This is a genomic window from Ruminiclostridium cellobioparum subsp. termitidis CT1112 (genome assembly GCF_000350485.1).
Classification (GTDB): domain Bacteria; phylum Bacillota; class Clostridia; order Acetivibrionales; family DSM-1351; genus Ruminiclostridium; species Ruminiclostridium termitidis.
The window spans coordinates 57672-115342 of sequence record NZ_AORV01000027.1 but is presented as its reverse complement, the minus strand read 5'-3'; the positions used below and the strand labels follow the sequence as shown (position 1 = coordinate 115342).

Below are 57671 nucleotides of genomic sequence, written 5' to 3'. Positions count from 1 at the left end.
AACTTATTGAGTAACATTTTATACGACATGATTTATCACAGCGCTCCGCTTATCCTGGCTGTGCTGGGCGGACTGTTCGCACACAAGGCAAATGTGCTGAACATCGGGCTGGAGGGAATGATGCTCATGGGAGCCTTCAGCAGCACACTATTTGTCATGTTGACGGGAAATTTGTGGATCGGGGTTTTATTAAGCGTCCTCTGCACCTTGATACTTGGACTGATATTCTCATTTTTCGGGATAACCATGAAGAGCAACTTCATCATTACCGGTTTTGGAATAAATATATTCGTTCTGGCTTTAAGCTCCTTCATGCTTAAATATTTGCAGATGGCCAACATCAATGTAAGCTCTATCGTCAATGTAACAAATCTCAAGATCAATATTCCCTTTATAAAGGATATACCCATTGTGGGCAGCCTTTTAAGCGGGCATACGTTAATTACCTATATCAGCTTCATACTCATACTTGTTGTATCAATTGTAATGTATAAAACAAAGTTTGGAGTATATGTGAGGGTTGTAGGAGAAAACGAAGAAGCGGCAAAATCAGTTGGTATCAACAGTACTGCCATTAAATATGCGGCAGTACTCATAGGTGCGGCTCTCTGCGCCCTGGCCGGTGCAAACCTGGCAGTGGAAAGAATGGCTCTGTTTACAAATAATATGACGGCCGGCAGAGGATTTATTGCCATAGCAGCCATATACTGCGGCGGCGCCAAACCTGTAAAGTCCAGTATTTATGCTGTCATATTCGGATTGGCAAAATCCCTGGCTATCAATCTGGCTCTGTTTGCCGGACCTGTCTCAGGACTGTTTGAAATAGTACCTTACCTTATGATTGTAATCGTACTGTTTGCAGTTTCGGCAGTTGAGTCCCGCCGTACAAAGATAAGGGGGTTTAAACTTGAATAGTACAGCACTGGTCATTATTGACATGGTAAAGGATTTTACAGACCCGGAAGGGCTGGTATTTTACCCTCAGAACCGTGAGATCCTGCCAAGGATAAAACGTGTGCTTGAGGAATGCAGGAAGCACGGTATTCTTGTGATTTTCCTGCAGCATAGTTATAGAAGCGGCAAGTATGACAAAAATCTTGCAAATATGCGTCCCAACTGCATTGAAGGTACGGGCGGAGATGCTATCGATCCAATGTTTGAGGTGGACCCTGTCAGGGATTATGTGATTAAAAAAAGACGTTACAGCGGCTTTGTAGGAACTGATCTGGACATGGTTTTAAGGGAGAACGGCATAAAGAATCTGATCATAACAGGCACTAAGACAAACTGCTGCATACGTGCTACCGTCACCGATGCCTATAATCTGGACTATATTCCCATAGTGGTGTCCGACTGTGTAGCCACCAACGATGAAACTGTAAATCAGGTTCATTTATCCGATATTAAAAAATATCTCGGTAAAGTTGTGACTTCACAGGAGCTTTTCGACAATCTGGATAAAGGAGGGATAATCTGATGAAATACGATGTTCTGGTAAATGGATATGTCAGTCTGGACAGGATAATCAGGACCTCCACACCGCTGAGATACGGATATACATCTCTTGTTGAAAACAGCGACAATGCCCGTATCCAATACGGAGGTTGTTCGACCAATATTGCATATCTGATGGCAAAATTGAATATGAAAGCACTTCCTCTTATCAGAGTAGGAGGAGACGACTATATTGAGACGGGTTTTTATGATCATCTGAAAAATGCGGGAGTGTGCATGGATGCGGTTGAGATCGTTCCTGACGAGACAACTTCAAATTGTTATCTCATTGCCGATTCTGAGAATAACCATGTTACCATATTTTATCCCGGAGCAATGGACAAAAAGTATGCCAAAGGGATGGACCCCAGGTTCTTTAAAGAGGCCCGCACAGGCATTATGACTGTGGGTTCCTATGAAGATAACCTGGAATTCTACAGGCAGTGCAAGGCCTGGAGCGTACCTTTGGTTTTTGGAATGAAATGTGATTATGACGCCTTCCCGGAGGAGTTCTTCAAGGAAGTACTGCTGTACAGCAAAATTATATTCTGCAATGAATGCGAGCGGGGAGAAATACAGAGGATCTTCGGGCTTGAGGATATCACAGAGCTTTTTGAAAAGGGAAATGCCGAAATAATTGTTACCACCCTAGGAAAGAAGGGGAGCGTATACTATCACAAGACAAAAGACGGTATCTTATCCGGTCATATAACCGCAGCTGAATTTGGCAAAGTGGTGGATACCACCGGCTCGGGAGATGCGTTCATGTCGGGTTTCCTGTACGGCTATCTGAAAGGCAGAAGCGTAAAGGATTGCTGCAGCCTTGGGAGTGTTCTTTCTTCGTTTATAATAGAAAAAGTCGGCTGCACCACCAATGCACCTGACGAAGAAGCATTTCTTAAGCGTTTCAACGAATTTATCAAGGGAGAAGAGTGAGGATACAATGCAAACTTTATATTCAAAAACAGAGGAAAAAGATATAGCAAAATACGTGCTCTTTTCAGGAGATCCCTGGAGGGTGGAGACAGTTGCAAAGCAGCTGGAAGATGTACGGCATATAGCTTTTGCCAGGGAATTCAACACCTATACCGGCTTATATAAGGGTGTCAGGATAACGGTCACTTCAACAGGTATCGGAGCTCCATCAGCTGCCATTGCCATGGAGGAGATGTACCAGTGCGGTATGGAGGTTGCCGTCCGTATGGGTACCACCATGGGGCTCAAGGATGACCTGCTGGGAAAACTTATTATTCCAACAGGAGCAATGAGAGAGGAAGCTACAAGTAAAACATACGTGCCCACGTCTTTCCCGGCGGTGGCAGATATTGAACTCATAAACTGCATGAATAAAAGCACATTGGAAAACGGAAGAGAATACGTTAACGGAATCACCTGTACCATGGATGGTTTTTACAGCCAGATGAGGGATTCACGCCTGTCTGCCAAAATGAATAAAGACATGAGCGAGACTTTTACCGCTCTTAAAAAATACAATATTTCGGCAGTGGATATGGAATCCAGCTGCATGCTGGTATTGGCGAACCTCATGGGCATAAAGGGCTGTATCGTAACAATGACGACAGTTCTTGAAAACCTGAAGGACTTCCTTAAGGGGGATGCACGCACCAGATCTGAAGAAGACCTGTGCAAAATAGCTCTTGACGGGCTTGTAATATATGACAGAGAGGTGGCTGGAAAATGAAGGGTTTAAACTTTAATGATAAAAGTCTTGTAATAGGAATGGTGCATTGTCTTGCACTGCCTGGAACGCCGGGTTTCTGCGGGGATATGAAGAAAGTGACCGACCAGGCCGTGAAGGATGCCATTACGCTTGAAAAGTCAGGAATGGATGCCATAATAATAGAAAATATGGGCGACGGAGCCTTCGGCATAAATCTTGATATTGAACAGTCCTGCGCACTGGCGGCTATCAGCGCCATTGTAGCACAAAATGTGAGCATACCCATCGGCATAGATGCGGCTATGAATGATTATGCGACGGCGCTTTCCATTGCAAAGGCCATTGACGCAGATTTTGTGAGAATACCGGTATTTGTGGACACGGTGGAGTTCTTTGGAGGGATCATCACACCCTGCGCCCGTGAAGCAATGAAATTCAGAAAAAATCTCGGAGCTGAAAATGTGAAGATACTTGCCGACATTCAGGTAAAACACACTCATATGCTGCTCCCCCACGTAACCATAGAGGATTCTGCAAAAGCGGCAGAGGCCTGCGGAGCCGATGCTGTTATTGTGACGGGTACGCATATAGGTGTTGAAACTCCCATAGACATTATAAAAAGAGTCAAACAGGTTACCAAGCTGCCGGTCATTGCCGGAAGCGGTGTTAAAGCCTCCAATATAAAGGAACAGCTGAAAATTGCCAACGGTGCCATAGTGGGCTCCAGCCTGAAGGAAGGCGGCATTATAGAAAATCCTGTTTCTCCGGAGCTTTGCACAGAGCTTGTCAAAGCTTTTAATGGGTAGAAGGCTTTCCTGAAAGCACTTTGATCAACATACAAAAAATATACGAAAATGTTACAGCCTATTAGTTAAAATATTACAGAATAAAGGACTGATATTTATGATGAGACCCATGAAACTTGCCGGAAGCCAGTTGATGTTCGGACAGGGATCGCTTGAGCACCTTAAGACACTGCAGGGGAAAAAAGCATTTATTGTAACCGGCGGCTCAAGCATGAAAAAAAGCGGAATTTTACAGAAAACCATAGATTATTTGAAAGAAGCGGGAATAGACAGCTCTGTCTTTGAGGGGGTTGAACCCGATCCTCTGTTCAGCACCGTATATAGAGGCGCTGAAGCTATGAAGCAGGAACAGCCCGATATAATAATCGGACTGGGAGGGGGTTCGGCAATGGATGCGGCGAAAGCCATGTGGGTTTATTATGAGCATCCTGAATTGACCGCATTAAAGGACATTGTACCCCCCAATCCCATACCCAGGCTGAGAAACAAGGCCGTTCTGGTCTGCATACCCTCAACCAGCGGGACTGCCAGTGAGGTCAGCCGTTCTGTGGTCATCACTGATGATGAGACCCATGTGAAATACGGCATAGGCAACATGGAAATGATGCCTGACATTGCCATCTGCGACCCTGAGGTAACTGTCACCATGCCTGCAAAAATTACTGCCGAAACCGGCATGGATGCATTGACACATGCCCTGGAGGCACTGGTATCCAGGAGAGCTAATTATTTGAGCAATATATTGGCCGGAAATGCCGCAAAGGACATAATTGTAAATCTTCCCAGGGCCTGTGCCGACGGAAATACAATTGAGTACCGTGAAACAATGTTAAATGCGTCCATGGTTGCCGGACTGGCCTTTACCAATGTCTCTTTAGGTATAGTCCATTCCATGGCCCATACACTGGGAAGCTATTTCGGAGTCTCCCACGGGTTGGCCGATGCAATAATACTTCCCTTTGTTATGAAATTCAATCTGGAGGATGAAACTGCAAAAGCTGCTTATTCAAAGCTGGCAAAGGAACTGGGAGCCGATGATCTGATAAGTGTTGTTGAAAATCTGAATAAAACCATAGGTATTCCGTCGTTTATTTCAGAACTGATACCCGATGAAAACGCATATATGGAAAAGCTTGGGGCCATGTCTGAAATGGCGCTGAATGACGGATGCACCAAAACAAATCCGGTTATTCCCACCAGAGAACAGATAGAAGCATTATTCATAAAAATATATAAAGCTCAGTCAAAATAATTACAGCTTTTGGAGGTTACTGTGAAACTGATATGTTATTTATCCAATGGATATCCCACAATTGAATCAAGCATTGCAATGGCTGAAAACTATATTCAGGCAGGCTGCGATATTATAGAGGTGGATTTTCCATCCTCGGACCCCTATCTTGAGGGTGAATATATAGCCAACCGTATGAAGGAAGCTCTTGAAGCATGTAACGATTACAGTAAATATATGGATGGGATCATAAAAATTAAAAGCAATCATCCTGACACAAAGTTCATACTTCTTTCATATGAGAATACTATTTTGGAAATAGGAGTTGAGAGGTTTATAAAATTCTGTGTGGATAATGATTTAATGGACCTTATCTATGTCGGAAGCCACAACGAAGAAGTAAAGAGCAGGCTTATCGAAAACGGCATCAAGATATCCTGCTACGTACAATTCCACATGGATGAAAAGGAAATTCAATCGGCGCTTTTGTCCAACGGTTTTGTTTATATGCAGGCCAAACCTACTACAAATAATATCAATCCTGAATTTCCCACACTTAAGCACTGCATCGAGCATTTGAAGAAGCTGGGGATAAAAAGGGAGATATACTGCGGAGTGGGAATATATGCTCCTGAAGATATACAAATGGCAAAAGATGCCCGAGCCGACGGGGTTTTTGTAGGAAGTACGGTACTTAAGCTCCATAATGATGTTCCTAAAATGAAAGAAACAATAGCATTATTAAAAAAGACCTGCAATGACTAATAACCAAGTTAAACTATAGAAAATAGAATAGTCCCGGGCTGTGGACTATTCTATTTTTTTACACATATAATATATTGACAAAACAAAAATTATACACTAAAATAAAATTAAATTAATGATGAAATTTGTCGAATGTGAACAAAACGTCATTTTTTTTTGATAAAGTTAGTTCGTACATAAAACTAACAAATAGAGGAGATGACATATGCCGACAAGTATTGGTTTAGATATCGGGGGAACAAATATTTCAGCAGCAATATGTGATGAACACGGTAATATCATTTACTCTTGCAAAAGAAAAAGTGATTACCTGGGAGACCAATATATAAAAAATATTGATGATATGATTGGAACCTTGATAAAACAGAGTAAGACTGATATTCGCGGGATTGGAGTGGGAGTTCCGGGCACCGTTGATTATGATACCGGCAAAGTTGTGGTATGCCCGGCCTTTGACTGGAAAGATGTATTTCTGAAGGATCATATAGAGAGAAAGTTTGGAATAAGAGCGTTTGTTGATAATGATGTCAATGCCTGGACCATAGCCGAAAAATATCTGGGAGCTGCCAAACAGTCCAATGATTTTGCAATGGTTACCATTGGTACCGGCATTGGATGCGGATTATATCTCGATGGGAAAATATACAGAGGTCATAGCTATGAAGCCGGAGAAATAGGATACTTGCCTTTAAGCATTGAGGCGTATCAGGAATCCTACCGTAAAAATGAATTCGGCTATTTTGAAAATAAAGCTTCGGCATCGGCCGCCGGACGTATTTACCAGGCCATTACCGATAAACCTCTGGACTGCAAGGATATATTTATACAGGCGAAACAGGGAAATAATGCTGCCCAAAAGGTTGTAACAGATGTATATAAATACCTGGGGCTGGGAATAAGCTCGCTCTTTTGCATTCTTAATCCCGAGATTGTTGTGATAGGCGGAGGAATGGCGGAAGAAGGACAGGAGTTCCTTGACGAAGTGACGAGGAATGTAGCCCGGTTGATACCGTTGAAAGTGAAGCTTGGCCTTTCAAAAACCGGTGCATATGGAGGAGCTGTTGGGAGTGCTTTGAGTGTTTTTTATGCCACCAATAGTAAGGAAACCGAACGAACCAACCTGATTTTATCAAATATCAGACTATAATTGTTATAAGACTTTGTTCAAATAACAATTAATATAAAGTGCTAAACATTTTGAGCGACTCCCCGGGAAGCTGATAGACATGAAGAAAATTGCACATAATTCAATATGTTAAGGAAGGGAGGATGGGTAAGTTTTGCTTTTGTATTTACTGTCTTCTTCGGAAATTAGCTGAGGGGAATAAGTATGGCTAAAAAACATTTTGTTTGTAATTAAAAGGAGGATTTTATGGGTAGAAAAGTTATATCTCTTATTTTGGCGGGTTGCATGACGTTTTCTGTTCTTTTAGCCGGGTGCGGTAATAAAAATGAGGCACCCGATTCGACCCCGCAAACAAGTACTGAAACATCCACAACTGCAGCAGCCAAACCTGTAAGTATTGAATATTGGCAATACTTCTATGAGACAAAAGTAAATCTGATGGATGAACTGATAAAGGAATTTCAAGGTGCAAATAGTAATATAACAGTAGTTCAAAAGCATTTTCCTTATGACTCCTATCAGCAAAAGGTAGCTGCAGCAGTTTCAGCAGGTTCCGGTCCTGATATAATAAACCTCTATTATGGGTGGGTGCCAAAGTACGTTAAGTCCGGAACCTTGCAGCAGCTCCCGGAAGCATCCTTTTCGGCTGAAAAGATAGAGAGCACTTTTGCTCCAATGGTTAAAGTAAATAAAATTGACGGAAAGTATTATACTGTACCTACAGCAGTCCGTACCCTGGGTCTTTTCTGGAATAAGGATATTTTTAAGGCCAATGGCCTGGATCCTGAAAAGCCGCCCAAAACTCTTGAAGAATTGGTTGAAATGGCTAAGAAATGTACAAAGATAGAAAATGGAAAGCTTGAGATTGAAGGACTTACATTCCAGCCCTCCGGCCAATTGCACTCATGGTTCCGCCCTGTTCTTCTCAAACAGTTTGGACAGGAGCCCATAAGCGCCGACCAGAAGACAGTTCAGTGGAATGCATCGGAGAACGGATACAAAGCATTTGAGTTTCTTGTCAATCTGGCAAAGGTCGATAAAGTAGGTGAAAAAGACTTCTTTACTGATGATTCCACAGCTTTTATAAGCGGTAAGGCAGCCTTGCACATTGACGGTTCATATCGTTTGGGCTCATTGAAATCACAGGCCAAAGATCTGAATTATGGTGTAACCGTTCTGCCGTCCTACAATGGTGTCGATACATCCTTTGGTTCCTTCTGGACCAACGGTATTACTACAAATGCAACCGGAGACAAATTGGATGCATCGGTTAAATTCCTGGAGTATCTCACTTCAACCGACGTTATGAAGACCTGGACACAGAAAATTGGTGAAATCGGTGCCCGTACAGAGATTGCCAACGATCCGGAACTGCTTAAGGATGACAAACTTGCACCATTTATCCAACAATTGCCTATAGCGGATTCATACTTCTACGTTGATGAAGATGCGGACAGAAAAGCTTTGATGGATGCTATAGACAAAGTTCTGTTGAACAATGTAGATCCCAAGCAAGCTCTTGATGAAGCAACGGCACAGGTTCAGAAGCTGTTGGATGAATATTGGGGCAAGTAGGTTTTGCCCGGTGGTTGGATTATGACGAGGTAATATAGGTAATAAATTGACCTCCATAAAAAAGTTGAAGATGTACTTTTCAATACCCGGTATGTTTTAACGGACATACCGGGCACTTATGGAGGCAGTCTGTAAAAAGCATTATGTCTTATTAAAGATATGTCTTAATAAAGACTTGACTCTCAAAAGGAGGTCTCAGATGAAACTATCAATTAAAGGAAGACAATCCATGTGGGCATATATATTCATATCGGCACCTATGCTGTTTTTCCTGTGTATCAGAATTTACCCGGCCTTGTATGCATTCAATGTCAGTTTGCACAAGTGGGATCTGCTCTCAAAAAACAAACCCTTTGTATTCCTTGATAATTTTATGGATCTGTTCCATGACCAGGTATTCAAGGCTTCCTTGATAAATACCGGAAAATATATATTATTTGCAGTACCTATAGGCTTGGCGCTCAGCCTTGGTATAGCCATGCTGCTCAACAGTATCACCAAAGGCGCATCGGTCTATAGAATGGTGGTTTTTATACCATATGTAACATCAATAGTCGCCGTATCGTGGGTATGGAGATGGATGTTTATGAAACAGGGCGGTTTGATCAATAATGTAATAGGACTTTTCGGAATTTCAAGACAACCCTTCCTTGACAGTACATCTCAAGCCATATATGTAGTTATTTCAAATATAATATGGCAGGCATTGGGATTTTATACAATAATATTTTTGGCCGGCTTGAAACAGGTACCCAAAACCTACTATGAAGCTGCAATGATTGATGGTGCTTCACCCTGGCAAAAGTTTAAAAATATAACAATACCTTTATTGAATCCTACAATCGTATATCTTTCCGTAATGGCTACAATACAGACTCTGCAGGTGTTTACACAGGTGTTCAACATCACTTCCGGCGGGCAGGGAATTGCCGGTGGGCCATTAAATTCGACTGTCAGTGTTGTTCTATATATTTATCAATTGGCATTTGTTAATTACAAAATGGGTTATGCAAGTGCGGCAACAGTTGTTTTGTTCATTATAATACTCACAATATCACTGTTCCAGATGAAAGTGCTGGATAAAAAATATGATAATTGATATTGCATACAAAAAGAAGCCAAAGGAGGAGGAAAATGAGTAAATATAATAAGGTGTTTGCATATGTGGCCCTTACTATCATTGGTATCATAATGGTATTCCCGTTTTTGTGGATGATATCAACATCCCTGAAAACAGGAGTAGATATCTATAGTCCATCCATAATTCCCAAAAGTGTGACCCTCAATAACTATGCCAGAGTCATAGAAGACTCAAATTTCCTGGTGTGGTTCAAAAACAGTTTTGTGGTTGCGGGCATTACAACCGTATCGGTACTTTGCTTTGATACGTTAGTGGGCTATACATTTGCAAAACTTCCCTTCAGGGGTAAAAACTTTCTGTTTATCATAGTTCTATCCACGCTGATGATACCCACGGAAATGCTGATTATACCCTGGTATATGATGAGCAACACCCTGGGATGGATAAATACCTACTGGTCACTGCTCTTTCCAGGACTCACTTCAGCCTTCGGTATATTTATGATGAGACAGTTCTTTATGGGTGTACCTGACGACATACTTGAAGCCGGGAGAATAGATGGACTTTCCGAATTCGGAATATTTTTAAGAACAGCAATGCCCATGGTGAAGCCTGCCATGTCGGCTCTGGGCATATTTACCTTCCTGGGGAACTGGAACGCATTTTTGTGGCCGGTAATTGCGGTTGACAAGCCGGATATATACACACTGCCCGTCGGACTGGCATTGTTTTCGGGAGAATCCTATAATCAGTGGGATCTCGTTATGGCGGCAGCAAGTCTGGCAACCATACCGGTGCTGATTGTTTTCTTCTTCTTCCAGAAACAGATTATAGAAGGAATTCATATGACAGGATTGAAAGCATAGGGGGTGGAGGATTTGGATTTCGGATTGATTGACTCGCATGTTCATTTTGACGTTAAGGGGTATGAAATTGTAGGAATTCAAAAAAGATATATTGAAATGTATGGTGAAGAGAAGTGGAACAAGCTTCAGAATAAAAACCGTTATCAGAGTAAAAGATGGGCGCAGGCATGGGGCTTTCCTCAGCGTCAGCCTACGGATGCCGATGTGAAGCAGACCTCCGACAGATGGCTTTCTGAAATGGAAAGGTACAATATAGACAAACTTGTATTCGTAACCGGAGGAGGAAACGACATCTTAAGCAGGATTGTGCAGGAACATCCGGAACATTTTATAGGATATGCGCATCACAGTCCTTTTGAGGCCGATGCTTCCCAAAAGCTTGAGTACGCCGTATCAAGCCAGGGGTTAAAGGGGTATAAAATTATTGCACCCGATCTGCCCGGAAGGATTGACGATTCGGTGCTTAAACCTGTATGGGCCGCAGCCGAAAAACACCAGATCCCGGTGCTGATTCATTTCGGTATCCTGGGGGCTGCCGGAGGCCTGGCAACACATGAAAACATCAATCCCATGATATTGCATGATGTTGCAAGGGCATATCCTGACATACCTTTTATTATCCCACACTTCGGCTGCGGATACCCCCAGGAGCTCCTGCAGCTTGCATGGGTCTGCCCCAATATCCATGTGGACACATCCGGCAGCAATCAATGGACAAGATGGATGCCATATACACTCACAATAAAGGATTTATTCAAAAAATACTATGAAACCATAGGCCCAGAAAGAATAATATTCGGAACTGATTCAGAGTGGTTCCCCCGCGGGTTTGTCAGGCAGTATTATGATGAACAGCGCAAGGACTGTATTGAGCTGGGGATGAAACAGGATGAAGTAAAAATGATATTTAGAAATAATATCGCCAGATTGCTCAAGCAGGAGGAAACATAATGAATGAAGGAATACGCAGTATTTTGGATAGAGAAATAAAAATGACTATGGGGTGTACCGACCCCGGTGCAATAGCATATGCTGCATCAAAAGCTGCTTCAATCCTTGACGGAAGCTTAAGGAGAATCAATATTGTTCTCAGTAAAAATATATATAAAAATGCTGCGTATGTGGGGATTCCTGTAATAAAGAAATATGGTATTGAATATGCCGCGCTTTTGGGGGCCATGATTAAAAGGCCCGAGCTGAAGTTGTCGGTTTTAGGGGAAATCAGCGCTGAGATGCAGAACAACGTGGACAACTATATAAATGAGATACCTGTAACGGTAGCCTGTTCGGATACCGATGAAACGCTTTATATCAGCGTCACGTGCATCAGTGATGCTTCCGGTGTTACGGTTGTAATCAGGGAAGATTATGACCAGATATGCCATATAGAAAAAGATGATCAGATAATATATCATAATGAGCCCCAAAAAGTGTGTAAAGAAAACAGTTTTGATAGATGGGATTTCAGAAGCCTGTATTCGGCGGCTCTGGAGGAGGATATGCAAGAGGGCTCCATTCTGAAGTATGAGGAAATTAACAAAAGGGCTGCAATGTCTAATTTGCCTGAGGATGCCGGGAAATATCTGCAAAGGATTCTCAGCCTGGCTGATGTTCCGGCAAATGATATGGCAAACATGGCCCGGATTTATGTATTGAATGCCGGAAGGATGAGGATGTCGGGGGAAAGAGCTCCCATAGTCAGTCTGGCCGGCAGCGGGAACCTTGGGATAACAAGCATGCTTGCGGTATCTGCCGTCTGTGATGCAATCAGGAAACCCCCGGCAGAAAGAGAGCGGGCCATATATTTATCTGTTTTAATTGCGGCATACATTAAAAGCCAGATGAACCGCCTCACAGTAATGTGCGGAACAGCGGTCGCCGGAGCCGCCGGAGCTGCGGCCGCGACGGCTTATTTGATGGGAGGCGGCTGTAAGGAAGCGGAAGACGCAGTGAACACTGTAATCGGAAGTATAGCCGGTATGCTCTGTGATGGTGCAAAGGAAAGCTGTGCATTTAAAGTAAGCTTTGCTGCAGAGTGTGCGGTAATGAGCGGGATTATGGCGGTTGATAAAGCCGGGATACGGCCGGGCAGCGGCATAATTACCCATGACATAGATGAAAATATACGGAATCTCGGCTATATAAATAATTATGGAATGAAGGAAGCTGATAATATCATGTTAAATATCCTTCACTCACAAAAAAAGTAGAAGATATACAATATTTGTTATAAAATGATTGGTGTTATAGTAAAAACATAAGGAGTATTTGAGAATGATAAAGGGTACGCCAGAATACATTAAATTAATGAACAAAAAAACAGTTCTTTCATTAATTGTAAAGGAAAAGTCTATATCTAGAGCAATGATTTCTACCCTTACCAATTTGAGCAAGTCTACTGTTTCCTCCATCGTTGAAGAATTACTGGGCGAAAATATTATAAGGGAAAAGGGAGAAGGAATTTCTACGAAACTAGGCGGCAGAAAGCCTATAGAACTGGTGTTTAACCCATCTGCAGGGTATATAATAGGTATTGATATAGGTGCGTCCAAAAGCATCTGTGTAATATCCGATCTGTCTGGAAAAATACTATTAAAAGAAGTAATACAGAGAATAAACTCCAAAGAGGACAAATATTTAAACAGCATTGTGCAGATTATTAAGGAAATGGTTACCAGACTGGGGATTAACGATAGGTTAATCGGTGTAGGGGTAGGTATTCCCGGAACTGCCGATATTGAAAACGGGATTGCAAGGTTTGTACCAAAGCTTAATTGGGTGGATTTCCCCATAAGGGATGTTCTTTCAAAAGAATTAAATCTGGACGTATTTATCGATAATGACGTAAATATGGCAGTCTTCGGGGAAAAATGGCTTGGAGTTGGAAAAGAATACAGCAATTTCGTGTTTATATCCATTGGAGATGGTATTGGGAGCGGAATTATTATAGATAATAAAATATACAGAGGCAACAATTATACCGGAGGAGAAATAGGATATCTTGTACTTTCAAAAGATGCTTTAAAAACCGAAATCTATACACCGGATGCCTATGGCTATTTTGAAAGTGTAGCTTCAGGAAGTGCTATCGAGAGAAAAATGAACATCAGCTGCAAAGAGGTCTTTGAAAAGGCTCTTCACAATGATAAGGCTTCTATTGAAGCAGTTAATGAGATGACTGAATATCTGAGTATGGGAATTTCAAATATAGTGAGTATACTAAGTCCCCAGGCAGTTATTCTGGGCGGCGGAGTATCAAAGGCAGGACTTGGTTTGCTGCTGACAATAAGAAAAGAAGTGGCAAGGCTTACTCCGGTTGGAGCGGAAATAGTTTTGTCAGAACTGGAAGATGATGCCGGCGTTATGGGGTGTGTAGCCACCGTGCTGGCAGAAAAATATGGAATCAGTTTTTATTGAGGGGGAATCCTATATGTATACAAAAGAATATGTTGAGCAAATGGATGGCAGGAACTTTCCCGGCAAAACTTTTCAGGAGTGTGTCCTGGCGCCTATCTTTGACACTCAGAAGAATTATTATGCCGGGCCTTTTATTGAAATAAGCAAGGCTCACGCTGTTATGCTGTATGAACAAAAAATAATTACATTGCAGGAAGCAAAGGATATTCTGGCGGGACTCAGGCAGATTGAAGCAATTGATATGAATGACAGGACATATGATCCTTCCTATGAGGATATGTTCTTTATGATAGAGCATGAGCTGGAAAGCCTGGTGGGCAGGGATACGGCAGGAAGACTGCACATTGCAAGGAGCCGGAATGATATAGACATATGCGAATTCCGCATGGTACTGAGGCAAAAGGTACTTGAAGTAATGGAAGCATTGAACATATTCCGGCAGGTATTACTTTCCCTGGCCGGAGAGAACATAAATACAGTCATGCCTGCATATACGCATACACAACCGGCCCAGCCAAGTACCCTGGCCCACTATATTTTAGCATTTCAGGACTCCTTGGAACGGGATTTCACCAGGTTTGTCCAGGTGGTGAAAACCATAAACCACAGTCCTCTGGGTGCCGCAGCCATCACAACCACAGGATTCCCTATAAACCGGCAGAGAACCGGTGAATTATTGGGATTTGACGGTCTTGTTGAAAATTCATACGATAGTATTGCAGGCTGCGATTATCTCACTGAATGCGCAGCGGTTCTTGCAATTATGAATACCAGCTTGTCGAGGTTTATGAAAGATACATTGGATTTTTGTACAAAGGAATTTAATGTTTTTTATTTGTCTGATCCATATGTACAAACCAGCAGCATAATGCCCCAGAAAAGGAATCCTTCTTCCCTGGAGCAGACCAGACCAGCTATCAGCAAAGCTATAGCCGAAGCAAAAAGCATATTTGATATTCTGCACAACACACCTTTTGGAGATATCGTCGATACCGAAGAACAATTGCAGCCGCATCTGTATGATTCAATAAAATATACAATCAGAGCGTTAAAAATGCTGAGTTCTGTTTTTGCTACCTTAAAGGTCAATAAAGACATACTTTTGCAGAGGGCTCATGAAGGATTTATTACTGCCACCGAATTAGCCGACGTGCTGGTAAGGGATAAGGGCCTGTCCTTCCGTCACAGCCATAAGATAACCAGTACAATAGTAAAACATATGGTAAAGAATGGACAGAAAGCGCAGGATATAACGCCTCAGATAATTTCAGACATATCCAGGGAGATACTGGGGAGATCCATAGATCTTGAACCTGCCGAGATTGAAAAGGCATTGGATCCGGTTAATTTTATCAATGTCAGATCGGTTACAGGGGGACCGGCACCTGCAGAGACCGAAAGGATGCTAACAAACAGGGGGGAAGCTCTTGAAAGGGATCAGAGTTTGCTGAAGCAATACATTGAGAAACTGAAAGATGCCGAACGTCTTCTGAATGAAGCGATGGAAAATATTATTTGCTGTGAGCCCCTGGCTTAAAGGGTGATTGTGGGGGAGGCAAAATAAAAATTAGCTTGCCTGTTTTTGTGATTTGTGTTAAAATATAAAATCGTATGTGAGAAAACTTTTTCACATAAATAAAATATGAACATCCTTGCTCTGTACTCCTGTTACAGAGCCGTAAAGTCCGAGGGGAGGTGACCGGTAATGTTAAAGAAGTATGAAACTATCTTTATTATCAATTCAGAGGTTGGAGAGGAATCCACAAAAGCCCTGGTTGAAAAATTTAAGACTATGCTCGAAACTTCAGCCCAGCTCGAAAGCATTGATGAGTGGGGTAAGAGAAAGTTGGCGTATGAGATTGATGACAAGAACGAGGGTTATTACGTGCTTGCTAATTTTTCATCAGAGCCAAGTTTTCCTGCTGAATTAGAGAGAATGTATAAAATCACTGAAGGAATCCTTAAATATATCGTAATAGCTAAGGATTAATTGTTGATTGTAAGGTGAGGCTTGCTTTATTAAAAGTATCTTTCACGTTTCGTTAACAAGTGTTTTTATTACTATTGACTGCGTGATCCGTGCTTTAGCACGCCGCGAGTAAAGGGAAGGTTAGTATGAACAAAGTTGTATTGATGGGTAGACTTACTAAAGATCCTGATCTGAGATACACCAGTGGAAACAATACTGCTGTCGCAAGTTTTTCCATTGCTGTAAACAGACGTGTTACTGCAAAGGAAGGTCAGCCCCAGGCTGATTTCATAAATATTGTAGCATGGAACAAAACTGCTGAATTTTGTGGGAAGTATTTCACAAAGGGAATGCAGGTAGCCATCGTTGGAAGGCTTCAGACCAGAACCTGGGATGACAACGAAGGTAAACGTCATTATGTTACTGAAGTAGTAGCTGACGAAACCTACTTTGCCGACAGCAAGAGGAGCGGAGAAGGCGGAGCGGGCGCTCCGGCACCAAGAACCTATTCCGAAAATCCTGCGTCATCGGGGGATGGCTTCTATCCAATGGATGAGGATGATGAACTTCCGTTCTAAATGGAAGACAGGATCCATAAACAGTGAATCAATTGAACGAATTATAAATGATAATCAGTACCGTACGGCGGTACATGAAAGGAGGATTTTCAAATGCCAGGACCAAAGAGAGATAACAGAAGAAACGATAGAGATTCTTATGATAAGGGCGAAGGTAAGGGCGGCATGAGAATGAGAAGAGCAAAGAAAAAAGTTTGCTCATTCTGTGTTGATAAGGCTACTGATATAGATTACAAAGATGTTGCCAAGATCAGAAAGTATGTTTCTGAAAGAGGTAAGATTCTTCCCAGAAGAATATCAGGAAACTGTGCCAAGCACCAGCGTCAGCTGACAGTTGCCGTGAAGAGAGCAAGACATATTGCTTTGCTTCCGTACACTGCGGAGTAAGAATTATAAAGGCCGGAACAACGGCTTAACAGAGAAAATATAATTATCAATAGAAAACCCGCCGGATCATTTTGATTCAGCGGGTTTTTGGTTTTCATCAGGATATCAGATCCCTGGAAGAGTATTTCTGGCGGAACTGACCCGGAGTATCACCGATCCGCTTTTTGAAAACCTTGTAAAAGTGGCGTTCGTTCATAAAACCCGATGCCGTTGCAACATGCTTGATACCGGCATTTTTACTGCTTAAAAGCAATTCGATGCTCTTACTTAAACGGACACAGTCCAGGAAATAAAGAAAAGTTGTATTCAGCTCATTCTGGAATAAGGAACATATATAATTGGGATTCAGATCAAAGGCTGTGCCGATTTGTTCAAGGGATATGTCAATGGTAAAATGCGAATATATATACTCTGTTATTTTCCGGAATTTGTCGGAACAGTTCCGAGCACTGTTCAAAATCTTGTATATTGAAAGCTCATACAGGCTGGAGTTTGGAGAGGCATTTCCTGCACCGGACAGTTCACTTTCCACCTTAAGTATGATGGTTTTAAACTCGTCTTTATTGATTGGTTTCAATAAATAGTCATTTACCTTGTAACGGAGGGCCTGCCTCACAAAATCAAACCTTTCATATCCCGTTAAAATGACAAAGTGCTTACAGTACTGTTTTTCCTGAGCCTCTTTTATTAAATCAAGACCATTCATGCACGGCATATCTATATCGGTAATAAGCAGATCTGTCCCTTTGCTGCCCAATATTTTCAGAGCATCAACCGCATTAAAAGCCGTAGTAATATGGCAGTTCTCAATGTTAAATTGATTAATAATAGCCGTCAGGCCTTTTACAATCATCACGTCATCATCTACAATCAAAAAATCCAAATCAATCCCCCCTGATATTTGAGATTATAATAGTACATACAGTTCCTCTCAACTCGCCGTTTTCTATAAACAAGCCTGAATGCTCTCCGAAGAAAGCCTTAATCCTTTCATTTACATTTGCAATTCCTATGCTGCTTTTTAGTGTATTCAGCCCGTTGTCGGTTTCGATGCCCATCAGTACGTTATTGATTTTCAACCGGCGTTCGGGAGGGATTCCCGGACCATTGTCGGTTACAGATATTAAAATATTCCCGTCGGCTTCACGAACCCTGACCTTTACCACCAGAGTGGAATTAACACCGGAAATACCGTGATGGATACAGTTTTCCACAAGGGGCTGTAAAATAAAGCCGGGACAGCTCAGGTCATCTATACTGCAGTCAACCTCTATGGAATATTCCAGGCGCTTTCCCATACTGGCCTTGTATATTTCAAGGTAGTTCCTGACATTTTCTATTTCATTTTTAAGCTGGGTGACATCTTTGTTGGAAGAGATATTGTATCTCAAAAAACGTCCCAGATTGTAAAGAATATCGGCCACGTCCGGGGTGCCGTTTGCCTCTGCCATCATACGCACCGTTTCAAGGGAATTATAAATGAAATGCGGTTTTATCTGTGCCTGCAGGGCGTGGAAATCTGCCTCCTTCTTTTTGAGAGTGACAATATTCAGGCTGTTTACAAGCTCGCTGATACGCAGGATCATGTTGTTATAGGATTTGATTAGGAAACCCACTTCATCGGCGTAGCCTTCCGTAGAGTATACATGCAGGTAGTTGTAATCAATTTTCTGGAGATGGCCTGTGAATTTTATGATCCTTCTGATGACCGAGGATATTATCATATAATAAATAAAGGTCAGGAAGACCAGTGAAAGCATAAGAGGGAGCAGGATACCAAACAGATTTCCGGTTTTTAACACCTGGGATTTAGGCGTTATGGAAACGATTTTACCGTTTAATTCATTTATATCCAGTGTATTTATAAATAAATCCTTATGCCTGTTGTTCAGGTAATCGGTAATAATTGGAGTGGATTCCACCAGTTGTCCCGTATATAATTGAACGCTGTGAGCCCGTATTATCAGCCATTTGTTTTCACAGCCGAATAGCACTGTCTTATCGTCATTGACCGAGAAGATGTCCAGCATATTGCAAGCTTCAATTGTAATGCTCAGGGCACCTATGCTTTTGCTGAAACTGGAGTTGAACAGCGCTTTTTCAAATGTAAACAAGGGTGTTTTAGAATCGCCTTCCAGCTTCCAGCTGCCTTTGTATGTGGGCAGGGTGGTATTGGAAGCCATATTTCCCGTATCAAGGTAAATAATGTCCGAACTTAGCGGAACCAGAGGCTCGCGGTAGGAAAATACCGTTATTTCCTTTATGTCACGAATGCTGGTGTGTATATATGAAAACAAGGGACGGATGCCGTTCAGATAACCATATATCTCATCTCCCTTTGAGGAGTACCTCCCGGTGAGATAACCGGACAGGGGCTGGCTGTTTTGAAACAGCTGATATACGACTGAGACCTGGGAAGTCTGTTCTTTAAGGTTTGCATAAGATTGTTCAAGGAGCCTCTGTTCATCGGCGCAGTACCTGTCTCCGATATTTTTGGTTTCCTGCTTGACATAGATAACACTGAATATTAACGTGGGGATCAAAACAACAATTACATAACCTGACACCATTTTCTTCCACAAGGTCAGGTTCATATATGAATGCCATACCGTATGGAATATTTTTTTCATGGCAGGAAGGGCCATATCAATCAATCCTTTATAAGAAAATAATTTAGTCGATTATAACAAAATTAAGCGGATAACTCAATATGGCTACCTTAACTTTGGACATAAACTTGAAGTATGAACAGTATTTTTCTCAGGGCAAAAGCTGTATTCTTTAGTTGTGAAACAATAAAGAGACAAGGAGAATACATAAATGAGCGGTACAGTTAGTCGTAATCATAAAAGCAGCGGTGTTTGGCGGACTTTCCGCAAACAAAAAATACCACAGACTTTTGCAATATTGGGTATAATATATCTGCTTATTTTTAGTTATGTGCCAATGTCAGGCCTGATAATGGCTTTTAAAAATTATAATATTTCATTGGGCGTTATGGGAATCTTCACAAGTGATTGGGTGGGGCTGAAGCACTTCAAAGCATTTGTAAACGATATCAACTTCTGGACCATAATCAGAAATACGGTTGCACTCAGCTTCCTAAAGCTGATATTTGCATTTCCCATGCCCATAATATTTGCTGTGATGCTGAATGAAATCAAGCAAAATAAAATTAAGAGGTGCATTCAGACTATCAGTTATCTGCCGCACTTTATTTCCTGGGTCATTGTCTCGGGTCTCGCAATTAATTTTTTAGCGACCGACAACGGGCTGATCAATCAAATGCTTATTGCTCTGGGCCTGATTAAAGACGGCATACCCTTTCTCACCAGTGCCGGTCACTTCTGGCCCCTGGCGGTGGTGCTGGATGTCTGGAAGGATATGGGCTGGTGGACTATCATATTTTTAGCTGCCATAACCGGAATAGATCCGTCTCTATATGAAGCTGCGGATATTGACGGTGCCAGCAGGTTTTCAAAGATTTTGAAGATTACAATTCCGGGTATCAGGGGAACCATAGCGGTAGTCCTTATCCTTGCTTTAGGAAATTTATTCGGAGGAGGTCTAAGCGGCTCCAACTTTGAGCAGTCCTACCTGCTTGGAAACGCAATGAACCTGGAAAAGTCACAGATAATTCAGACGTACATATTCAAGGTGGGCCTGTCCAACGGGAGATATGCATATGCGACGGCTATAGGACTTATACAGTCGGTAATATCGTTGATTTTGATTTTTGGAAGTAATCTTGTCTCAAAAAAAGTTTCGGACACGAGCTTGTTTTAATCTGTAGAAATGAGGGTGGAGCAATGAAAAGAGCAAGTAAGGGTGATGTTATTTTTGACAGCATCAAATGGATATTTTTAGCCGTAGTTGTATTCGTTACATTATATCCTTTCTATTACGTACTGATTCAATCCTTAAGCCAGGGGATGTCTGCGCTGACCGATAATGTAATTTTTTATCCAAAGAAATTGACCCTGGAAAATTATATACCGTTTTTTACAGATGAAAAGTGGAAAACAGCTATTTTCATTTCTGTGTTCAGGACTGTTACCGGCACTGCCATAGGTCTCATGTTCACATGCCTGGTATCCTATAGCTTGTCCTTCAAGGATCTTGCATTCAGAAAGTTTTATTTTACAATTCTTATAATCAGCATGTATTTTTCAGGGGGCATAATCCCATATTATATGCTTTTGAAGAATCTTAACCTGTTTAATACGTTTTTGGTATACATAATTCCTGGAGCCTTGAATATTTTCTTTGTCATGGTAGGTATATCCTTTTTCAGGGAAATCCCGCAGGAGCTGTTTGATTCGGCGCATGTGGACGGAGCCAATGATTTTATAATATTCTGGAAGCTGGTCCTTCCGGTTTCCAAGCCGTTTCTTGCAACAATAGCACTGTTCCTTGGTGTAGAGCACTGGAATGCCTGGTTTGATTCGGCATTTTTTGTCCAGAAACCCGAGTTGAAAACCCTGTCCTTTCTGATGATGCAAATAGTCAACAAAAATCAGATAAGCGGAAGCGTTTCAGCAGGTGCGGCAGCCTACAAGTCCTCAATGATCACCTCCTTCTCTCTGCAGTCGGCGGCAATGATCATAGCGGTACTGCCCATTATTTGCGTATATCCTTTTTTGCAGAAGTATTTTGTCAAGGGAATGATGATTGGTTCGGTCAAAGGGTAAAAATATCCTGACTGCAGAGCCGTCTAATTTATAAGAATATTTAATCAGGAGGTAACACAATGTTAAGTGAAAAAGTTAAACGAAAAGTCAGTTCCATTTTAGCAGCAGTATTGGTCATTACATCGCTTGCAGCATGTGGCAGCACCCAGGATGCAAAATCGGAAGGCAATGCGGGCAGCACTGCTAATACTGCTGCTGCGGGTTCCGCAGAGAAAGAGCCTGTAACACTTGATGTATTTATTGATTTCCCCTGGTATTGGACAGAAAAATTCGAGGGTATCATACCGGAAGAGATTACAAAGGAAACGGGAGTAACTCTTAAACCCACCCGTGCGGTGGATGACACACAGCTGGGTATAATGGTGGCATCAAATGACCTTCCCGATCTGGTATACACCGATAAGCTCTTTGACCGCTTATCCAGCTCTCAGTACAGCTACGCATGGGATGATTTGATTTCTCAATATTCACAGGACTTCAAGCCCAGCGATATGGCAATAAAAACAGCAAAATCCTACGCCACTGACGACCATTTCTATACAATACTGAATGCCGCGGCGTCACAGGAGGAATGGAATGCTGCCAAGGCGGGCTGTCCGACACTTGCATCACTGTTATACAGGGAGGATATTCTTAAAGAGCTGGGAAATCCCTCTATGAAGACTCTGGATGACTATACGAAAGTATTGGGTATGGTAAAGCAAAAATATCCTGATATGATTCCGCTGGTTTTAGATCAGACCTTTATGCTCTCAATCTTCAAAACATGGCTCATTCCAAACTGGTGTCCAGGAAATTCCCAGCTCATGGAGACAGATGACCATAAGCTGATACACTATACATCTTCACCGGAATATATCAACTTCTTAAAATACGCAAATAAATTATATCAGAACGGCTATATGACCGCAGACAATTTTGCCTACAAGGATGGTTCCCAGGCAACTCAGCTGGTGGTAAACAATAAGGCTTTCTCCTACAGCTGGTATACAGGTTCTACCAGTGACCAGATGACTGATATGACCAGAAAGAACGGCTTTGCCGATGCAACCTGGGTACAGGCACAGCCAATGGTTGATAATGCCAAGTATGTCACACTGGGAACAGGCTGGGCCGGAGTGTTCATAACTCAGAAAAATAAAAATCCTGAAAGATCCATCCAGCTGATGAACTGGATGTTCAGCGAAAAAGGCCAGAGATTGACTCAATGGGGCAGAGAGGGTACCGATTACACCATGGGTGATGACGGAATACCAAAGTTCTCTGAAGATTGGATCACTGCAAGGGGAGATGAAAATGTATTCTATACAAAGTATAATCCTGCCTACTATTTTGGGATATCAAGTGTAACAGAGGCGGTGGGGAGAGCTTCAGGCGTATCTCAAAATTCTCTGGATGTCATGGATTCCATAAGAAAGAATTTAAAACTCGTTATCTCTCCGGCTTTAGCGGCACCTAAGGAAGATACCGATGAGAAGGTAGTTCTTGACCAGATAAATGAATATATTAAAAATCAGGAGGTAAAAGTGGTTCTGTCGGCTTCAGATGCAGATTTCCAGAAAAATTACGACGAAATGACGGCCACATTAAATAAGCTTGGAGTAAAGCAGTTGGAAGAAACTTTGACAAAGGCTGCAGAAGAATTAAAGTAATGAGCTGTGCCATTTAATTTACACTTTCCATGATTCAGATTTGATACCGGGCCGGGAGAAAAGCTGACGCATATGCGCGATGACAGCTCTTCCGGCCGGCATCAATTAATTGACTGCCGGCGTAAGCAAATATGACATGGAGTTGAGTTCAATAATCAGGGAGAACCATATGAATAAAAAGACGGATAATAGTACTTGTTTGGCTCTTGATCTGGGAGGCACAAAACTCCTGATAGGTGAAGTTGATTCAAACGGTGGGCTGCTGCGTTCGAAGAAATATAAAACAGGATATCTTACACAAACAGAAGGAACCAGGGTGATTTTCGAGGCTCTGGATGACTACATAGCCACTGTCGGCTGGGTAAATGAAAAGCCGGAATATATGGGGATGGGAATGATCGGACAGGTTGATTATATTAATTCAAACTGGATTATGATAGACCCCTCAAGAAAAGAGAACATACCAATAGGGAGTTTGATTAGTGAAAAATACCATTTTAATATAAGAATTGAAAATGATGTAAAAGCTGCAACCCTGGCCGAAAAAGCTTTCGGCGCGGGAAAGGAAGATAAGGATTTTATTTATTTAAATGTTGGAACCGGCATTGCGGCAGGGTTCGTTGCTGACGGCAGGCTGCTGCGGGGGTGGGAAAATGATTCTGGAGAAATAGGACATATAGTTGTTGACATAGACAGTGACGTTGAATGCGAATGCGGAAGGAGGGGCTGCCTTGAGGCCATAGCCTCGGGGCGCGGTATGTATAAAAGAGTTATACAGCTTCGGGAAAAGTATCCTGATTCACAATTATTTAAATCCGGTGATGACGATATTACGGCAAAAACTATTTTTGCAGCTGCCGGAGCAGGGGATGCATTAGCTTCCAGGATTGCAGATGAAGCTTTCGGAGCGGTAACCTGCGGGATTATGAATCTCATAAGGGTTTCCAATCCTGAAAGAATCATTTTGGGCGGAGGAGTCATATCTGACGGTTGGATGCTTGAACAGATACTTAAACGAATAGGAAAAAAAGAATTAGGTTCAGTAAAAAAAGGAATTGTCCTCTCCGGGTTGAATTCTAATACTGTAGGTATAATCGGAGCTGCAGCAGTGGGATTCGGATTTTATTAAACCATCCTTCGAAAAAGTGAAAAGGTTTGCATAATTAATCGGATTTTTTAAGCGGTTGAGCCGGAACATCATACACATATGTACAGGGAGGATTTCTATGAGACGGGAATTTGAAAAACAATTGGTTGATTCGGGCTATGTACACGGAATATTACCGCCGGATGAGAGCAAAACAACAGAAACAAGACTGCTAAAAAAAGAAATATTGAAAAGCAGAAATTTATGGGATGATATTACCGGAAACAGGTGGAAGGAAAGAGGTGCCGGCACAGTTGAGATAACAAATGACGTACTCGGCATTACGGCACCTGCCAGAACAGATTGCTGGCCCGAAGGTGCACCGGAGGATGGTGACTATACCTTTTTCGGTCAAAAAGAATTTATATTGGAGTTTGACAGGGAAAACTGGGAAGCGTATAACCGTGTTTCCTTCAGAATAAAACCGGAATGCTTCGGACATCACAGCCCGATGATAACAGTGAATTTAGTCAATGACGGAGTTCAAAAGGTTCCGGATAAATACTTTAGAGAAGGCCAGCATGTAATTAATCTCAGGAACAATGTGTGGAACCAGTGCGTATGGGAGTTCCCTGAACTTCCGAGGGACGCGGTGACTGAATTGAAATTCAGTGTTCAGAGCTTTGGAAAGGAAGTCACTACCGCAGACAATATGAAATATGATATCAGTCATATCAGGCTGGAACAGGCAGCAGACCCGGATGTGTCCACAGGCTGGGTGTGCAGAAAAAATACCATTACATACTCGACCACAGGTTATTGGCTCAGCGGGAAAAAAACCGCCGTTGCAAATGTGGATGCCGATGAATTTCAGCTAATGGGAGAGGAAACTTCCGGAGTTGTTTTTTCGGGAAAAGTTAAACGTATAACCAATGCTAAAGGAGATTTTTCCATACTTGACTTTTCCGAATTCAAGCAGCCGGGAAGATTCAGACTCAGAGCAGGAGGGGCCATCACCGAAAGTTTTGAGATAGGTTCCCGTATTATGGAGGAAGCAGTCTGGAAGGTAATACATTTCCTGTATTCCGAAAGGTGCGGATATCCTGTAGTTGGCAGGCACGGAGCCTGCCATGGGGACATCATTGCAGAACACAAGGGAGTAAAAATAGCATATAACGGCGGCTGGCATGACGCGGGGGATGTATCCCAGCAAACTGCCCAGACGGCGGAGGTTGTACATGCTCTCCTGGAGATGGCCGAAACTGTAAAGAATAATACAGGCAGTGAAAGGGATCGGCTGCTGTACCTGCGTTTGCTGGAGGAGGCTCAGTGGGGGTTGGATTTCGTGCTCAGAATGCGGTTCGGTGACGGCTACAGGGTTACCAGTGCCGGAGTGTGCCGTTGGACCAACGGTATGATGGGGGACATGGACGATGTTGCCGCCCGTGTACACAATCATGCGTTTGAGAACTTCCTCATGTCGGGTATTGAAGCATACGGTGCTATTACTTTGGAGGAGATGGACCCTGAGCTGGCCTGGAAATGTCTGGACAGCGCCAGGAACGACTTCAGGTTTGCTCTTGAACGCTTTGAAGCAGTGGGGATGGAACAGGCATCTATGTATGAACACACCTATAACTCGAGCCTTTCCCAATACTATGCCACTGCCAGCTGGGCGGCTTCGGCCATATACAAGGCTACAAATGACGGTTATTATGCAAAGGAAGCCGAAAAGTTTGCAGATTTAATGCTGATGTGCCAGGAAACAGGTACTGACGGTATTCCGTTGAAAGGCTTTTTCTACCGTGATGAGTCAAAAAAGACAATAGTGCATTTTAATCATCAATCCAGGGAACAGATATTTATGCAGGCTCTGGAGCTGCTCTGTGTGACTCAGAAGGGCAACGTGAAGCTTCCAAGGTGGGAAAATGCCATGAGACTTTACGGAGGGTATATAAAGGCTATAATGGAGTATACAGAGCCTTACGGAATGATTCCGGCAGGGATACACTCAAGTGATGAGGCGGATGACAGGGAAACCTTCAAATTGCTCCATCTTTTGACGTCTTATGAAGAAGAAAGACCAAACTATGTGGAACAGCTGAAAAATGCAGCTGCCCTGAATGAAAAATATTGTGTGAGGTGTTTTCCGGTATGGTTTTCATTCAGGGGAAATACTGCCGTCCACCTGGCGGCAGGAAAGGCTGCGGCATTGCTGGGAAAATACTTCAATGATGCCCAACTGCAGGACATTGCACGGGAACAGCTTTACTGGGTATCAGGAAAGAACCCCTTTGGACAATCCCTCATTTACGGGGAAGGAAGCAACTATGCCCAGCAGTACTGTGCCCTTGCCGGCGAAATGACGGGGGAAATACCTGTGGGAATACAGACAAAAGACAATCAGGACATACCTTATTGGCCTATGGCAAACAATGCGACCTATAAGGAAGTCTGGACCACATCTGCCGGCAGATGGCTCTGGCTGGCTGCCGACCTGTACGGTGATATTGAATAAATTCTTCATAACTGCATATGGAATATTAAAAAGGGCCTCAACTTTTTGAGGCCCTTTTTACAGCATTTTTTAAAAACTATGCAGTTATGCAAATAAATCAGGCAATTTATCCGGATAGGTATCATAAACGTCAGGTTCACGGTGGTCATGATACATTTGGAATAGTTCGATAACTTCTCCTGCCGGTCCTTTGCAGAAGCATATACGAAGATTTGACCAGTCATAGCCCGGACCGAGGATTTGCCCGCCGATGGCAGCAATTTTTTGTGCTGCCGCGTCCACATCCTCGGTATAGAAACAAAAATGTGTATATCCGTTTTTATTGTCCGAATATTCCCCGCCTGTGAACAGTTCCAATTCACGCATGTCGGGCAGCTGGATGGAACAGCCCCATTCCCAGTCCACCTTTAGCCTGGCACCCAGAGCCTCATAAAACTTAATGCTTGCAGACATATCAGGTACGGTGACAGCCACATGAGTCAGGCATTTGATGTATTGGTGATTCACTACCGGTTCCCTGAAAATGTCACCCTTTTGTATATACCACATTTCGATTTCTTCCCCGGTAGGGGTGCTGACAAAGGCCATACGGAGATCCTTATAGGTATAGGGCTCCGGATTCTGAGGCCTTGAAATTGCAGCACCAAAGGCAAGCGCTCTTTCAAAGGCAGCGTCCACATCATAGGTATTAAGACAGATGTGGGTAATTCCCGAAGTATTTTGCACAAATGCGCCATTGCCCGTTATTTCAAGAATGATATTATCCGGTGTTGTAATGATGGCACCCCGCCTATCTCTGCGTTTCAGATGCAGGCCGAGACCTTCGCAATAAAACCGAACCGCTGCATCCACATCCTCGACTTTTATGTTTATATGACTCAAACCCTGTATGTAGCTCATCGAAACCCTCCCTTTATATCCCTGGAAATGGTGTGAAAATTAAGCAATGTAAACCATTTCATAATATAATCTTAACATTTCGTGTTTTATATGTCAATTTACTGCTTTACCCATATAGGGACACAATTTTGTTTTGTACTGTAAAACATGGTCAAGTGTGGGATTACTGGCCTGTTTGCAAAAGAAATTGACAAGTTGATATAATTGTGATAAATATAAAAATGTGAAATCGTTTGCATTACACTAGAAATACAGAATGGAGAAACTATTATGAAAGATTACCGTGTTACATATGTGAAAAAGAAAGAAGCCCGGCTTGTTGAACATGAATGGGAGGATGTGGAATTGGCCGGCAATGAAATTTTTGGACAAAATATATTGTCGATGATTTCCACAGGGTCGGAAAGGGGAGGCTTCCTGACCGATTTCTCTGCCGACAGCTATCCCATGGAAACAGGCTCGTCTTCAATTGCCAGAGTAATCAAAACCGGTAAGGATGTAAAAGGTATTTGTGAGGGCGATTTATTTTTCAACGATGGCCACCATACACTTTTAGTAAAGAAATCGGAAGAGGATATTATTCCCGTACCCCGGGGACTAGCTCCTGAGAAGGCTTTATATGCCAGATATGCTGCGGTTTCAATGACTTCCATATTCAAAGCGGGCATTAAACCGGTGGAAAAGGTGATTGTCACAGGTTTGGGGCTGGTGGGCATCATGTGTGCACAGGTGTTGTCCAGCTTTGGCTTTGATGTATATGCTGTCGATCCTTCACCCGAACGCCGTGAAATAGCTCTCAAGGTGGGTATAACAAATGCGGGCGGGTCTCTTGCCGAATTCAGCGGGTTGAATTGGGCGGCGGGAGCCCTAATGGAATGTTCGGGCAATGAGAATGCAATAATCAACAGTCTGGACTATATCCGCAAGGGCGGAGAGATATATCAGATCGGAGTACCCTGGAATAAGAATTCCGATTGGGATGCACATTCTCTGCTGAGGAGTTTATTCTATGGATTTATAAGCATACATGGCGGCTGGGAATGGTCAATACCCAGAAAACCCGGGGATTTTGCACCTCACAGCTCAAATGGGCATATCAGGTCGGCCATGGAATTGATTGCCCAGGGTAAAATAAAAGTGGTTGAGGATATGTATGAATTGCGGGATCCAAGGGATTGCAATGAAGTATATAATGAGATTTCAATACCCAGGATGAGACCGACTTGTATGATACTTGACTGGCGGGAATTTGGCAAAACGGCTTCAAAATAGAATTAAGACATAAAAGATATCCGGAGGAGTAAATTTCGTTTTTTGAAAGTGTCCGGGATATCTTTTATGCTTAAATGTCAGCATCGGGTAAAACTGCGTATCAGCCTTACTGTTGAGCTGAATTGCAGCATTACATTATGCAAAGGTTTTCGTAAAAATATACTCTGCCGGCATTTCAAAGAACATAAAACAAGACAGTGATTATAAGCAAAATGCACAAAAAAGTAATAAATAATGAGTATAAATAGTAAATAGTGCATAAAAAATAAGAAAAACATATTGACAATGTGATGTGGCTTTGATATATTTATGAAAGCGATTTCACTTTATCATTTCTTTGGTTCAAAACATTTTGTAGCAAATCTAAAGGGAAAGAAGAGGTATTTCATATGAAAAAGGTATTAGCTTTAGTAATGGCTGTTGTATTGATCTTTGGAGCTGCTGGCTGCGGAAGTACAAAAACAGCTGATTCATCCGTATCTTCAACTACAACTTCAACTGCTGCGGGCAGCGCCTCAGAAAGTTCAAAGCCTGCCGAACCTGTTAAACTTACATTCTGGACACTTGCGCTTCAACCGACATTTACTGATTTTATCAATGGACTTCTGGATAAGTACAAAGCAGAAAATACAAATGTAACTATTGTATGGCAGGATCTGCCTTATGATGCAATTCAGCAGAAGGTGCTGACATCAACTGCTGCCGACAATTCACCCGATGTTGTTAACATATGGTCGCAGCTTGCCTTAACCCTTGCAGGAAAGGGTGCTCTTCTGGACCTGGAAAAGGTGGCTACTCCTGAACAAAAGGATATTTATGCTGAATCAATGTATGAGTCGGCAAGGCTTGGAGAAGGTGTGTACGCATTCCCCTGGTATTCCACACCCAACATAACCTCTTATAACACTGAATTATTTAAAAAGGCGGGTTTTGAAAAGCCACCGCAAACCTATGATGAAGAATTGGATATGGCTAAGGCATTTAAGGAAAAAACAGGGGCATTCATAGATACTCCATCGAGTATGTACCACATGTTCTGTTATTATAATATTCCGCTTGTTTCGGCAGATAAGAAAAAAGCGGCATTTAATACTCCTGAAGCAGTTGCTCTTGTTACCAAACTACAGAAGGCCGGTTTGGAAGGAGCAATACCCACCAGCAAATGGGATGATTGGGATAACATGCGCCAATTATTTGCAAACAACAAGGTTGCTATGATTGTTGCAGGTCCTCAAACAGTTACACGTATCAAAACAGAGTCACCTACCGCCTACCAGAAAATGGCTGTATCGACTCCGGTACTCGGACCGTCTGGGAAAAGCGGTGCTGCAATCATGAACCTGGTGGTTCCTGCCAAGAGCAAGAATCCCACCGAAGCTGTTAAATTTGCAAACTTCATTTCAAATGATGAAAATCAGCTTGCATTCTGTAAAATAGTTTCCATATTCCCGACAACAAAGAAAGCAGCAGCTGACCCGTTTTTCAAGTCAGATATGAATTCTCTGGAAGGTCAGGCCAACTATTATGCTTCATTGTCAAGCCTGGCGTCCAGCGACCTTACCATGGGACTGCCGAATGACGATGAGGTCAAGAAGGAAATAGACAACATCACAGATGCGATATTTGCGAGAAAAACTGATCCGCAGACAGCTATAGCAAATGCCGAAAAGAAAGTAAATGAGCTGCTGAGCAAAAACCAATAATACATATTGGTAAATGGGAAACGGTTATTGAGCCGTTTCCCATTTATGGAGGTGAGGTAATGGAAACCATTAACAAGAAAAAACTTAAAGATACGTTGGTAGCTTACGCCTTTATGGCTCCCGCACTTTTAATTTTAGTTGTCTTCGTCTTTTATCCAATCGTATACAGCCTGCCGCTTGGATTTTATAATTATTCGGTTGTTGGTGAGACTAAATTTATCGGGTTTGATAACTTCAAAAGATTATTCGCCGATGGCGATTTTTGGATAGCATTTAAAAATTCATGTCTCTTCATTATAGTAGTTCCTATTTTACAATTGTTGTCCATTTTAATTGCCTTGATGATGAACAGGAAGTTAAAAGGCACAACGCTATTCAGAGTTTTATATTACATACCGGTTGTTACCTCCATGGTAGCGGTATCCATCATATGGAAATTCATTTTTGATCCCGATGGATTAATAAACGCCATACTGTTAAGGTGGCATCTCATTTCTTCACCTATCCAGTTCCTGTTTGATACCAAATTGGCATTGCCGACTTTGATGGCTGTGACAATCTGGCAAGGCTTGGGATATTACATGATGTTATATTTGGCAGGGCTTCAATCCATTCCTGAAGAATTATCGGAAGCTGCCACCATCGATGGTGCAAATGGCTGGCATACCTTCTGGAAGATAAAACTGCCTTTATTGCAGCCATATATCTGGTTTTGTTCCCTGATTTCAGTTATTGCGGCTATTGGCGTATTTGATGTTGTATTTACAATGACCGACGGAGGTCCTGACAAATCCACATATGTTATAAATTATTACTCATATAGACAGGCGTTTTCCATATTGGACTTTGGCTATTCTGCAGCCATTGGTTTGGTCCTTGGTGTTGTAACGACCATATTCAGCATATTCCTGTTTATTTATGGCAAGAAAGGTGGCGGCAGTATATATGAATAGCAAAAAGACAGTAAAGGATATAATCGGGACAGTGTTATTATATACAGCATTAATAATAATTGCCATTGTTTGTTCAGGGCCGTTCATATGGCTATTGGCCTCATCCTTCAAAGGCGCTGAGGATATATATACACTTTCGATAATACCCAAGGAATTTTCACTCCAGAACTACAGGGAAGTATTTTCTCTGCTCTCAGTGGGAACCATGCTCTGGAATTCGGTAATAATAACAGTTGGGGGTATTTTAATTGATATCGTCTTTTCATCGCTTTGTGCATATCCTCTGGCAAAGATAGATTTCTACGGTAAAAAGCTTGTCTCAACGTCCCTTATTGCAACTATGATCATTCCGGCTGCCGCCGGCCTGGTAGTCAACTATTTGACTATTTCCAGACTTCAGCTTATGGACAACTTTTTAGGTGTTATACTGCCGAACTCGGTTGCTGTTTTCAGCATAATACTTCTGAGGCAGTCATACATGGCTATACCCGGAGAAATAATCGAATCGGCAAGAATTGATGGAGCAAAAGAGTTAAAGATCTGGAGAATTATCATGCTTCCCCAGATAATGCCTTCAATTGCCACAATTGTGATTATGGATTTTATCGGCAAATGGAATACCTTCCTGTGGCCGCTGATAGTATTGGATGTTGATAAATACCCGGTTGCAACAGGTCTTAAATATTTAAGCGGTCAATTTAATTATAAATTCGGCAATGTTGCGGCAGGTACTGTATTTGCGGTTATTCCGATAATTATTGTATTTATTGCATTCCAAAAATATTATATCAATACAATGGCAGGAGCCATCAAAGGGTAGAACAGTATTACGATAAAAAATATATCCTGAAATAAATGCTTATTAAATAATTTTATGGGACATTCTTCATTTTAAACAAAGGCTGGAGGATGTTCCTTTTTTCCTTTTAAAACGTATAAAAAAAATACGAGCGCTTCCGGAAAGCTGCCCGTATTTTTTGGGGTGGTAAGGTTTTCATTTAAATCAAATAAAAATAGAATTATTCATTCCAATTAAATTAGAGCTTCTTTAATTTTGATTCCAATAAACTTAAATTGGAATAATACCGGTCAACAGCCATTAATGAAACACCTGCCATGACTCTGGCCTGTTCCAGCATTTTAGGATCATTTCCGAAGGTTTTGACAAAATTGCCGTTTTCATTTTCAATATCCTGATACAGCTGTTCCAGGGTTTCGTTAAATTCCGTACGATTCATAACACACCACCTCTCTTTTTGTTAACTGTATTAATCCAGGTTTCTATAACCAAGACGGGTACCGCAGCTTTCCCTTACAATAAGCTCAGGTGTAATGTTCATTTTAACCGGTTCGCCAATACCCTTTATGGCACTGAGCAGTACTTGAATCACCATTCTGCCGAACATTTCGCTATGCTGATCTATACTGGTCAACCGCGGTGTCAGATAGTTTGCCATAAAAAATTGGTCACAGCTTATGAGCGCAACATCTTCAGGCACTGACAAACCCTGATCCGTAAGAGCTCGGTGGAAACCGATGGCCACGCTGTCATTTATGGCAATGACGGCTGTAAAGCGCTTTTTGCGGCCTAAAAGCATTTCGGCGGCGGTGTATCCGTCGGGTGTGTAGTAATTGGTCAGGGCAACAAGTGATTCGTCATAAGGCAGATTAAGAGCTTCGAGAGCCGTCTTATATGCATTCAAACGTGTTTCCGTTATTACAACCCCCGGTTCTCCTCCGGCGAAGGCAATATGCCTGTGTCCTAAGGTATAGAGATAATTAAGTGCAGTTACAACGCCGCTTCCGGTTTCACGCTCTATGAAAAGGCAGCCGGTATCCGGCAAGGGCTTGCCCATGACAACAACAGGTATAATCTGGCTTAATCTCCGGAGACCTTCCTTGTATTCCTCGCTGACGGTACATAAGTCCACCTGCCCGCCTATGATCAATACCCCGTCCACCTGTTTGGCAATCATCATTTGAAAGTATTCCTCTTCAGTTTTGTGCTGCTTTTCCTGGAGGGACTGGGAACTGAAAAATGTGTTGCAAAGAATGACGGAATAGCCTGCATTTAATGCCGCACGTTCCACTTGATTGAACATTGCCGAAAAGTATGGATTTGATATATCGGGTACAATTATACCGAGCATCATGCTTTGGCGGCTGATTAAACCGCGTGCAAGAGCATTGGGTGAGTAGTTGTATTTTTCTATGGCCATTTCAACTCTCTTCCGTGTTTTGGGGGAAACAGGCCCTGTTCCATTTAAAACACGTGAGACAGTAGTGATGGAAACACCGCTCTCCTGTGCGATCTTTTGAATATTTACACGTTCATTCATGGGATACCCCTTCAAAAAATTCGTTTCATAAAGTATAGCATAATACAGAGGTTTAATCAACAGAAAACCATTTCTTTTTGCTTTTGACAGGAGCGAAATCATTAAAAACTATAGGTTGGGCTGGCGATTTAATGCAGTAAATTGTAATAGATGGAAATAAAAAGTAAAAAAACAGTACTTTGTGCACAATTACAGAGGTGATTTATAAGGGTTTTATATTGACAGGACGATATTCAGATGATAACATTAAAAATAGAAAACCTTTTCATAAATTAATAATTCTCATATTTCAATCGAATTTTTGCACTTATTTACAGCATCCCGTGCAGATTTTTTCTTTAAAAACCTTGCAAGTCTTGAAATGAACTATGAAATCGCTTTTATACCAGGCTGCACGGGCCGGCAATGATATTATCAAAAAGATTGCTTTTGAAATTATGAGGGCTTCATTATGGTTTTCGTTTTGGAGAAAAGATTCCTGCGGTATGAGGGCATATCTCTTAAAAAACTACGGAAGTTGGTGACTTAAACAATGAAAACATATCTCGGCTTGGATTTTGGGGGAACCAAGCTTTTAATAGGAGAACATGACAGGGACGGAAGACTTTTGCGGAGTAAACGCTACGAAACAGGGGCCAGAAGTCAGGAACAGGCAGTCAGTATTTTATTTGAAAGTCTGGTGGATTATAAAAAAACGGTTGGGTTTGAAGGAAAACTTTCAGGTGCCGGGGTGGGTATTGTTGGGGTGGTGGATCATAATAAGGGATTATGGCTCTCCATCAACCATGTTGTTACTGATCCTCCGGTTCCGCTGGCAGCCATGCTAGAGGACAAATTGGGTGTTCCGGCCGCAATAGATAATGATGTACGGTGTACGACAATGGCCGAGCTGATCTTCGGACATGGTAAAAAATCAAAAAATTTTATTTATTTAAATGTAGGAACAGGTCTGGCAGCCGGGTTTGTAATTGATGGCAGGATACTCCGGGGAGCCAACAATAATTCCGGAGAAATCGGACATATGGTTACAGATATAGGAAGTAAACATATTTGCATTTGCGGCAGACAGGGCTGTGCTGAAAATGTGGTTTCAGGAGTTGGCTTTGCACAGAATGCACAAAGACTGGCACCCTTTTATAAAACTTCCCTGTGCGTGCCGCCGGAGGGAAGCGGTATTGATGTGGAGGAAATATTCAGACTGGCCGATGCAGGTGATCCTCTCTGCCTGGAGCTTACCAGGCAGGCGGTTGACACCCTGGCCTGTGTGATTATGAATGTTGTCCGTGTGACAGATCCTGACATGTTGATTCTAGGCGGCGGTATTGTCAGCGACGGTTGGCTCATGGGAAAGATAAATAAAATTTTAAACCCCGCAGCTGTCAGAGGTCTCAAAAATGGTATAGTATTATCGGATTTTGAGCCTAAGAGAGCCGGACTGGCCGGTGCCACAGCACTGGCTATGACCGCATCGGGGTTATGAATAAAAAATGAGAAAAGAGGGAGCATGATGAAACATTCCTATCAAATTACTATGTTTGTAAGCCCTATGGGACATGATGTGAATTACATCTCATCTTTGCTTGTCCGCTGGCTGGAGAGCACGGGCATATATCAGGTTACCGTAGTGGGCCAGTGTCCGGAAGCTTCCGACACCATTGAAAATTATATGAAGGATATTGAAGGCCTGGCTAAAGCCGATCTTTTCTTTTTCCTATGTGCGGATTACTATTGGAAAGACCCTGAAGTCCGGAATAATTTGGAAAAGGCGGTTGCCGGAGGTACGCCGATACTGTTCTTTCACGGCCTGCACCCGTGCTTCAGAGACTGGCCGGAAATGGAGAAGATGATAGGCTTGCTTTGGCGTGATGAAGCAACTCATGGTGATTTCAACTACTGCGATGTGAAAATGACGGATATATCCCACCCCATCACCCAGGGGGTTACAGGCTTCAGAACCAAGGATGAACTGTTCTGCGGGCTCTCAAATGTCTGGAATGTGGATATGGAAGTGCTGGCCACCGCCTATTCCGACCCTGAACTGGAGTCGAGATGGAGCGCCAGGGGCACCGGGAAAAATGAGCCGGTGCTGACAGTAGGGAATTATGGAAAGGGAAGAACAGTGGATTTCATTTTGGGCCATAAATGGATGTACTATACAGGGCACGGTCTGTTGGAGAACTCAACCATTGCTTTTGAGCCGCCACAATTTAAAACGCTGCTTTTGAGAAGCTGTGAATGGGCAATTACAGGTGATGTAAAAAGAAAAGAGGGTATATGAGGAGGATGTACTATGATACGTATCGGAATGATAGACCGGTGGCTCGACAATTGGCATACAAACCATTATCCCGATTATTTGCGGCTGACGGCACAGGTATTTGGTTTTGATATGGATGTGACCGACGTGTGGGCAGAGGTTGATGCTCCAAATGGAGGGTTGTCCACAGAAAGCTGGTGCCGTCTTAAAAATGTCCGGCCTGCCGGAAGTGAGGAGGAGCTGCTTGAGAGGGTTGACGCCGTCATGGTTATGTGCGCCGACGACTGCCTTCCGCATGAGCGACTGGCTCAGAAGGCACTGGCGTGCGGAAAGCCGGTCTATTGCGACAAGACCTTTGCGCCCACCCTGGAAGCGGCGGTGAGAATGTTCAACCGTGCCGAGCAGTACAATACTCCAATGTTTACATGCTCCGCCCAGCGCTATTGCATTGAACTGCGCAATTTTGTGCGCTTATACGGGGGAAAGGCGGAGTATTGTTCCACGACCGGTCCGGGCGACATGGTGAATTATTCCATACACCAGTTTGAGATGCTGGAACAGGTTATGGGAACAGGGGCGGTGAGATGCCAGGCCGAAAGGATCGAAAATATTTCGAAAATTGTTTACGAATATAACGACGGCCGTCGCGCAAGTTTCTCGCAGGGACCGAATATTCCTTTTACAATGATGACTTCAAAAGGTAATATCTGTGAAGAAATTGCAGTTACCGATTATTACACGGGCTTTATGCATATACTCTGCAAATTTTATACAGATAAAAAGGTGCCGGTTTCCAGAGAGGATACCCTGGAAATAATGGCCATGCAGCAGGCGGGAAGACAGGCTCTTTTCATTCCGGGGCAGTGGATCCCGGTTTCAATGGACCGCAGTTAAAGACGGGATGATAGCCGGTCATATATTAGAATAAAGGAGGAGTATGGTATGGCAAACAGGGTAATAGAGCAGGGAGTGCATCATATTGGCATGCGTTCCTGCAATTATGAAAAGACGGTAAGGTTCTATAAGGAAGGTCTAGGTTTCAAAACCGTCCTTGAATGGGAATGGGGGGACAGCGGAAAGGCCTGCATTCTGGATATGGGAAACGGCACTTGTATAGAGATCGGAAATGACGGTGAACCTGAGCTTCCGCCCGTGGGAAAATTCACTCATTTGGCCCTTCGGACCGAAGATATAGAAAAAGCATATGAGCGTGCTCTTGCTGCCGGCGGCAGATCAAAGGTCCCTCCCACTTATTCGGATGTGATTCAGGCAAGGCCTGAACCGTGGAAACTGTGGTTTGCTTATGTAATAGGCTTTGACAATGAAGAAATCGAGTTCATTCAAACAGTTTCTGACTCATTCTCGGCAAGAGCAGATGACGAAGTTTAAGATTATATCAACAATTATTTAGAAAAGGAAGAATATCATATGGTAACGCTTTTAGACTGTATCAGGAGAATCCCTGCTCTCTTGGAGGGGATACTTAAAAACAGGGAGGAGAACACACATTCCTTCTTTGAATATTTATCCGATAAAATAAATGAGATAAATGAAATAATATTTATTGGTTCCGGTACCTCCAACACCTCGGCTATTACTTCAAAAATTTTTGTAGAGAAGGTTACAGGTATTGGCACCAAGGTCTGCTATCCCGCAGATTTTTGTTACAATACCGGTTACTACAACCCAAAAGCCCTTTACATATTTACCTCACAGACAGGTACCTCCATTGTGACAAGAAAAGCGCAAAAGCTGGTTCAGGATATGGGCTTTTTAAGTCTGAGCATAACGGAATCGGGGGAAACTCCGCTTGCCAGGGAGGCTTCATCGCATATTAATATGGGCTGCGGGCATGAGGAGTATCTGATGCGTACAATCGGCTACAGTTCTTCGGTTTTCACACATATGATCCTGGCGCTGGAAATAGGTCTGCGCAGAGGTGCAATATCAGCTTCGCAGTACAGTGAATATCTGGCCCAGGCGGCTTTGGTGCCTGAAAGCCATCGGGCAGTTACTGAAAATACTCTTGAATGGCTTAAGAAAAGCAAGCGCCAGATGATGAGATCCCAGTGCATAATATTTACGGGGGCGGGAGCATTATACGGTGTGGCCCTGGAGGGTGCGGTAAAAGTGTGGGAAATCCCCCAGATAACTTCAATGGGCTATGAACTTGAGGAAGGCATGCACGGGCCGAATTACGGCTATGACATCCGCCATTGTGTTATTGTATTGAACGACGGAGGCAGGGAGGACAAAAAGGCACTGTCGCTGGCCGCCTATATGAAGGAAGTGTGGAACAACGGGCTTGTGGCAGGCAGCTCGGTTATGGATAAAAACGACCTCGAAATTGAACTGCGCGGCGGAGAGTTCGGCTGCCTGGAATTGTCGGCCGTACCCCAGGTTATCGCCTACCAGCTGGCCGTGGACGGCGGGCGGGAACTGCTGATGCATCCCGACGACAGCAGAATGGAGAAATATTTTATAACACACAAGAAGGATGAGGAATAAATTTGCTCACATAAATAATTTTGCTGGTTTGAAATTTTTTATGTCCTTCTTGGGCAAGTTAAGTTAAAAGTGATTTTATTTAAATATTTCCAGTTATCTTTAATAATATGCGAGATTTAAGGATTTATCTGGAAATATCTAGGTAAAATTTACCCTTTGTGGGGTCTAGCCCGTCCGGCAATGAGGACACCCATTGGGGTTAGTGGAGCTTCCTCTAAAGATATGACTCAAGCCGTCCCCCATACATTATCAAAACCATCCCTTAGGTATGCATAAATCACTCCAGGATTTTTGAAATCATTCTCCTTGATTATTTCTCGAATTACATTCTTAGGAATTGTACTAATAAAAAATCTCATCCTAAGCATTTGTTTAAATTCTTGCCAAGCAGAAGATATTTTCTTATTTACAAACTATCAAAATTATTATATTCTCTCAAAAGATATTTTTTAGAGAGAAATTTACGGATAATAAATTTTAAAAATTTCTTCTTCTTTTGGTAATCTATCATTAAGAGAGATTACTATCATATTATTATTTTTAATCTCCCAGGACTCGGAAGGTTTATCGTAGACAACTTGTAAATAAATTCGAGTATCTTTCAATTTTAAACTTTCAGATTCAGCCATATTAATTAATTTATCATAGTAATTTATTACAATATCTTTTGAAAAGAAACGAGTTACAATATTACCACTTCCCCAATACCAGGCCTCAAATGCTTTTTTTATATTTTGATACTGTTCAATTGAGCAAGTAGATGAATTAAATAAGTCACTAAAGGGAAACTTTTTATTAACCCAATATTCCAGATCTATAACGATTAAATCACTAGAAATAAAAGAGAAATCGTTAATTATTGTATTCCAAATTTCCTTAGATTTAATATCAAAATCGCTCATATTAAGCAAGGCATCTTTATTTATTGGAATCCATGGATAAATATTAGATGTTTCATATTCACTATTATAATTTAAATAAAGGTTTCTTATATAAATAATAAAGTTTAAATTAATTGAAAACGCATCAGCCAAACTAAAATTACTCATAATTATTCTCCACCTTCTACCATTTTTCTCACATTATCTTCCCCACTCAGATAATTATTTAATACCCTTAAAATGTTATCTAAGCTACATTCATCTTTATAACCCTTTCCATATACTCTACCATCTGTACAAATATATGCCAAGCTAAATCCATTTTCTTTTTTATATAACTCATATCTCTCCTTATCAAGTCTTGGAATATATTTTTCATCAGTTATAAGTAAGTAGTTTTTTAAAATACGTATAAGTAGGATTGCCATATCCAATTACGACTATAGGAAAATTTATTTTTTTCTTTAGCCATTTATTAAGATTATCTATATTACCACTATCTTGTAATATATTTTTATCTAATAGAATACCGGTTTTGTAATCAAATGAATCTACTTGTACCCTTAATTCTTCAAATGAATATACTTTTAAGAACACTATTTTTATTTATGTCATCAATACTTATTATCGATGAGTCTTTTGAAATAAAATATACGGCCTTATACTTATCTTGAGTTGAACAACCAGAAAATATAAAAAATGTAATTAAGCTAAATATAAAAATATTCAATTTTTTGTGATCTCTCATTTTTCATCCCATTCCTAAATATCTTGGTAAAGAAAGGAAGAAGATTCCCATGATAAAAGAGAATCTTCTTTTCTTTTTTAGTTGTTAGTAAAATACTGGGACGCTGTAACACCAGGTAGTACAACAAAGTCTGTACCCAACAAAGCATCGGCAGTACCAGTTAATGTTGCATAAACAGTTCCTGTTCCTAATCCGTAAGGAGCAGCTTAACCAGTTACTTTAGAACCCATAATACCAGAACCACCAACGAATGTAAAACGCATCCCCTCAATTTATGCCCACATCACTTTTTTCTGTTATAAAAAAAGTCTTGCTTTAAGAAAAGTTTCAGGTTATAATGTAATTACATTATAACAAAAATACTTTATGTCAAAATTACTTAGCTTGATTATTTCTTAATTCAACCGAATGTCAATTCTAAATAGAGGTATACTAAATAACTGTAATTTAATCACTATAGAATCATTTTTTTAATCGGGAGGGCAAAAATGAAAAGTTTGGTTGTAGATGATAAGGGACAATTATCTGTAGCAGAGGTTTCGAAACCTGGTTACAACGAATATCAAATGTTGGTCAGAGTGCTGAGCTGCGGTGTTTGCAACGGTACGGATACTAAATTGATCCACGGCACCTTCAAGGGATTTGATACATATCCTGCCGTACTGGGACATGAGGGTGTGGGTGAAGTCGTTGAACTGGGAAGCAAAGTAAAATACTTTAAAAAAGGTGATATAGTCCTGCTGCCATTTCTTGAAGGAAAAACCGATCAATACTATTCCGGCTGGGGTGCTTTCTCCGAATATGCGGTTATAGGTGACTGGAAGGCCATGGCAGAGGATGGAAAAGGTCCTGGTACGCCGGAATTCTCTGAAGGCTATTATGCACAGCAGATAGTTCCGAAGGAAATAAATCCTGTCAGTGCCTCCATGATAGTGACCTTCCGGGAGGTATTAAGCGCAATCAAACGTTTTGGGATGGAAGCCAACAAGACACTTGTAATATTCGGAGCGGGACCGGTAGGTTTGTGCTTTACCAGATTTGCAAAACTTTTGGGCATCGGTCCTATCGTTTTGTTTGATGTTATAGATGAAAAATTGACCGAAGCCAAAAAGATGGGTGCCGACTATGTATTTAACAGTACAAAGGTCAATGTTTCGGAGGAGGTTCACAGGATACTTCCCGAGGGTGCGGATTTTGTTGTGGATGCAGTCGGTATTAACCAGCTCATCAACCAGTCAATGGAACTTATAAAATATAACGGCAAAATCTGCTGTTATGGCATATCACCCAAGCTGGGAATGGAACTGGACTGGAGCAAGGCACCATACAACTGGACTCTTCAATTTGTACAATGGCCCTCGAAGTTTGAGGAAGCCGAAGCTCACAGACAGATAGTCAATTGGATACAGATGGGTGTGTTAAATCCTGATGACTTTATTTCAGATGTCATAGAATTCGATAGAATTCTGGATGCCTTCGAAATGGTGGAGAACAGGAAAGCAAAGAAAAAGATAGTTATTAAATTTTAATTTAATTAACAATTAGCGAAAGGCGGATTTTTAAATGAAGACTTCAAAACTATTTGCTTTACTGCCCGAATATGTATGCACTCCGGACGGAATGTCAATTGATAAGGACGGCAGCCTCATACTTGCCTGCCCCAATTATGCCGATCCAAGCATGCCCGGCTGTATTTTAAAAATAGATAAAAATAAAAACATTACAAAGTGGGTTGATGTTCCAACCCGTGAGGATACAGGACTTGCCTGTCCGATGGGAATTGAATTCGGACCTGACGGGGACCTCTATATCTGTGATAATCAGGGCTGGTCAGGAGCAGAAAAACTGCAGTTCAAAGGCAGGATACTGAGGCTGAAAATTGAAAACGGCAAAGTCGTGAAAACCACCGTTGTGGCTGATGGGATGGAACATCCCAACGGAATGAGGATAAGAGGAAAGCATATATACGTTACACAAAGTATGCTGTCAAAGGTTAAGGATCCTTCCGGCCTGCTGGTAAGCTGTGTATACAGATTCCATCTGGAGGATGAAAATATTCAGATCACCAATACTCTTGAAGATAAAAATATATTAACAACATTTCTGACCTATAATAAAGACTGCCAGTACGGCGTTGACGGCATTGAGTTTGACAGGAACGGCGATTTGCTGATAGGAAATTTCGGAGACGGAGCGGTTTACAGAATCAAATTCAACGGAGACGGTTCGGTAAGGGAAAACAAAATCTGGGCTCAGGATCCGTCACAATTGCAGACAACCGACGGAATGATCATGGATGACGATGGAAACCTTTATATAGCAGATTTTTCGGCTAATGCTGTAGGCAAGATCTATCCTGACGGAAGGGTGGAAAGAATAGCACAAAGCCCTGACTCGGACGGTTTTAACGGTGAACTTGATCAGCCGGGAGAACCAATCATATGGAATGGAAAACTGATTATTTCCTGCTTTGATCTGGTTACAGGTCCTGACAAGATAAATACAAAACATGAACTTCCAGCCACCCTGGCTGAATTGGATATTTAATTTCTTAAGGAGTGATTTTCTTGAAATATACAGCTTTAGGGCGTACAGGCTTAAAGGTAAGCAGACTTTGCCTGGGGACCATGAATTTTGGTGTTGATACCGATGAAAAGGAAGCCTTTAAAATAATGGATGCTGCCCTAGATGCAGGCATAAACTTCTTTGACACGGCAAATATTTACGGCTGGGGTAAAAATGCGGGAACTACCGAAAGCATAATCGGACGCTGGTTTGCACAGGGAGGCAGCAGAAGAGAACGCGTAGTCCTGGCCACAAAGGTGCATGAGGATATCTGCGATCCCAATGACGGACCGAACTCGGCGGCAGGACTGTCGGCATATAAGATAAAGAGACATCTTGAGGGATCTTTAAAAAGACTGCAGACAGATTATGTAGAACTGTACTATATGCACCACATAGACAGAAATGTTACCTGGGATGAGCTGTGGCAGGCATTTGAAGTGCTGGTGGAGCAGGGCAGGATCTGTTATGTGGGTTCCAGCAACTTTGCCGGCTGGGACATTGCAGTGGCACAGGCAGAGGCAAAAGCCAGGCATTTCATGGGGCTTGTGTGTGAACAGCACAAGTACAATCTGAACTGCAGGCTCCCCGAACTGGAAGTGCTGCCGTCTGCAAAAGCTCACGGCATTGGGATAATCCCCTGGAGCCCGCTTGACAGCGGTTTGCTTGGCAGCAATGCTCTGAATGCGTCAGGAAAGCGCAGCAGACAGCACCAGGACAGAATTGAGAAACAAAGAAAGCAATTGGAGGAATACAGTGCACTTTGCAGGGAATTAGGAGAACGTGAGGACAATGTAGCCCTGGCCTGGCTAATGGCTAATCCTGCCGTAACAGGTCCGGTAACAGGGCCCAGAACGCTTGAACAATTTGAACAATCCCTGAGATCAGTTGATATTGTACTGGATGAGACGGTTTTAAAGAGGCTGGATGAAATATTCCCGGGACCAGGCGGAGTGACACCAACGGCTTATGCATGGTAAGGCGGCACAATATTTACGTATAAGAGGTGCAGTGATTAATGGGAAACTATATATTGGCTCATGATCTTGGAACAAGCGGAAATAAAGCTACATTGTATGACTTTGAAGGTAAACTGCAGTCAAGCGTAGTGTATGTATACGACACCTTTTATCCCGGACCCGGCTGTGTTGAACAGGATCCGGAGGACTGGTGGAAGGCGGTTTGCATTTCAACCAGGCAGCTGATTGAAAAGGCCGGAATAAACAAAAATGACATCGCCTGCATCACCTTCAGCGCACAAATGATGGGCTGCCTGCTGGTGGACAGGGAAGGGGAGCCATTGAGAAATTCCATCATATGGGCCGATACACGTGCTGTAAAACAGGAGAAATTTATGCATTCGGTTCTGGATATGCATGAGACATATAAAATAACCGGCCACAGGATCAGTGCCTCCTACTCGGCTGCGAAAATGCTGTGGATCAAGGACAATCTGCCCGGATTGTACGGCAGAGCTTATAAGGTATTGCATGCCAAGGATTATATCATATTCAAGCTCACAGGCAATATGATCACCGACTATAGCGATGCATCGGGCATGAACCTGTTTGATATAAACACAAAGGACTGGTCGGAGGAGATAATAAATGCCCTTGGAATTGAGAGGGGAATTCTTCCCGATGCACATCCGTCTACCGATATTGCCGGCGTGGTTTCACCAAAGGCGGCTTCCGAGATAGAACTCACAGCCGGAATCCCGGTGGTTATCGGAGGTGGGGACGGAAGCTGTGCCGCTGTTGGAGCAGGTGTTGTTGAAGAAGGAAAAGCATATAATGTGGTAGGTTCATCCTCCTGGATCGCTCTTGCTACGGACAAACCGATCTATGATGACAAAATGAGAACCTTCAACTGGGTGCATCTTGACCCCAAGCTGTATTCTCCCTGCGGAACCATGCAGAGCGCAGGTTATTCGTACAATTGGCTCAAGAATACACTTTGTGACATGGAAGTAATGGATGCAGGGCAAAAAGGTGTAAACCCGTATAGTATAATAGACAATAAAGTCCTCAATTCACCCCCCGGCGCCAACTCTCTGCTGTTTTTGCCCTATTTGCTGGGAGAGCGCAGCCCCCGTTGGAATCCTGATGCAAAAGGTGCTTTTGTAGGGCTGACCATGACAAGCTCAAAGGAAGATATCCTGCGCTCGGTACTGGAGGGTGTGGGTTATAATTTAAAGGTTATTCTTGATATATTAAATAACTATGCTGAGGTAAATGAAGTTACAGTTATCGGAGGAGGAGCCAAAGGCAAAGTCTGGCTCCAGATATTGGCAGACATATGGCAGAAGCCTGTGGTGATACCTGAATATATGGAGGAAGCCACCTCAATGGGAGCTGCTGTATGCGGAGGCATAGGAATAGGTGCCTTCAGCGATTTCAAGGTTATAAACAAACTGAATAAGGCAAAGAGTACCATACTGCCAAGAACCGAGTACTCCGGTATATATTCCCGTCTGTTTGAAATATTCAATGACACTTATAAAGCCCTTGAGCCGATATTTGAAAAGTTACCGGTATGGGACATAGGCTGATTAATGCTTGAAAACCCCTTTTTTGCAAAATTATATAAGGTAGTTATAGAAATAGTAAATACTTTAGTATATAATGTTATTACATTATTATATATTGAACATGTAACAAAGTTATATAATGAGGCAGCGGATATCCAGGATATCGTCAAAGGCCACCTTTGGTGGTCATGGCACATTGGCCTCATTGAAACGCATTGAGGCAATAAAATAAACAGAAAGCAAGGGATTCAGTAATGGATTTGAAAAGTGGGTCATACAAATTAGATAAAAATATACCGGTACCTCTGTACTATCAATTAAAGAAGCTGCTTATTGACGAAATAAACAATAAGAGACTGAAAGTGGGAGACAGTATACCTACCGAGGCTGAGTTCTGTGAGCATTTGAATATCAGCAGGCCGACCATCAGGCAGGCTTTAAGCGAATTGGTGTCGGAGGGTTACCTGCAAAGGCTGAAAGGCAAAGGTACCTTCGTTTCCAGACCAAAGATAGATGAGAGATTTTTTCAGCACCTTCAGAGTTTTAACAATGAAATGCTGCAAAAGGGCCTGACACCTACAACACAGATTCTGGATCTCAAGGTTATAAAGGGTATAGCCGGCATATGTGAGAAACTGAATATTGCAGTTGAGGATGAACTGGTGTATCTGCGAAGGGTCAGATACGCAGATGAGGAGCCGGTTGTATATCTGGAAACTTACCTGCCGTACAAATATTGCAGGGGAATCATTGAAGAAGACTTTGTCAATAATTCACTATATTCCATTCTCGAAGAAAAGTATAATATAAAAATATTCAAGGTTGTCAGAAAAATAGAAGCTGTTAATGCCGATGATCAGGTTGCAAGGCTTCTGCATATCAAGAAAAATCAGGCTCTGTGTCTGGTTAAAACAACAGCTTATACCGAAGATGATATTCCCTCGGAGTATTCCATAGCAAGGTATAGGGGAGACAGAAACCAATTTACCGTCGAGCTGTACAGATAAAACAACTATTAAAAATCATTGAAATTATTTCGGTACTGTATTTTTATACTGCCAAATGTAATGACAATAGAACAATAAGAGTTAATTAAATATTTACTATATTACAAAAAATAGAAATGAAATTTTGGGCAATATAAAAATAGCCTGGATAAGCATTAATTTGCTTATTAAATATAGTACTATTATTTTTTGCACAACGTTAATACCGGATTTATTTTGGTGCAGCGTTATATTTAATTGAAGGGAGGTTCAATAATTTAGTCATTTGGTAGCATTATAATTTCTATATTTAGAAAATTGGGAGGAAAAATCATGAACAAAAATTTGAATTTCAGAAAAGTAGTCAGCTTGACCGCTGCAATAGCAATGACGGTGACGATGCTGGCAGGCTGCGGAAGCAATAATGAACAGGCTGCGCAAAGTTCGGGGCAGGCTCAGACTACAACAAGCACAGCTGCCGAAAGTACAGCCGCAGAAAGTACATCACAGACAGGTGCCCTTAAAGGCGAAATCACACAATGGGTTTGGGGTGACTATGAAAAGAAAGGTGCTGTAGACTTTACTAAGACATATCCGGATATAAAAGTTAACTATGTAATGGTTCCGCAGAATGACTATGTTAAAAAATTACAGACCACAGCAGCATCAAACGGTGATATGCCTGATGTAGCAAATCTTGAAATGACTGCCAGAGGAAGTCTTGCCAACCTGGACATCTGGGAAAAGCTGGACGCGGCTCCATATAATTTGAATAAGGATGATTTAGTTCCATTTGCAATTCCAATTTCACAAAATAAAAAAGGTGACATAGTTTGTGTACAGATCGACAACTGTGTAGGGGGATATGCCTATAACCGCGAACTGGCCAAAAAGTATTTTGGCACCGATGATCCTGCCGAATTGGAAAAAGTACTTACAAATTGGGATGTTTTCGTACAGAAGGGTAAGGAGATCTCTGAAAAGAGCGGTGGAAAGAACTTCCTTTTTGCCGGTTCAGATGATGCCTACTATGCATTGATAGGCTTATACACCAAAGAGCCATGGGTGCAGGACAAAAAGCTGAATCTTGATACAACGGTACTCCCCACAATGAAATATATTGAACAGATGATCAAGGATAAAGCACTAGGTAAATATGTAATGTGGACTCCTGCATGGAATTCCTCCTTTGCTTCCAACACGGTTGTATTCTATGCTGCACCTACCTGGTTTGTTCCATTTGTAATGAAAGCCAACGATAAGGATGCAAACGGCAAATACGGTCTCATAACACCTCCAAACGGCGGCTACAGCTGGGGTGGTACTGCATACGGTATTCCAAAGGAAAGCAAGAACAAGGAACTGGCCTGGACATATATCAAATGGTTCACAATGTCCAGGGAGGGATCGGAAGGTTTCTTCAGAACACAGGGAACCCCGACACTTTATTCAAAAGTTTATGATACCGACCTTTATACAAATGATGCAAACAAAGACCCATACTTCGGCGGACAGAACATAATGCAGAAATACATGGAAATTGCCAAGAATCCAAATACACAGACCAGACCGATGACAGAGTATGATGCAGGAATATATGATTCAATAGTTGTAGTACTCAGAGCAATGGACACAGGACTTTCAGCAGACCAGGCATTGCCCAAGCTGAAAGCCGACATAATTAAAAAATTCCCTGAATTACAGCAGTAATAGCATGTAAGGCTGTCTCAAAATGAGATGATTGCAATACGTGAATTACTGATAAATGTGAAAGTACAACTTCAATAAATGGAAAGCTCCATTTATTGAAGTTGGTACTTCCGTCAATGTCCTACCATTCGTACATTCAATACATTAACAATACTTTTAAAAGTGAAGGTGAGATGATTGGTTAAGAATTTAACTTATAAAACCGGACAATCAAGTAAAGGCATTTCATCAAATAAAATAAATTTAGGTACAAAGATAGCGCCCTACATTTTTATATCTCCATATTTTTTAATTTGGATTGCTTTTACCATATTCCCAATACTGTTTACTTTTTATATAAGTCTTACAGAGTGGAATGGTTTTGATAAAAAGATTTTTGTAGGATTACAAAATTATGTACACTTAATAAAGGATGAACGATTTTATAGCGCTTTAGGAAATACTCTTCTATTCATGGTTATGATAATTCCGGTGCAGATTTTTCTCGGAATGGTTATAGCGGCAATGTTAAGCAACAAAAATATGATAGGAAAAAATACCTTCAGATTATTTAATTTTTTACCCTACCTTACAACTCCGGTAGCACTTGGTTTAATATTCGGTATCCTGTTTGATTACCAGTTCGGAAATATTAACGCAGTGCTGTCAGGCTTAGGATTGATTAAAGAGAATATTAACTGGCTTGGAGAACCCTGGCCGTCAAGAATAATGATCAGTTTGATTACAATATGGAGATATTACGGGTATACTTCGATTCTGTTCCTGGCAGGAATAACAAATATTAGTCCTGAGCTTTATGAGGCTGGAGATATAGACGGTGCAAATCCAGTACAGAAGTTTTTCAAAATTACGGTACCTCTGCTTAAACCGGTTTTTATATTTGTAGTTCTTACCACAATGATAGGATGCTTCCAGATATTTGAGGAACCCTTCATGATGTTTACCTCGCAGGGACAGCCTTTGGTGGGCGGACCGGAAAATGCCAGTCTCACCGGCGTTTGGTTGATGTATGACACCGCCTTCGGCACAGTTATGAATTTTGGATACGGATCTACAATAGCATATGGCTTGTTCGTATTCATTGGATTTTTAACCGTTATTGCCAACCATATTATGAAGAGAGGTGAGGACTGATGTCAAAGAAAAAAGGTCTTAATATAATTGGTTTTGTATTGATATTATTGATCTCGGTTGTGGCCATATTACCTTTTTATACAATGTTAATAATGGGAACTTACTATACAAACGACCTCTTTACGGGAATGAAGTTTATTCCGGGAAATTATCTGGGTGAAAATATAAAAACACTTTTTTCCATAGATATTCTGGCTTTCTATAAAAATTCAATCATTGTTGCAGGAGGCTCTGCAATATTAACGGTTATTGTCTGTGCCATGGCCGGATTTGCATTTGCAAAATATAAATTCCTGTTCAAGAAAACATTATTCTCATCTGTAATGGTTACAATGATGATTCCAATGCAGCTGGGACTTGTGGCTTTTGTTATAGAAATGCAGGCCGTAGGCTGGAGAAATTCTCTTCTCCCGTTGATCATACCGCCGGCTGCCAGCGCCTTCGGCGTATTCTGGATGACACAGTTCGCAAGCTCGGCCATTCCGGATGAAGTAATGGAAAGTGCCAGGATAGACGGCTGTAATGAATTTACACTGTTTGTGAAAATAGCACTGCCGTTTATGAGAGCCGCGTGCATGACACTTGCCCTCCTGGCTTTTCTATGGTCATGGAATAATTTATTGACTCCATTGGTTGTAATAAGCAATGAAAGTCTGTATACAATTCCGCTTGGAATCCGCCAGCTTTCCACAACCTTTAGAAATGACACCGCTGCGCAGGTGCTGGGCCTGTCCCTGACAACACTTCCCATACTGCTGCTGTTCTCTGCCTTCTCAAAGAGCTTGATAAGCGGTCTTTCAGCAGCGGCAGTCAAGGGATAAAAAAATCAACCTGGAGGAGGAGTAGCCTTGTTTAATAAATTATCAATCGGCTTATGGGTAATGGACTCCGCATATAATTACGACACTTCAAAGGACGCCGCTCTGCAAAAGCTTGAGAAGGCTTCTGAAATTGAAGGTTTGAACGGAGTCGAACTGGTTTATCCCACACATATTAATGAAAAGAATTACAAAGAGGTAAAGCGGTTTTGCAGTGATAAGAATATTCAGGTAATGTCGGTAAATCCCAATGTCTGGGATGGAGAGGACTTTCAAAAAGGTGCCTTTACCTCCGGAGATCCGGCGGCCCGCAAAAGAGCCGTTGATTACTCCAAAACTGCAGTGGATCTTGGCAAGGAACTGGGAGCGGGGCAAATGTGTCTATGGCCTGGCCAGGATGGGTTTGATTATCCGTTCCAGGATAATTATGAGGATATATGGCAATATGAAATGGATGGCATTAAAGCCGTTGCCGATTATGACAAGAATTACAAAATAGCTATTGAGTACAAGGCAAGAGAACCCAGAAGTCATATTTTACTTGACAGTACCAGTACGGTTCTGATGTTTTCAAAGCTTATAAATGCTGAAAATGCAGGTGTCAATCTCGATTTCGGCCACGCTCTTCTGGCGCGGGAAAATCCGGGAGAAGCAGTGGTTAAAGCAATGAATGCAAATAAGCTCTTTGGAGTCCATATCAACGACAATTACGGAAGTACCGATGAGGATATGATTTTCGCATCGGTGCATCACATAGAAACCCTCGAATTTATTTATTATCTCAAAAAGTTGAAATATGACGGATGGATATCGCAGGAATTCGATGCGAGGAAGGTAGATCCCATAAAAGCCTGCAGTCATTGTTTCAACACTTTGAAAGTATTTGAGGATATAGCAGATAAAATAGATATGAAAGCACTGCTGGAGGCACAAAAAAATTCGGATTCCCTGGAAAGTCAAAAGATAATTGCCAGAGCAATGCTCGTGGCCAATTAACCTCCTTTATTCGCCACATTGCGATAAAGGATATAAGTTTTCATTACATTTTGTGGCCACAAATGTGGCTCATGGAGGTTAATATGGAAAATGATAGTGTAATCCGGAAAGTAAAACAGGCTCTTTTGAGTATGCAAAGATATTCCTGGGAGCAGGGAGTGGCAGCACAGGCATTTTTGGAAATGGGAGAAAAAGAGCTGGTGATTCAGATGTCAAAAGCAGCAGTGCTGAACCAGCTTGCGGATGGCAGGCTTGCCGCAATCGGAAATATATCGGCTGTAACCGATCCTGCCGGGATCGGTGAAGCTGTGCTCTATGCCTCGGAAGTGACCAAAGACCCTGAACTGGGCTCTGCAGTACAAAAACTTTTAAATTGGTTGTTGGAAAAGGCTCCAAGGAACAGGGACGGAATAATATATCATGTCATAGAAAAACCACAGATGTGGGTCGATTCCTTTTATATGTCTCCGCCTTTCCTATCTGCCGCAGGCTATCATCAGGAGGCCCTGAAACAAATAAAAGGTTACATCTCTCTTCTTTATAATCCTGAAAAAAAGTTGTTTTCACATATATGGGATGAGAGTAAAAACGACTTTGCCAGAAAAGACTTCTGGGGGGTGGGAAACGGATGGGCCCTGGCCGGGATCACAAGAGTTATTGCCACGCTTCCCGAAGAATTTAACGCCGAAAAGAATGAACTGATAAACTTTGTTAAAACGGTACTGGACTCCTGTTTGGGCCATATGAGAACAGACGGACTTTTTCATGATGTCCTGGACAACAAGGATTCCTTTATAGAAACCAACCTGGCCCAGATGGCGGCTTATACCATTTACAGGGGAATGAAGGCCGGCTGGCTCGGCGATGTGTACCTGACCTTTGCAGAAACCATGAGAAATGCTGCACATGCCAAAGTGGACGACCTCGGATTTGTTCAGGGTGTGTGCGGTGCACCTTTCTTTGACAGACCGGGGATAGCAGCCGAAGGGCAGTCCTTCTTCCTGCTAATGGAGGCAGCGGCACAGGAATTTTACAAATCTCGTTGATATATAACCACAATTTATATACAAAATTTATAGACAGGAAGGCGGTTTATATGGAATTTACCAGCGCAACGCAGCCTACAATGTATTTTATAGGCGTTACAACAACAAAATCATCTATTATGAAAGTCTTTCCTCTATGGGCGGAGGAACTTGGTTTAAAGGATGCGATTATAAAGGGAATAGATATTGAAATTCATGCCGATCCGCAAAAATACCGTGATACCGTAGAGTTTATCAAAAACGACAAACTGTCGCTTGGAGCTTTGGTCACCACCCATAAAATAGATTTATATAATGCAGCCAGGGGAAGCTTCGAATATCTTGATACATACGCCGAAATGTTCGAAGAATTGTCCTCCATCTCCAAAAAGGACGGAAGGTTGGAAGGTTATGCAAAGGACCCTATTTCCAGCGGTTTGGCTATGGACAACTTTATTCCGGAAAACTTCTGGAAGGAGCATGGCGGCGAGGTATTGATAATGGGAGCAGGCGGAAGTGCCCTGGCCATAAGTTCATATCTCATGAAAAAGGAACACGGGGATAATATTCCCTCCAAAATAATTATTACCAACAGAAGCCGGGAAAGGCTGGATTCTGCAAAAGCCAAGCTGGACGGCATGCACCCCGGCGTAAAGCTGGAGTACTATTTATGCCCCGAAGCAAAGGATAACGATGAAGTAATGAAAAATATGAAGCCATATTCTTTAATAATAAATGCGACAGGGCTGGGCAAGGACAGGCCAGGGTCACCTCTTACCGACGGATGCCTGTTTCCTGAAAACAGCCTTGTATGGGAACTCAATTACCGCGGTGACCTGAAATTTATGGTTCAGGCCGGGGAACAAAAGGAAAAGCGCAATTTATTTATTGAGGACGGATGGATCTATTTTATACATGGCTGGACTCAGGTTATATCAGAAGTATTCCATGTTGATATAAAAGGTGAAAAACTCGAAAGACTGGAAAAACTTGCAAACAGTTTAAGGTGAGGTGATATATATGGATGACATTGAGACAAACTGGGATCAGGCGTTTACTGTTGATTTTGATTTGATTAACGGGCTGTCCGGCACTAAAAACTCTACCAAAAGAAAGCTGTCCCAGATGAAAAATATGTTCTCGGATACCGGGGCATGTAAAGCTGTTTTGGAGAAAGATGATCCCGTAATATATGAATTTTATGAGCTGGGAGCTCCGGAAAATTCAGGAGATCTGGCTTTTGGCACAAGCATTACCTACCCCGGAAAGGTAGGCAACGAATATTACATGACAAAAGGACATTTTCACAGTATTCTTGAAACAGCCGAAGTGTATTATTGTTTAAGCGGACAGGGATATATGCTTCTGGAAAATCCGGAGGGGGACTGGAAACTGGAGGAACTTACCCCCGGAAAAGCCGTTTACGTTCCGCAGAGATATGCACATAGAAGTATCAATACGGGAAAAGAACCCTTTATTACCTTCTTTACCTTCAGAGCAGACGCCGGACATGATTATAAAACCATCGAGACAAAAGGCTACAGAAAGATAGTCGTTGAAGAGAACGGCGTACCTGTAGTCCGTGATAATCCAAAATGGGATTAAAAATTGAATATGAAAAGGGTGAGTTTATGAAGATTTTGGTTACACCGACTTCATTAGGAAACAATAAAAATTCTGAAGCTGTCAGGCTGATAGAGGATTTTGCCGATGAGGTCGTATTCAATCCCTATGGCCATCCGCTGACTGAAGAAGAACTGATTCCGCTGCTGGATGGTGTTGACGGGTATATTGCGGGTCTTGATTATATAACTGAAAATGTAATAAAAAAAGCTCCGGATAGTTTAAAAGTAATTTCCAGATACGGAGTCGGTTTTGAAAGAGTTGATATCAGGGCGGCCGGAGAAAGAGGTATCCTTGTTGCAAACACACCGGGCGCCAACTCGGAATCGGTTGCAGATATGGCAATAGGGCTGATGATAGCTGTTGCCAGGAAAATAACCTTTCTGGATTCCCAGGTTAAAACTGAAAAATGGCCCAGAACCTCCGGCAAGGAAATATTCAAAAAGACAATGGGGATTCTTGGGCTCGGAGCCATAGGAAAAGCAGTGGCACTGCGCGCCAGGGGGTTTTCAATGAATATCCTTGCCTATGATCCCTATTTTGATGAGAATTTTGCAAATGAACACAATATCAGGAAATGTACTTTGCAAGAAGTAATAAGCCAGTCTGATTTCATATCTTTACATCTTCCAATTACAGAAAGCACTCTTAATATCATAGATGAAAATGCCATTAGCCGGATGAAGGACGGAGTAATTATTATTAATACTTCAAGAGGCGGCCTCATAAATGAGCAGGCAGCATATGACGGATTGAAATCGGGAAAAATCGGAGGGATGGGCCTGGATGCATTCGATAAGGAACCTCCGGGAATATCCCCTCTGTTTGAATTTGATAATGTAATAGCAACACCCCACGCCGGAGCACATACCAGTGAGGCAGTTGAAAAGATGGCTCTGATGTCGGCGCAGAACGTGATAGATATCCTGTCAGGGAAGGACTGCCGTTTTATTGTAAACGGGTGTTATATACAAAAATAGTTAACTTTCAAGCCGTTTCGAGCATATTGCATGCTGGAGGCTCGAAAGATTCCAGTAACGTGTGGAGGGTATTATGAAAACAAAAAGTGAAATTATCAAAAGTATTAAAGAGGCCGGACTGGTTGCCGTCATAAGAGCAGAAAGTGCCGGGGAGGCTTCAAAAATAATTGAGGCCTGTGTCAAGGGCGGTGTTACTTCAATTGAAATAACTTTTACCGTACCGGGTGCTGAAAATATAATTAAAGAATTGACAGCCGGCTATGATGCCTCAAAAGTACTTATCGGCGCAGGAACAGTGCTGGATTCGGAAACTGCCAGAATAGCCATATTGTCTGGTGCACAATACATTGTAAGTCCCTGCTTCGATTCCGAAACAGCGAAATTATGCGGGAGATATAACATAGCTTATATTCCGGGAGCAATGACAATAAAGGAGACGGTGCAATGTATGGAGGCAGGTGCCGAAATTGTGAAGATATTCCCCGGAGAATTGTTCGGACCTAAGATCATAAAAGCAATCAAGGGACCTCTGCCCCATGCACAGCTTATGCCTACAGGGGGAGTCAGTGCTGAAAATGTTGCGGAATGGATCAAGGCAGGAGCCGTAGCTGTGGGCGCAGGAGGCAGTCTGACAGCAGGTGCCAGGACAGGTGATTTTGATGCAATAGCCCGGACTGCTGAAGAATTTATTAAAAGAATCAAACTGGCGAGGGAATGATTTTATGATCCAAACAGTATCAGGCAGTATAAACCGGCATGAGTTGGGTTATTGCCAGTGTCATGAGCATTTGTTTATACGAAGGGGCAAATCCTATGATATCAACCGGGCACTATATATGGATGACCTGGATAAGTCGACCCGGGAACTGCTCCTGTACAAAGAGTCGGGCGGGAGAGGCATTGTGGATGCCCAGCCTGTGGGCTGCGGAAGGATGGCCGATTATCTCCTGAGAGCATCACAAGCTTCGGGAGTTAATATTATTGCATCTACCGGATTTCATAAACTTGTGTTCTATGAAGCTGACCATTGGATTTATAAAATAAGTCAGAACCAATTGACACAGCTGTTCCTGGACGAAATACAAATCGGAATGTTTGCTGACGGCGACTCCGGAGAGCCCCTGCTAAGGACCGACGCTAAGGCTGGAATCATTAAGACGGCAGCTGAGGGGAACGGTGTGGACGATAAACACAAAAAACTGTTTTCCTCGGCAGCAGAAGCTTCGCTGCTGACGGGTGCACCTGTCATGTGTCATATGGAGAACAGAAATGATGCATTAAGCGTGGTACGGTTTCTTACCGATTTAAAGGTTCCTGCATCCGGTATTATATTATGCCACCTGGACCGTGCATTTTATGATCCCTCCTTTCATATTGAGATGGTTCAGGCCGGGGTTTTTCTGGAGTATGATACCATCGGAAGACCTAAGTACCACAGTGATGAAAAAGAAATAGAATTGCTCCTGAAACTTATTGGTACCGGATACGCTTCACATATCCTGATTGGTCTCGATACCACAAACCAGCGCCTGTCAAGCTATGGCGGAATGATTGGACTGGACTACATTCTCAATGATTTTATATTTAAGATGCTTAATGCAGGCATATCAAGGCAGGAGATAAATAAATTGACCTGTGAGAATCCTGCAAAAGCTCTGTCAATGAGAGTCGCCTGATATTGATAACACTATACGGATATAAAGTTTTTTATTGCTGTCCGATTGCCGGGCAGTAATATTTTTATGCCCTCCCAATGAATGTTAAGGAAAATTATGCCGACATACAGGTTGTAATAAACTCCGCTGAACTGATATGATATACTAAACATAACGAGACAATAGATGTCCTCCATCTTTGCCTCGTTGAAACGCGCAAAGGTTATAAGTTATAATACTGAGTTACCCATTGGGAGGGAATATGAGGTTTTTTAAAAAATTACCCATTACCACGCAGCTTATAATTAACGGAGTGCTGACTCTGATTGTATTGATAGCCATATTGTCCCAGTCTTACTATAGCATTTCGGATATAATGGTAAGAAAAAATAAGAATTATACCGCCGAAATGACTTCAACCATCCAGTATAGTGTTGCAAGATACACACAGGAATTGAGAAGCATCCTGCAGAATATCGGATATGATACAAATACACAAAAAATATATTCAAGCAATTCCCTGATGGATTCCTACACTGCAGGACAGGCTCTGACGGTTATGGCAGGTAACATGGTAAATATCAAGAAGGACATATTTGATATTGCTATAATCGGTGAGAACGGAAAGTATTTTACAATGAACGGCAATTATGATGTTGTACGGGATCTTATGAAGTCGGTTCCCGACGATGGGAAAATCTATAATACCGGCTTTGAAAAGCTGAATATATTCAATAAGGACAGTAAAATGTTCTTCATGTTCGGGATGTACTTTTACTCCTCCTACGATTCCGAATCTTTTGCCAAAAAGCTTGGCTTTACCTCAATAATGGTTGATCTAAACTCCATTTTCAATGAAATAAACAAAATATCAAACAATACCGAAATCAAATATTACCTGATGGATAAAAACGGGATGCTGTATGCACCTAAAGACCCGCTGGGCATTAACAACAACCAGGGGATCAAGGATTTGCTGTTCAACCAGAAAAACAGTTCCTCCCAGCAGATTATTGAAATAAACGGGTACAAATACATTGTTAATGTGAGTAATATTCCTGAAATCGAGGGCAAAATAGTAAGCTTTGTTCAGGAAAAACAGTTGTTTTCGGAGATTGATCAAACAAGGGCCAGGATACTTAAAATTTTTTCCATGTCCATAAT

General features: G+C 42.1%; 55 protein-coding genes (2 of these 55 cut by a window edge). 48 read left to right on the top strand and 7 right to left on the bottom strand.

What is annotated here, in order from left to right; all coding sequences use genetic code 11:
- From CTER_RS09415 to rpsR, 18 genes are all read left to right on the top strand, one after another.
- On the top strand, positions 1 to 915 hold the 3' portion of the coding sequence (locus tag CTER_RS09415; protein WP_004625111.1) for an ABC transporter permease. Its footprint begins 3 nt before the window's first position; the window shows 915 of its 918 coding nt (coding positions 4-918); its start codon lies off the left edge, out of view; its stop codon occupies positions 913 to 915.
- Positions 908 to 1477 carry a cysteine hydrolase family protein gene (locus CTER_RS09410; protein WP_004625112.1) on the top strand — a complete coding sequence of 190 codons (570 nt, stop codon included), beginning with the start codon at positions 908 to 910 and terminating at the stop codon, positions 1475 to 1477. Before CTER_RS09415 ends, CTER_RS09410 begins: the two co-directional genes overlap by 8 nt.
- Complete coding sequence (locus CTER_RS09405; RefSeq protein WP_004625218.1) at positions 1477 to 2430, top strand: carbohydrate kinase family protein; 954 nt, start codon at positions 1477 to 1479, stop codon at positions 2428 to 2430. The genes CTER_RS09410 and CTER_RS09405 overlap by 1 nt, the downstream gene beginning before the upstream one ends.
- 7 nt (positions 2431 to 2437) lie before the next feature.
- Entirely contained in the window at positions 2438 to 3196 is a 759-nt protein-coding gene (locus CTER_RS09400) for a nucleoside phosphorylase (protein WP_004625118.1), read from the top strand.
- The gene (locus tag CTER_RS09395) at positions 3193 to 3981 is read left to right on the top strand and encodes a BtpA/SgcQ family protein (RefSeq protein WP_004625124.1); all 789 of its coding nucleotides are present in this window, start codon (positions 3193 to 3195) and stop codon (positions 3979 to 3981) included. Before CTER_RS09400 ends, CTER_RS09395 begins: the two co-directional genes overlap by 4 nt.
- Before the next feature lie 97 nt (positions 3982 to 4078).
- Positions 4079 to 5233 (top strand): iron-containing alcohol dehydrogenase, encoded by a 1155-nt coding sequence (locus CTER_RS09390; protein WP_004625146.1) that lies wholly within the window; start codon positions 4079 to 4081, stop codon positions 5231 to 5233.
- 21 nt (positions 5234 to 5254) lie between these two features.
- Positions 5255 to 5977: a tryptophan synthase subunit alpha gene (locus tag CTER_RS09385; protein ID WP_004625144.1), complete on the top strand. Its 723-nt coding sequence runs from the start codon at positions 5255 to 5257 to the stop codon at positions 5975 to 5977.
- Between the two features lie 205 nt (positions 5978 to 6182).
- On the top strand, positions 6183 to 7124 hold the full coding sequence (locus CTER_RS09380) for an ROK family protein (protein ID WP_004625180.1): 942 nt from the start codon (positions 6183 to 6185) through the stop codon (positions 7122 to 7124).
- Positions 7125 to 7349: 225 nt separating this feature from the next.
- A complete protein-coding gene (locus tag CTER_RS09375) occupies positions 7350 to 8678 on the top strand; it encodes an extracellular solute-binding protein (RefSeq protein ID WP_004625175.1) in 1329 nt (442 codons plus the stop codon).
- A gap of 199 nt (positions 8679 to 8877) precedes the next feature.
- Positions 8878 to 9777, top strand: coding sequence for a carbohydrate ABC transporter permease (locus tag CTER_RS09370; RefSeq protein ID WP_004625204.1), 900 nt, complete (start codon positions 8878 to 8880; stop codon positions 9775 to 9777).
- Between the two features lie 35 nt (positions 9778 to 9812).
- Complete coding sequence (locus tag CTER_RS09365) at positions 9813 to 10625, top strand: carbohydrate ABC transporter permease (RefSeq protein ID WP_004625184.1); 813 nt, start codon at positions 9813 to 9815, stop codon at positions 10623 to 10625.
- Positions 10626 to 10637: 12 nt separating this feature from the next.
- The gene (locus CTER_RS09360; RefSeq protein WP_004625117.1) at positions 10638 to 11576 is read left to right on the top strand and encodes an amidohydrolase family protein; all 939 of its coding nucleotides are present in this window, start codon (positions 10638 to 10640) and stop codon (positions 11574 to 11576) included.
- Positions 11576 to 12835 (top strand): L-serine ammonia-lyase, iron-sulfur-dependent, subunit alpha, encoded by a 1260-nt coding sequence (locus tag CTER_RS09355; protein WP_004625190.1) that lies wholly within the window; start codon positions 11576 to 11578, stop codon positions 12833 to 12835. Before CTER_RS09360 ends, CTER_RS09355 begins: the two co-directional genes overlap by 1 nt.
- A 64-nt stretch (positions 12836 to 12899) precedes the next feature.
- On the top strand, positions 12900 to 14042 hold the full coding sequence (locus CTER_RS09350) for an ROK family protein (RefSeq protein ID WP_004625109.1): 1143 nt from the start codon (positions 12900 to 12902) through the stop codon (positions 14040 to 14042).
- Between the two features lie 13 nt (positions 14043 to 14055).
- Positions 14056 to 15579 (top strand): argininosuccinate lyase, encoded by a 1524-nt coding sequence (gene argH / locus CTER_RS09345; protein WP_004625155.1) that lies wholly within the window; start codon positions 14056 to 14058, stop codon positions 15577 to 15579.
- 168 nt (positions 15580 to 15747) lie between these two features.
- Positions 15748 to 16032 (top strand): 30S ribosomal protein S6, encoded by a 285-nt coding sequence (rpsF, locus tag CTER_RS09340; protein ID WP_004625120.1) that lies wholly within the window; start codon positions 15748 to 15750, stop codon positions 16030 to 16032.
- Positions 16033 to 16157: 125 nt separating this feature from the next.
- Entirely contained in the window at positions 16158 to 16589 is a 432-nt protein-coding gene (locus CTER_RS09335; RefSeq protein ID WP_004625203.1) for a single-stranded DNA-binding protein, read from the top strand.
- A gap of 93 nt (positions 16590 to 16682) precedes the next feature.
- Positions 16683 to 16976: a 30S ribosomal protein S18 gene (rpsR, locus tag CTER_RS09330; protein ID WP_004625148.1), complete on the top strand. Its 294-nt coding sequence runs from the start codon at positions 16683 to 16685 to the stop codon at positions 16974 to 16976.
- A gap of 97 nt (positions 16977 to 17073) precedes the next feature.
- On the opposite strand, the gene CTER_RS09325 is transcribed toward rpsR, so the two are convergent.
- Together CTER_RS09325 and CTER_RS26895 are read right to left on the bottom strand one after the other, a co-directional pair.
- A complete protein-coding gene (locus CTER_RS09325; protein WP_004625165.1) occupies positions 17074 to 17859 on the bottom strand; it encodes a response regulator in 786 nt (261 codons plus the stop codon).
- A gap of 1 nt (position 17860) precedes the next feature.
- A complete protein-coding gene (locus CTER_RS26895; RefSeq protein WP_165585958.1) occupies positions 17861 to 19606 on the bottom strand; it encodes a sensor histidine kinase in 1746 nt (581 codons plus the stop codon).
- A 190-nt stretch (positions 19607 to 19796) separates the two neighbouring features.
- On the opposite strand from CTER_RS26895, the gene CTER_RS09315 reads away from it, so the two are divergent.
- The 5 genes from CTER_RS09315 (at position 19797) to CTER_RS09295 (ending at position 26924) form a co-directional block, all read left to right on the top strand.
- Positions 19797 to 20762: an ABC transporter permease gene (locus CTER_RS09315; RefSeq protein WP_004625178.1), complete on the top strand. Its 966-nt coding sequence runs from the start codon at positions 19797 to 19799 to the stop codon at positions 20760 to 20762.
- A gap of 23 nt (positions 20763 to 20785) precedes the next feature.
- Positions 20786 to 21667 (top strand): carbohydrate ABC transporter permease, encoded by an 882-nt coding sequence (locus tag CTER_RS09310; protein WP_004625113.1) that lies wholly within the window; start codon positions 20786 to 20788, stop codon positions 21665 to 21667.
- 59 nt (positions 21668 to 21726) lie between these two features.
- Entirely contained in the window at positions 21727 to 23319 is a 1593-nt protein-coding gene (locus CTER_RS09305) for a type 2 periplasmic-binding domain-containing protein (RefSeq protein WP_004625125.1), read from the top strand.
- A 169-nt stretch (positions 23320 to 23488) separates the two neighbouring features.
- The gene (locus CTER_RS09300; protein ID WP_004625167.1) at positions 23489 to 24448 is read left to right on the top strand and encodes an ROK family protein; all 960 of its coding nucleotides are present in this window, start codon (positions 23489 to 23491) and stop codon (positions 24446 to 24448) included.
- A gap of 97 nt (positions 24449 to 24545) precedes the next feature.
- Positions 24546 to 26924 (top strand): glycoside hydrolase family 9 protein, encoded by a 2379-nt coding sequence (locus tag CTER_RS09295; protein ID WP_004625176.1) that lies wholly within the window; start codon positions 24546 to 24548, stop codon positions 26922 to 26924.
- Between the two features lie 84 nt (positions 26925 to 27008).
- Here CTER_RS09295 and CTER_RS09290 read toward each other — a convergent pair whose 3' ends face one another.
- Positions 27009 to 27824 (bottom strand): VOC family protein, encoded by an 816-nt coding sequence (locus tag CTER_RS09290; RefSeq protein ID WP_004625199.1) that lies wholly within the window; start codon positions 27822 to 27824, stop codon positions 27009 to 27011.
- Positions 27825 to 28094: 270 nt separating this feature from the next.
- Here CTER_RS09290 and CTER_RS09285 point away from each other — a divergent pair, with 270 nt between their 5' ends.
- From CTER_RS09285 to CTER_RS09270, 4 genes are all read left to right on the top strand, one after another.
- Positions 28095 to 29096: a zinc-binding dehydrogenase gene (locus CTER_RS09285; RefSeq protein ID WP_004625187.1), complete on the top strand. Its 1002-nt coding sequence runs from the start codon at positions 28095 to 28097 to the stop codon at positions 29094 to 29096.
- Between the two features lie 389 nt (positions 29097 to 29485).
- Positions 29486 to 30799, top strand: coding sequence for an ABC transporter substrate-binding protein (locus CTER_RS09280; RefSeq protein WP_004625145.1), 1314 nt, complete (start codon positions 29486 to 29488; stop codon positions 30797 to 30799).
- A gap of 59 nt (positions 30800 to 30858) precedes the next feature.
- Positions 30859 to 31752: a carbohydrate ABC transporter permease gene (locus CTER_RS09275; RefSeq protein WP_004625110.1), complete on the top strand. Its 894-nt coding sequence runs from the start codon at positions 30859 to 30861 to the stop codon at positions 31750 to 31752.
- Positions 31745 to 32572: a carbohydrate ABC transporter permease gene (locus CTER_RS09270; protein ID WP_004625206.1), complete on the top strand. Its 828-nt coding sequence runs from the start codon at positions 31745 to 31747 to the stop codon at positions 32570 to 32572. Before CTER_RS09275 ends, CTER_RS09270 begins: the two co-directional genes overlap by 8 nt.
- Before the next feature lie 217 nt (positions 32573 to 32789).
- Here CTER_RS09270 and CTER_RS09265 read toward each other — a convergent pair whose 3' ends face one another.
- Positions 32790 to 32990: a hypothetical protein gene (locus CTER_RS09265; RefSeq protein WP_004625133.1), complete on the bottom strand. Its 201-nt coding sequence runs from the start codon at positions 32988 to 32990 to the stop codon at positions 32790 to 32792.
- Positions 32991 to 33020: 30 nt separating this feature from the next.
- Positions 33021 to 34091, bottom strand: a complete 1071-nt coding sequence (locus tag CTER_RS09260) for a LacI family DNA-binding transcriptional regulator (protein WP_004625149.1) — start codon at positions 34089 to 34091, stop codon at positions 33021 to 33023.
- A 532-nt stretch (positions 34092 to 34623) separates the two neighbouring features.
- Here CTER_RS09260 and CTER_RS09255 point away from each other — a divergent pair.
- Genes CTER_RS09255 through CTER_RS09235 form a run of 5 tightly spaced genes read left to right on the top strand, consistent with a single transcriptional unit; the run spans position 34624 to position 38856 of the window.
- The gene (locus tag CTER_RS09255; protein WP_004625136.1) at positions 34624 to 35571 is read left to right on the top strand and encodes an ROK family protein; all 948 of its coding nucleotides are present in this window, start codon (positions 34624 to 34626) and stop codon (positions 35569 to 35571) included.
- Between the two features lie 24 nt (positions 35572 to 35595).
- Positions 35596 to 36369 (top strand): ThuA domain-containing protein, encoded by a 774-nt coding sequence (locus CTER_RS09250; protein ID WP_083908958.1) that lies wholly within the window; start codon positions 35596 to 35598, stop codon positions 36367 to 36369.
- A 12-nt stretch (positions 36370 to 36381) separates the two neighbouring features.
- The gene (locus CTER_RS09245) at positions 36382 to 37242 is read left to right on the top strand and encodes a Gfo/Idh/MocA family protein (RefSeq protein WP_004625126.1); all 861 of its coding nucleotides are present in this window, start codon (positions 36382 to 36384) and stop codon (positions 37240 to 37242) included.
- 48 nt (positions 37243 to 37290) lie between these two features.
- The gene (locus CTER_RS26890) at positions 37291 to 37737 is read left to right on the top strand and encodes a VOC family protein (protein WP_004625197.1); all 447 of its coding nucleotides are present in this window, start codon (positions 37291 to 37293) and stop codon (positions 37735 to 37737) included.
- 39 nt (positions 37738 to 37776) lie between these two features.
- A complete protein-coding gene (locus CTER_RS09235) occupies positions 37777 to 38856 on the top strand; it encodes an SIS domain-containing protein (protein ID WP_004625198.1) in 1080 nt (359 codons plus the stop codon).
- Positions 38857 to 39317: 461 nt separating this feature from the next.
- Here the strand turns inward: CTER_RS09235 and CTER_RS09230 are convergent, their stop codons facing one another.
- Both CTER_RS09230 and CTER_RS28110 read right to left on the bottom strand, forming a co-directional pair.
- A complete protein-coding gene (locus CTER_RS09230) occupies positions 39318 to 39905 on the bottom strand; it encodes a hypothetical protein (protein ID WP_004625200.1) in 588 nt (195 codons plus the stop codon).
- A 2-nt stretch (positions 39906 to 39907) separates the two neighbouring features.
- Positions 39908 to 40165: a hypothetical protein gene (locus CTER_RS28110; RefSeq protein ID WP_004625100.1), complete on the bottom strand. Its 258-nt coding sequence runs from the start codon at positions 40163 to 40165 to the stop codon at positions 39908 to 39910.
- Between the two features lie 808 nt (positions 40166 to 40973).
- Between CTER_RS28110 and CTER_RS09225 the strand changes: the two genes are divergently transcribed.
- The 16 genes from CTER_RS09225 to CTER_RS09145 form a co-directional block, all read left to right on the top strand.
- Positions 40974 to 42014 carry a zinc-dependent alcohol dehydrogenase gene (locus CTER_RS09225; RefSeq protein ID WP_004625137.1) on the top strand — a complete coding sequence of 347 codons (1041 nt, stop codon included), beginning with the start codon at positions 40974 to 40976 and terminating at the stop codon, positions 42012 to 42014.
- Positions 42015 to 42048: 34 nt separating this feature from the next.
- Positions 42049 to 43032: an SMP-30/gluconolactonase/LRE family protein gene (locus CTER_RS09220; RefSeq protein ID WP_004625101.1), complete on the top strand. Its 984-nt coding sequence runs from the start codon at positions 42049 to 42051 to the stop codon at positions 43030 to 43032.
- A gap of 20 nt (positions 43033 to 43052) precedes the next feature.
- Complete coding sequence (locus CTER_RS09215) at positions 43053 to 44030, top strand: aldo/keto reductase (protein WP_004625172.1); 978 nt, start codon at positions 43053 to 43055, stop codon at positions 44028 to 44030.
- 38 nt (positions 44031 to 44068) lie between these two features.
- The gene (xylB, locus tag CTER_RS09210; protein ID WP_004625150.1) at positions 44069 to 45601 is read left to right on the top strand and encodes a xylulokinase; all 1533 of its coding nucleotides are present in this window, start codon (positions 44069 to 44071) and stop codon (positions 45599 to 45601) included.
- 233 nt (positions 45602 to 45834) lie between these two features.
- Positions 45835 to 46587, top strand: coding sequence for a GntR family transcriptional regulator (locus CTER_RS09200; protein WP_004625168.1), 753 nt, complete (start codon positions 45835 to 45837; stop codon positions 46585 to 46587).
- Positions 46588 to 46899: 312 nt separating this feature from the next.
- Positions 46900 to 48276: an ABC transporter substrate-binding protein gene (locus CTER_RS09195; RefSeq protein WP_004625188.1), complete on the top strand. Its 1377-nt coding sequence runs from the start codon at positions 46900 to 46902 to the stop codon at positions 48274 to 48276.
- A gap of 453 nt (positions 48277 to 48729) precedes the next feature.
- Positions 48730 to 49410, top strand: coding sequence for a carbohydrate ABC transporter permease (locus tag CTER_RS09190; protein WP_200859459.1), 681 nt, complete (start codon positions 48730 to 48732; stop codon positions 49408 to 49410).
- Positions 49410 to 50231 carry a carbohydrate ABC transporter permease gene (locus CTER_RS09185; RefSeq protein WP_004625141.1) on the top strand — a complete coding sequence of 274 codons (822 nt, stop codon included), beginning with the start codon at positions 49410 to 49412 and terminating at the stop codon, positions 50229 to 50231. Before CTER_RS09190 ends, CTER_RS09185 begins: the two co-directional genes overlap by 1 nt.
- Before the next feature lie 27 nt (positions 50232 to 50258).
- Positions 50259 to 51224, top strand: coding sequence for a sugar phosphate isomerase/epimerase family protein (locus tag CTER_RS09180; RefSeq protein ID WP_004625214.1), 966 nt, complete (start codon positions 50259 to 50261; stop codon positions 51222 to 51224).
- A gap of 83 nt (positions 51225 to 51307) precedes the next feature.
- Positions 51308 to 52270 carry a glycoside hydrolase family 88 protein gene (locus CTER_RS09175; RefSeq protein ID WP_004625098.1) on the top strand — a complete coding sequence of 321 codons (963 nt, stop codon included), beginning with the start codon at positions 51308 to 51310 and terminating at the stop codon, positions 52268 to 52270.
- A 50-nt stretch (positions 52271 to 52320) separates the two neighbouring features.
- Positions 52321 to 53259 carry a shikimate dehydrogenase family protein gene (locus CTER_RS09170; protein ID WP_004625140.1) on the top strand — a complete coding sequence of 313 codons (939 nt, stop codon included), beginning with the start codon at positions 52321 to 52323 and terminating at the stop codon, positions 53257 to 53259.
- A gap of 10 nt (positions 53260 to 53269) precedes the next feature.
- Positions 53270 to 53854 carry a glucose-6-phosphate isomerase gene (locus tag CTER_RS09165; RefSeq protein ID WP_004625193.1) on the top strand — a complete coding sequence of 195 codons (585 nt, stop codon included), beginning with the start codon at positions 53270 to 53272 and terminating at the stop codon, positions 53852 to 53854.
- 26 nt (positions 53855 to 53880) lie between these two features.
- Positions 53881 to 54852: a phosphoglycerate dehydrogenase gene (locus CTER_RS09160; protein WP_004625130.1), complete on the top strand. Its 972-nt coding sequence runs from the start codon at positions 53881 to 53883 to the stop codon at positions 54850 to 54852.
- Positions 54853 to 54925: 73 nt separating this feature from the next.
- The gene (locus CTER_RS09155) at positions 54926 to 55570 is read left to right on the top strand and encodes a bifunctional 2-keto-4-hydroxyglutarate aldolase/2-keto-3-deoxy-6-phosphogluconate aldolase (RefSeq protein ID WP_004625171.1); all 645 of its coding nucleotides are present in this window, start codon (positions 54926 to 54928) and stop codon (positions 55568 to 55570) included.
- Between the two features lie 4 nt (positions 55571 to 55574).
- Entirely contained in the window at positions 55575 to 56528 is a 954-nt protein-coding gene (locus tag CTER_RS09150) for a phosphotriesterase family protein (protein WP_004625183.1), read from the top strand.
- Positions 56529 to 56769: 241 nt separating this feature from the next.
- Positions 56770 to 57671: the 5' portion of a sensor histidine kinase gene (locus tag CTER_RS09145; protein WP_004625151.1), read on the top strand. The gene runs 898 nt beyond the window's last position; the window shows 902 of its 1800 coding nt (coding positions 1-902); the start codon lies at positions 56770 to 56772; the stop codon falls past the right edge of the window.

Excerpts from the sequence above, each read along its gene's own strand:
- CTER_RS09250 (WP_083908958.1), top strand. The coding sequence starts at position 35,596 with ATGATGAAACATTCCTATCAAATTACTATGTTTGTAAGCCCTATGGGA.
- CTER_RS09160 (WP_004625130.1), top strand. The coding sequence starts at position 53,881 with ATGAAGATTTTGGTTACACCGACTTCATTAGGAAACAATAAAAATTCT.
- CTER_RS09280 (WP_004625145.1), top strand. The coding sequence starts at position 29,486 with ATGAAAAAGGTATTAGCTTTAGTAATGGCTGTTGTATTGATCTTTGGA.
- CTER_RS09265 (WP_004625133.1), bottom strand. The coding sequence starts at position 32,990 with ATGAATCGTACGGAATTTAACGAAACCCTGGAACAGCTGTATCAGGAT.
- CTER_RS09230 (WP_004625200.1), bottom strand. The coding sequence starts at position 39,905 with ATGAGTAATTTTAGTTTGGCTGATGCGTTTTCAATTAATTTAAACTTT.
- CTER_RS09235 (WP_004625198.1), top strand. The coding sequence starts at position 37,777 with ATGGTAACGCTTTTAGACTGTATCAGGAGAATCCCTGCTCTCTTGGAG.
- CTER_RS09305 (WP_004625125.1), top strand. The coding sequence starts at position 21,727 with ATGTTAAGTGAAAAAGTTAAACGAAAAGTCAGTTCCATTTTAGCAGCA.
- CTER_RS09350 (WP_004625109.1), top strand. The coding sequence starts at position 12,900 with ATGATAAAGGGTACGCCAGAATACATTAAATTAATGAACAAAAAAACA.
- CTER_RS09175 (WP_004625098.1), top strand. The coding sequence starts at position 51,308 with ATGGAAAATGATAGTGTAATCCGGAAAGTAAAACAGGCTCTTTTGAGT.
- CTER_RS09400 (WP_004625118.1), top strand. The coding sequence starts at position 2,438 with ATGCAAACTTTATATTCAAAAACAGAGGAAAAAGATATAGCAAAATAC.
- xylB (WP_004625150.1), top strand. The coding sequence starts at position 44,069 with ATGGGAAACTATATATTGGCTCATGATCTTGGAACAAGCGGAAATAAA.
- CTER_RS09370 (WP_004625204.1), top strand. The coding sequence starts at position 8,878 with ATGAAACTATCAATTAAAGGAAGACAATCCATGTGGGCATATATATTC.
- CTER_RS09190 (WP_200859459.1), top strand. The coding sequence starts at position 48,730 with ATGGTTATGATAATTCCGGTGCAGATTTTTCTCGGAATGGTTATAGCG.
- CTER_RS09285 (WP_004625187.1), top strand. The coding sequence starts at position 28,095 with ATGAAAGATTACCGTGTTACATATGTGAAAAAGAAAGAAGCCCGGCTT.
- CTER_RS09260 (WP_004625149.1), bottom strand. The coding sequence starts at position 34,091 with ATGAATGAACGTGTAAATATTCAAAAGATCGCACAGGAGAGCGGTGTT.
- CTER_RS09185 (WP_004625141.1), top strand. The coding sequence starts at position 49,410 with ATGTCAAAGAAAAAAGGTCTTAATATAATTGGTTTTGTATTGATATTA.
- CTER_RS09295 (WP_004625176.1), top strand. The coding sequence starts at position 24,546 with ATGAGACGGGAATTTGAAAAACAATTGGTTGATTCGGGCTATGTACAC.
- CTER_RS09395 (WP_004625124.1), top strand. The coding sequence starts at position 3,193 with ATGAAGGGTTTAAACTTTAATGATAAAAGTCTTGTAATAGGAATGGTG.
- CTER_RS26895 (WP_165585958.1), bottom strand. The coding sequence starts at position 19,606 with ATGAAAAAAATATTCCATACGGTATGGCATTCATATATGAACCTGACC.
- CTER_RS09290 (WP_004625199.1), bottom strand. The coding sequence starts at position 27,824 with ATGAGCTACATACAGGGTTTGAGTCATATAAACATAAAAGTCGAGGAT.
- CTER_RS09365 (WP_004625184.1), top strand. The coding sequence starts at position 9,813 with ATGAGTAAATATAATAAGGTGTTTGCATATGTGGCCCTTACTATCATT.
- CTER_RS09315 (WP_004625178.1), top strand. The coding sequence starts at position 19,797 with ATGAGCGGTACAGTTAGTCGTAATCATAAAAGCAGCGGTGTTTGGCGG.
- CTER_RS09310 (WP_004625113.1), top strand. The coding sequence starts at position 20,786 with ATGAAAAGAGCAAGTAAGGGTGATGTTATTTTTGACAGCATCAAATGG.
- CTER_RS09155 (WP_004625171.1), top strand. The coding sequence starts at position 54,926 with ATGAAAACAAAAAGTGAAATTATCAAAAGTATTAAAGAGGCCGGACTG.
- CTER_RS09270 (WP_004625206.1), top strand. The coding sequence starts at position 31,745 with ATGAATAGCAAAAAGACAGTAAAGGATATAATCGGGACAGTGTTATTA.
- rpsF (WP_004625120.1), top strand. The coding sequence starts at position 15,748 with ATGTTAAAGAAGTATGAAACTATCTTTATTATCAATTCAGAGGTTGGA.
- CTER_RS09225 (WP_004625137.1), top strand. The coding sequence starts at position 40,974 with ATGAAAAGTTTGGTTGTAGATGATAAGGGACAATTATCTGTAGCAGAG.
- CTER_RS09245 (WP_004625126.1), top strand. The coding sequence starts at position 36,382 with ATGATACGTATCGGAATGATAGACCGGTGGCTCGACAATTGGCATACA.
- CTER_RS09200 (WP_004625168.1), top strand. The coding sequence starts at position 45,835 with ATGGATTTGAAAAGTGGGTCATACAAATTAGATAAAAATATACCGGTA.
- CTER_RS09220 (WP_004625101.1), top strand. The coding sequence starts at position 42,049 with ATGAAGACTTCAAAACTATTTGCTTTACTGCCCGAATATGTATGCACT.
- CTER_RS09195 (WP_004625188.1), top strand. The coding sequence starts at position 46,900 with ATGAACAAAAATTTGAATTTCAGAAAAGTAGTCAGCTTGACCGCTGCA.
- CTER_RS09335 (WP_004625203.1), top strand. The coding sequence starts at position 16,158 with ATGAACAAAGTTGTATTGATGGGTAGACTTACTAAAGATCCTGATCTG.
- rpsR (WP_004625148.1), top strand. The coding sequence starts at position 16,683 with ATGCCAGGACCAAAGAGAGATAACAGAAGAAACGATAGAGATTCTTAT.
- CTER_RS09380 (WP_004625180.1), top strand. The coding sequence starts at position 6,183 with ATGCCGACAAGTATTGGTTTAGATATCGGGGGAACAAATATTTCAGCA.
- CTER_RS09390 (WP_004625146.1), top strand. The coding sequence starts at position 4,079 with ATGATGAGACCCATGAAACTTGCCGGAAGCCAGTTGATGTTCGGACAG.
- CTER_RS09300 (WP_004625167.1), top strand. The coding sequence starts at position 23,489 with ATGAATAAAAAGACGGATAATAGTACTTGTTTGGCTCTTGATCTGGGA.
- CTER_RS26890 (WP_004625197.1), top strand. The coding sequence starts at position 37,291 with ATGGCAAACAGGGTAATAGAGCAGGGAGTGCATCATATTGGCATGCGT.
- CTER_RS09165 (WP_004625193.1), top strand. The coding sequence starts at position 53,270 with ATGGATGACATTGAGACAAACTGGGATCAGGCGTTTACTGTTGATTTT.
- CTER_RS09375 (WP_004625175.1), top strand. The coding sequence starts at position 7,350 with ATGGGTAGAAAAGTTATATCTCTTATTTTGGCGGGTTGCATGACGTTT.
- CTER_RS09150 (WP_004625183.1), top strand. The coding sequence starts at position 55,575 with ATGATCCAAACAGTATCAGGCAGTATAAACCGGCATGAGTTGGGTTAT.
- argH (WP_004625155.1), top strand. The coding sequence starts at position 14,056 with ATGTATACAAAAGAATATGTTGAGCAAATGGATGGCAGGAACTTTCCC.
- CTER_RS09275 (WP_004625110.1), top strand. The coding sequence starts at position 30,859 with ATGGAAACCATTAACAAGAAAAAACTTAAAGATACGTTGGTAGCTTAC.
- CTER_RS09255 (WP_004625136.1), top strand. The coding sequence starts at position 34,624 with ATGAAAACATATCTCGGCTTGGATTTTGGGGGAACCAAGCTTTTAATA.
- CTER_RS09405 (WP_004625218.1), top strand. The coding sequence starts at position 1,477 with ATGAAATACGATGTTCTGGTAAATGGATATGTCAGTCTGGACAGGATA.
- CTER_RS28110 (WP_004625100.1), bottom strand. The coding sequence starts at position 40,165 with ATGGCAATCCTACTTATACGTATTTTAAAAAACTACTTACTTATAACT.
- CTER_RS09355 (WP_004625190.1), top strand. The coding sequence starts at position 11,576 with ATGAATGAAGGAATACGCAGTATTTTGGATAGAGAAATAAAAATGACT.
- CTER_RS09170 (WP_004625140.1), top strand. The coding sequence starts at position 52,321 with ATGGAATTTACCAGCGCAACGCAGCCTACAATGTATTTTATAGGCGTT.